The organism is Gilliamella sp. LMG 34359, from assembly GCF_984569085.1.
This window is the reverse complement of sequence record NZ_OZ474906.1, coordinates 1,153,429-1,211,099: the sequence shown is the minus strand read 5'-3', so window position 1 is coordinate 1,211,099 and position 57,671 is coordinate 1,153,429. Positions and strand designations below refer to the sequence as shown.

Sequence of the window (57,671 nt, the reverse complement as noted above, 5' to 3'; positions counted from 1 at the left end):
AATCTTTTTCAATTACCGCTTGGATTGGATCAAAACAAGAGCCATCATACACTGCTAAAAATGAGATACCGGCTTTTGAATCGCGGCGGGTTCTAACCCAACCTTGAACTGAAATGGTACTACCAACAGCAATTTTACCTTGTAGCACGTCAACAATAGGAGCAACTGAATTCATTTTAATTATCCATCTCTATTTATTATTTATATAGTAAGTAATATTAAAAGTAATATATTAGCTGAATTTTAATATCCGTTTAAAGATCATTTAGATTGATAATACAGATTTATTATAAGGCTCTATTACTTTTTCAATTGTTAACATTAATCGTTAATATGATTAATGATTGATTTTAAACGTTCTTTTCAATTCGTTAATAAAGGCCAAATCTTGCGAAATGGTTTTACCAGGACTATCCGATAACTTAGCTACCGATTGATTATTGCATTCGGTTAGTTTTAACACAATGTTAAGCGATTTAGTATTTACCTCGGTAGAGGGAATATCACAAGCTAAGAAACCACCTATACCAAATGATAATTTTACCCGATGATTAAAGTGTTGATAAATTTTTAGCGCTTTATCAAAGTTTAGACTGTCAGAAAAAACCAATAATTTTGTTTTAGGATCAATGCCTAATTGTTGATAATGACTAATCGCTTTCTCGCCCCACTGTAACGGATCACCAGAATCATGACGTAATCCTTGATAATGAGAGGCAAAATAGTAATCAAAATCCCGCAAAAAAGCATCCATTGTAATACAATCCGTTAAAGCGACACCTAAATCATGCGGATACTCAGCTAACCATACTTGCAATGCCGTTTTTTGACAATCATGCAAATTAGGACTTAGGCGTTGATGCGCTTGAAACCATTCATGAGCTTGTGTACCAACTGGAGTCAATCCTAAACGGTATGCCAATAGATAGTTACTGGTACTATTAAAATTGGTAAAATGCTTTTGTAAATAACTGACAACGGCTTCTTGTACAGCAAAAGAGTAGCGTCTTCGAGTACCAAAATCCATCAAATTAAAACCTGACATATCGATATAATGAGTCTGCTCATCAAACTTGGCTAATTTATCTTTAAGTCTTGCCAATGCTTGTTCTACGCCGATATTCGGTGAGCGATCTTTATGAACAATCTCACTAATTACAGCAAGCAATGGTACTTCCCATAAAATAACATCAACCCATTTGCCTTCAATTTGAATAACTAGCAAACCATCTTCGTTTTTTATCGTTAATAACTGGCTATTAAAACGCCAATTTTTTAACCAGTTTAAATAATCTGATTTAAAAAAAGGAATACCAGATAAATAGGCGAACTCGTCATCGGTAAGAGCTAAAGACTCCATTAATTTAACTTGATGAGCGATTTGATCGGCATATTGACCAAGTAGATCATCACTTCGACAGCGAAACTGAGCAACTACAGTGGCATCAGGGTAGTGATGAAATACGGCCTGCTGCATATGCAACTTATAAGCATCAGTATCTAATATTGATGTAATTATTGCGGGTAACATATCTATCTATTATCAGTTCTTTAAAGAAAATTCTAGAGATTATAGCAGAATAATTATTAAGATATAGCTTAATTATCTAATAAGATTATTTTTAATAGGCTATAATATCTAACTAAAAGCATTTTGGTAAATTAATCCAAACTCACTCCAAAACGATTAACAAAGATAATTTATTTACTTTTATCTTAATAATCAATGATAACACGAGTAATTAACACCAATTTAGATTGGTTCAAATACATGAAAAGCGCATCATTTAATAAGGCATAGAAAAATGAGTACATCTGATATCCAACCAACTGCAAAATATCGTCACGACTATAAAACTCCCGACTTTATGATTACTGACATTGACCTTGATTTCGATTTAGCGGCAGAAACAACCACAGTTATCGCTCGTAGTCATGTTATCCAAAAAAATCCTCAAGCTAACGATTTAGTATTAGACGGTGAAGAACTTAAATTGGTTTCAGTAAATATTGATGAACAACCTTGGGCTGATTATCAAATCACCAAAACGGGTTTAACAATTAAAAATGTTCCTTCTGAATTTACTTTAACTATTGTTAACCAAATCAAACCAATTGATAATACCGCGCTTGAAGGATTATATGTTTCAGGTGATGCTCTTTGTACCCAATGTGAAGCGGAGGGTTTTCGCCACATTACCTACTATCTTGACAGACCAGATGTGCTAGCCCGCTTTTCAACTCGAATTACCGCTAATAAACAACATTATCCTTTTCTTTTATCTAATGGCAATCGCATTGCACAAGGTGAACTAGCCGATGGTAGACATTGGGTGCAATGGCAAGATCCATTTCCTAAGCCTGCCTATTTATTTGCATTAGTAGCTGGTGACTTTGACATATTAAAAGATCAGTTTATCACCCGTAGTAATCGGAAAATTGATTTAGAAATTTATGTCGATAAATGCAATTTAGATCGTTCACAATGGGCAATGACCAGCTTAAAAAACGCTATGCGCTGGGATGAAAGCCGTTTTGATTTAGAATATGACCTCGATATTTTCATGATTGTAGCGGTTGATTTCTTCAATATGGGCGCAATGGAAAACAAAGGGCTAAATATTTTCAATTCTAAATATGTCCTTGCTAAACCCGAGACCGCGACCGATGATGATTATATCGGCATTGAATCGGTAATTGGGCACGAATATTTTCATAATTGGACCGGTAATCGTGTTACTTGTCGCGACTGGTTCCAACTTAGTTTAAAAGAAGGATTAACGGTATTTAGGGATCAAGAATTTACTTCAGACCAAGGGCTTAGAGCAGTTAAACGCATTGCCGATGTTAAACTACTGCGCACCGTACAATTTGCTGAAGATGCGAGCCCGATGTCTCACCCTATTCGTCCAGAACAAGTGATTGAAATGAATAATTTCTATACAGTTACTGTCTACGAAAAAGGTGCTGAAGTAATTCGTATGATGCATACATTATTAGGTGAAGAAAACTTCCAAGCGGGTATGAAACTCTATTTTAAACGTCATGATGGTAATGCGGCAACCTGTGATGATTTTGTTGCCGCTATGCAAGATGCATCAGGTATTGATTTAACTCAGTTTAAATTATGGTACAGTCAATCAGGCACACCAGTATTAACAGTAACTGACAGTTATAATCCACAAAATCAACAATATACCTTAACTGTTGAGCAACATACGCCAGCAACGCAAGATCAAAGTGAAAAACAGGCACTACATATTCCATTGGATATCGAACTTTATCAGCAAAATGGTGATGTGATTGCATTGCAATATCAAAATAAACCTATTCATCATGTACTAAATGTAACCCAATCCAAACAAGAATTTGTTTTTGATCATGTTTCAGAAAAACCAATTGTTTCACTATTAAGAGATTTTTCAGCACCGGTAAAACTCAATTACAATTATCAAGATCAGGATCTTATATTCTTAATGCAACATGCTAGCAACGCTTTTAGTCGCTACGATGCTGCGCAGATGTTATTAGCAAAATATGTGAGGTTAAATGTAAGCCATTATCAACAAAATCGACCAATGGCGATTCCTGATTCACTATTAGATGCTTTTAGAGGAATATTATTATCCGATTCTGCTGAACCAGCACTTATCGCACAAATACTAACTTTACCTTCGGAAAATGAATTGGCAAATCTATTTGATATCGTTGATCCGATAGCGATTTATCAAGTTCGCCAATTCTTATTAGGCGTTTTTGCTAATGGACTCTATGATGAACTAACCGCGGTATATCACCATAATCAAACTTCACTATATCAGATTGAACATGCAGATATTGGCAAACGCATGTTAAAAAATTGCTGTATATCGTTATTAGCTTATGCAAACGATAAATTAGTAGTAGACTCCTTGGTCAAACAACAATATCAACAAGCAAATAATATGACCGATTGTTTAGCTGCGCTTACCGCAGCCGTAAAAGCGCAGCTAGATTGCCGTCATGAGCTACTGACTGAATTTGATAACAGATGGCATCAAGATGGTTTAGTGATGGATAAATGGTTAGCTTTAAATGCGACAAGTCCAGAGAAAAATGTATTGTCCACTGTGAAAAAACTGCTTAATCATCGCTCTTTTTCACTCAATAATCCAAACCGAATAAGAAGTCTAATTGGTGCTTTTGTTAACAATAACCCTGTCGCTTTTCATGCTGAAGATGGTAGTGGTTATCATTTCTTAGTTGAAATTTTGACGGAATTAAACCAGAAAAATCCACAAGTGGCATCAAGATTAATTGATCCACTCATACGATTAAAACGTTATGATGCAAATCGTCAGAAAAAAATGACAACTGCTTTAGAGAGTTTATTAAAACTGGATAATTTATCTAAAGATCTCTATGAAAAAATTACTAAAGCGTTAGCCGCCTAATAAAATCCCATGTTGTTATTTTTTAGCAAGATGTTTTTTTAGTTAGATTGCATTAAATTGGGCTTTAAAAAAGCCCATTCTTCAACCTTTTTAAATAAAATGAGTTTTAATCATGACTGTAATAAAAGAGATAACCCCATTACAATTAAAACAAAAGATGGATAGTAACGTACCGTTTTATCTGCTAGATGTTAGAGAATCGAACGAAATCGCCATTTGTATGCTAGAAGGCGCCAATCATATTCCAATGAACTTAATTCCACTTTATTTGGATAAAATTCCTGACGAAATTGATATTGTGATTTATTGTCATCGTGGTGTAAGAAGCCGTAACGTGGCAAATTATTTACTGGAAAATGGCTTTGATAATAATTTTCTTTACAATTTAACTGGTGGCATTGATGCTTGGGCACAAACCATCGATACCAGTATGGCTAAATATTAAAAGCCCGCATATAAACGGGCTAAGCTCTCACTATTCTTGTGGCATAACCCAATAGCCATTTTGATTGTGTGTTTGCATGTAATCTTTAAATTGTTGTGATTGGTAAATACGTTTTATATCTTTTGCCCATTGACTATTTTCATTACCTTCATTAACCACAACCATAATTTCTAAATCAGGAATAATTGTTTCAGATAATAGGGCTTTTTTTGAGTCAATATTTGCAGAATAGACAATACTACCGGGAATAACCGCGAAGTCTAACTCATTTAACACTCTTGGAATATTAGCTGAATCCATCTCAACAATATTCACACCAGCAATATTTTCGGCAATATCATTTTTACCCACAATAATTGGATTAGTATTTGGTTTTAACTTAATCCAACCAGCTTTTTCTAACAAGTTATATGAACGAGCTGCATTTGATGCATCCTGTGGTATACCGATTTTAGCACCAGGAAAGACATTTTCTATTGAAGTAAATTTATTTGAAAATATCGCCGCAGGAACAGAAGGTACATGCACGACTGATTTTAAATTGGCTTTACGTTGACTATTGAATACATCCATATATGCGGTATGTTGAGCTACGGTTAAATCAATACTACCTTCACTTAATGCCACATCAGATTCTAATAAATGTGGAAAATTCACTAATTTCACTTTATATCCTTCTGATTCAAGTATTGGTTTGACCGCATCATTAAACAGATCATTATATGGTCCTGGGGATACTCCCATACTGATCTCTTTTTTAGTTTGATTATCAGCTTTCGATGATGAGTTATCGCATGCTGTAATGAAAAAAATAGCACTAAATAATGTTAATACCACAACATTGTTAACTAATTTTTGTTTGATAAAACCCATTTTCATTTGAACTATCCTCAGTGAAATGTAAATTTTCCAAACACTCTAACACAAAAAAAACAATTCATTTATTCCAAGTAATTCTATCTTATAACTTTTGGGAATAAGTTATAAAAAACGGTTATTAGAGCAAAGAAAACAGCTGTGATAATGTAATAATATCAATAATTTGTTATCTATTGGATTTGCCATGACAAACGCAGTTGCTCCGCTTATCGAACAGCTTTTTCTCGATTTACATCGAAATCCAGAGCTTTCAAATCAAGAGTTTGAAACCACTAAAAAACTAAGATCTTACTTAGAAAAAGCCAATATTCGTATTTTAGAATTAGGTGCAAAAACCGGGGTTATTGCTGAAATTGGCTCAGGCAAACCAGTTTTAGCCCTAAGAGCTGATATTGACGCCCTACCCATTGATGAGCAATCTGATTGCCAATACCGTTCAACAAAACAAGGGGTTATGCATGCTTGTGGTCATGATCTGCATACTTGCGTTTTAATGGGAGCCGCTTATCTATTAAAAGCCAAAGAATCGCATTTAAAAGGAACAGTCCGTTTACTTTTTCAACCTGCCGAAGAGAATTTTAGTGGTGCGTTACATTTTATTGAAATTGGTGCACTCAATGGTGTCGACGCTATTTTGGGTATGCATAATAATCCGAATTTATCCATTACCCAAATGGCCTCACGAGCAGGACCGTTCTCAGCTAACGTTGATCGTATTGAAATTACCATAAAAGGGGTTGGTGCTCATGCAGCAAGGCCTGAAGCAGGGATTGATCCAATTGTTATAGGTTCACAAATCGTTAGCGCCATCCAGACAATATCAAGTCGCACAGTAAGTGGGCTTGATGCAGTTGTTGTCAGTATTACCAAATTTTTAGGCGGAAACACATGGAATGTTATTCCTGAAACTGTTGAGATGGAGGGCACGGTTAGAACACTTACGCCAGAAATAAGACTAAAAGTTAAACAACAATTAAAAAGTATTGTTGAAAATATCGCCCTTAGTATGGGCGCTAATGCAGAGCTAAGATGGTTTGATGGTCCACCATCTATCATCAATATGGCTAAATGGGTCGACTTTTGTCAAAAAATTGCTGAACAAGAAGGTTATGAGGTCATTGATTTTCAACCACAACTTGGCGGTGAAGACTTTGCCCACTATTTACATCATCTACCAGGCGCATTTATCAATCTTGGCTCGCAAAGTCCTTATGCCTTGCATCATCCAAAATTTTTAGTTAATCGAGACATGATAATGCCAGCTGCCAATTATTTAGTCAAACTCGCTGAGCAAGGATTAATTGAATTAGCCCAACATCGATAGGTATTACATAATGATAAAATTTGAAAATGTATCTAAACAATATGAGCGCAATGGCGTTACCACCCAAGCATTACAAGACATTAATTTAACTATCCAAAAAGGCGATATTTACGGCATCATTGGTTATAGTGGTGCAGGAAAAAGTACCCTAGTACGTCTAATTAATTTTCTTGAAAAACCTACTCAAGGTAATGTTATTATTCAAAATCAATCATTAAATCAATTATCAAATTCGCAATTACGTCAAGTGCGCCGTAAAATCGGTATGATATTTCAACATTTCAATTTACTTGAATCTAAAACCGTATATGAAAATGTAGCGATACCTTTAGTTCTCATCAAAAAAGATAAGCAAGCTATTAAAAAGAAAGTTTTTGAACTACTTGAATTTGTTGGATTAAGTGACAAAGCCTCTAGTTACCCCAAAGAGTTGTCTGGTGGGCAGAAACAACGTATCGGTATTGCCCGTGCTTTAGCCAATGATCCCGATATTTTACTTTGTGATGAAGTTACATCAGCACTCGATCCGCAAACCACGCAATCTATTTTAGAATTAATTAAAAAAATTAATGATAAATATCGAATAACTGTCGTCCTAATTACTCACGAAATGCATGTAATACAGCAAATATGCCATAAAGTGGCAGTGATGGAAAAAGGTAAAATAATTGAACATGGCAATGTAGTGGATGTTTTTGGTCACCCAAAACATAAAACGACCCAAAAATTTGTTAGTTCAGTCATTAATGATCAAATTCCTAAAGGCGTAGTTGAGAATCTTTTAGAAATTGAAGGAGATAAACATAATATTAAGTTGTTCAAGCTCGAATTTTTAGGCCGTTCAGCATCAGAACCAATTATCAATGCCCTAATAATACAACAAAAAGTGGTAGTGAATATCTTGTTTGCCCATATGTCCGAAATCGAAAAAACCGTATTAGGCAGTATGTTTGTTCAATTAAAAGGAAGTGATAGTAATATTGAAGAATCGGTGCAATTTCTTCGCGAAAATGGGGTTAACGTTACAGAAATCCAACATTGGGAGAATAACTAATGGAAGTAGTAAGTGATTTTATCAATTATGTGAATGCTAATTTTTTAAGCAGAGTAACAGTAGAACAATATGCACAAGCTTCGATAGACACATTATATATGGTTGTTTTTTCGTTAATATTAGGTGCCTTAATCGGTATTCCATTAGGAATTTGCTTAGTTACCACGCGACCTTCTGGTTTACTTGAGAATAAGCGGGTTTATCAGATTATCAATCCAATTATCAATTTTGTTCGATCATTACCTTTTATTATTTTACTCTTTTCGCTTCATTCATTTACTTACTTTATAGTCCGCACGTCTATCGGTACGACAGCAGCAATTGTGCCTTTAACGTTTTATGTAGCTCCCTATATTGCTAGGTTAGTTGAAAACTCATTATTAGAGGTGAAGAGTGGTATTATTGAAGCCGCTGAATCTATGGGTGCCACCCCAGTGCAAATTATTTGGCATTTTATGCTTCCAGAAGCATTTAGCTCTTTGATTTTAACTTTCACTACCGCCACAATTGGTTTGATTGGTGCAACAGCAATGGCTGGAGCTATTGGCGCCGGCGGTATTGGTGATGTTGCCTATTCACAAGGTTACCAACGCTTTGATGATACCGTTATCTATATCTGTGTGGTGATTTTAGTGATCGCAATTCAAATTGTACAAAGTACAGGAAATTACTTAGCACGCAAAGCGAGACACGAATAATAGCCAATTTTAAATCATATTGCGGTACTTTTATAGTGGTGTTTACTTAATATACGCCACTATTTATTACACAATTAACAAATAGCAATCAACTATCATCAAATAATAGTAATTTAAAATAAAGTTTTAGCATAAAATGACGAACAATATGATTTAGTCTGTTCTATGATTAACAACGCTAAATTAGCAAATTTGTTTAATGGATTTGTATATTTGCAATAATCAAGTAAAATAACCAACATTTAATAATGGTAGTGTAGGAACTTATTGTGACCAACATATTACAAAATAACCAGGTCGAGATACCCGAGAATCTAGTCGAGATACACGATATGTCTTTTTATCGTGGGACTCGTCCGATTTATAAAAATATGAATTTGACGGTTCCTAAAGGAAAAATTACCGCAATTATGGGGCCATCAGGGATAGGTAAAACTACGCTATTAAGGTTGATTGGCGGGCAACTCAAACCACAATTTGGCCAAATTCTGTTTGATGGTGAAGATATACCTAGCATGACTCGTTCGCGACTTTATGAAGTCCGAAAACGAATGAGTATGTTATTTCAATCAGGCGCACTATTCACTGACTTATCGGTGTTTGATAATGTTGCTTACCCATTACGAGAACATTTTAATTTACCGAAACCAATTTTACATAATTTAGTATTGATGAAATTACAATCTGTAGGACTTCGCGGTGCAGCCAATATGATGCCTTCAGAATTATCTGGCGGCATGGCACGGCGAGCAGCTTTAGCACGAGCGATAGCTCTTGATCCTGACTTGATTATGTTTGACGAACCTTTTGCCGGGCAAGATCCTATATCCATGGGCGTAATAGTTAAACTGATATCTGAAATCAACCAATCACTTGGACTAACCTGTATTGTTGTTAGCCATGATGTTAATGAGGTATTGAGTATCGCCGATTATGCTTATATTGTTGCAGAGCAACATATTATTGCTGGTGGCACCTCTGAAGAATTACGCAATAATGATGATATACGTGTAAGACAATTCCTTGAAGGATTAGCCGATGGTCCAGTACCATTTCATTATCCGGCGATTGATTATAAATTAGACCTTAGTAGAGGTGCAAACTAATGTTAGACTTAATTGCAAAACTTGGGCGATCAGTCATCAATATCATCGCTATGTTAGGTCGCTCTGGGTTAATGCTATTTGGTGCACTTATTGGTAAGCCTCAATTTAGCAAACAATTCCCATTACTTGTTAAACAATTTTACTTTGTCGGTGTACAATCACTATCCATTATCATCGTATCAGGTCTTTTTATAGGCATGGTACTGGCACTACAAGGTTACTTTATTTTAACCACCTTTGGTGCTGAAGCCAGTTTAGGTATGTTAGTTGCACTTGCGTTGTTACGCGAACTCGGCCCTGTTGTTGCCGGATTACTTTTTGCTGGTCGTGCCGGTTCAGCATTAACGGCTGAAATTGGTTTGATGAAGGCTACCGAGCAACTATCTAGTATGGAAATGATGGCAGTCGATCCATTAAGACGAATTATCGCACCAAGATTTTGGGCGGGATTTTTTTGTATGCCATTTTTGACGGCGATTTTTGTCGCTGTTGGCATTTTAGGTGGGGTATTGGTCGGCGTTGATTGGAAAGGTATTGATGCTGGATTTTTCTGGTCTTCCATTCAAAGCAATGTCGATTGGTGGCACGATTTAGGTAACTGTTTTATTAAGAGCTTTGCATTTGCAATCGCCAGTACTTGGATTGCACTATTTAATGGTTATGATTGCGTGCCAACATCAGAAGGAATTAGTCGGGCAACAACGAATACCGTTGTCTATTCATCATTAGTTATTTTGGGGTTAGATTTTATTTTAACCGCATTAATGTTTAGTAATTGAGGTCATTAAACATGAGTCGTCAAGTTGAAATTACAGTAGGATTTTTTATGGTACTGGTTATCTGCTCAGTACTATTTTTATGTTTTCGAGTTACCGATCCAACTTCCTTCGCTAGTCATAATTCCTACCGTGTTTATGCGGTATTTGATAATATTGGTGGATTAAAAGTAAGATCACCGATTAAAATCGGCGGCGTTGTGATTGGACGGGTTAGCAATATTAGCCTTAAATCAGAAAATGGTGATACTTATAAACCCTATGTCACGATGGATTTAGATGCGCAATACGATAGAATTCCGAGTTCCAGTTCGCTTTCAATCAAAACCTCTGGCCTATTAGGTGAACAATTTATCGATATCAACTTTGGGTTAGATCAAAGCATAGAACATGAACTTGACTCTTTAGATTCCGACACCACAACAACTACTAATAATAGTAATAACAAACCGGCTTATCTTGAAGACGGTTATGTCATTAACAATACAAAACCTGCCATGGTGATTGAAGATTTAATTGGGCAGTTTTTATATAGCGCTGGTGGCTCGTCAGCTAAAGATAACAAACAAGATACCAATGAAAGTAAGGAGTAACTATGTTAACCAAATTTAAACAAACCCTTTTTTTAGTACTCGCATTAGTGATTAGTACGTCGGCATTCGCTAACGATCCATATAATGATATGCAAGTTGCTGCTGATAAAATTTTTAACACGATGAAAGAACAATCTGCATCAATTAAGTCAAATCCAAATAAACTTAAAGATATTGTAAGAGCAGATCTATTACCTTATGTACAAGTTAAATATGCTGGCGCCTTAATCTTAGGTGACGCCTATAAATCAGCAACCAAAGAGCAACAAGCAGCTTATTTCACCGCTTTTGAAAACTATTTAGTTCAAGCTTTTGCTCAAGCGCTTTCAATGTACAACGGTCAAACTTACCAAGTTGAAAAATCAAAAGATTTAACCAATAAATCACTTGTTTCAATTCGCGTTCTTTTAAATCAACCAGATAAAAATCAACAACCTATACGTATCGATTTTCAATGGCGTAAAAATACAGTAACCGGTGAATGGAAAGCTTATGATCTAACAGCTGAAGGGGTAAGCATGGTTACCACTAAACAAAACGAATGGGCAACTATTTTACGCCAAAGTGGTATTGATGCCTTAACCAAACAATTAAATGATCTATCCAACCGCAAAATTGATCCAAACGAAAAACAAAAAGGTTAGTTCATTATGTCGCGAATCCAAACAGAAAAACAACAAAATTCACTTAATTTAATGGGTGAGCTTGATGTTCACTCATTAAATGATTTATGGAAGGCCCAAGATACGCTATTAAGTAATGTAACCCATATTGATGTGGCTAACGTAACTCGGGTTGACTCATCTGGACTCGCGACACTTGTCTATTTTTGTAATCAATATGATCTAAAATTGACAGGGATTAGCCCCCAATTACAAACACTAATTGAACTTTATGATTTGCAAACCGTTATCAATCAGTAACCATTTATGCAATTAACTAGTTCAAAAACCCCGTTCCGTAAATTTTTATAAATAGTAAATAAATACTGAGTTTAATAATGGATAAGCAAGAAATTATAGCTAAATTAAAAAATTCACTAAACCTTGACGATGTTCATGTTATGACCGATGATGGCAGCCATTTTCAAGTTATTGCCGTTGGCGAAATGTTTGCTGAATTAAGTCGAGTAAAAAAACAACAAGCTATTTATGCGCCTTTAGCCGAATTTATTAATGATAATCGAATTCATGCATTATCAATCAAAACTTACACACCAACTGAATGGCAACGTGAACGCAAATTAATGGGTTTATAATTAAACCCAATGAACCTAGAGGCTTGAATTGAGTTTTTAAGCCACAACATATTGTTTTATTAAAAACATAATCATTGCATAAGGTATCGCAGCATGACTAACCCACTATTAAGCAATTCACCATTACCCCGATTTTCACAAATCAAACCTGAACATGTTTTACCCGCTATTAAAGAGACGTTAAACAACTGCCGCAAAACAATTGAAACAGTGCTTGAACAACATAGTGAATTCACTTGGGATAACTTAATTCAACCCATTGATGAGATGGATGAAAAATTTAGCCGAGCTTGGTCACCGGTTAGTCATCTTAATTCAGTAAAAAATAGCCCTGAATTACGTGAAGCCTATGAAGCTTGTTTACCGTTACTTTCTGAATATAGCACTTGGGTAGGACAACATAAACCTTTATACCAAGCCTATAAACAACTTAAAGATAGCAAACACTACGAAAATTTAACTAAAGCGCAAAAAAAAGTGATCGACAACGCTTTGCGTGATTTTGAATTATCGGGTATTGGATTATCGGAAGAAAAGCAAAAACGTTATGGGGAAATCGTTGCCAAACTTTCAGAGTTATCTTCGCAATATAGTAATAATGTGTTAGATGCCACTATGGGTTGGTCAAAACTTATCACTAATGTTGAAGATTTAGCCGGAATGCCAGAAAGTGCATTAGCTGCCGCTAAAGAACAGGCGAAAACAAAAGATCAAGAAGGTTGGTTATTAACACTTGATATTCCGAGTTATTTACCTGTCATGACCTACTGTGATAATCGAGATTTACGCTTTGAACTTTATCAAGCATATAATACCCGTGCATCAGATCAAGGTCCTAATGCCGGTAAATGGGATAACACAGAAATCATTAAGGAAATACTATCGCTGCGTGCTGAACTTGCACAATTACTTGGTTTTACCACTTATGCCGACAAGTCATTAGCAACCAAAATGGCGGAAACAACGACTCAAGTTACAAAATTTCTAACCGATTTAGCCAGCAAAGCTAAACCACAAGGCGAAAAAGAACTAGCTGATCTTAAAAGATATGCTTATGAATACTTTGGTGCAAGTGATATTAAACCATGGGATATCGCTTATTACAGTGAAAAACAAAAGCAACATCTTTACACCATTAATGATGAAGAGCTTCGTCCTTACTTTCCAGAACAACGCGTGGTTAACGGATTATTTGCAGTGGTTCAGCGTATTTTTGGTATTACTGCCAAACAGCGTCATGATGTTGAAGTTTGGGCGCCAGAAGTCAAATTTTATGATCTTTATGACGCGACAGGTGAATTAAAAGGTAGTTTTTATCTTGATCTATATGCTCGTGAACATAAACGAGGTGGTGCGTGGATGGATGATTGCATCGGTCGAATGCGTTTTGCTGATGGTCATATCCAAAAACCTGTGGCCTATTTAACCTGTAATTTCAATCGTCCAATTGGCGATAAACCCGCATTATTCACCCATAATGAAGTCACCACATTATTCCATGAATTCGGTCATGGGTTGCATCATATGTTAACTGAAATTGATGTATCATCAGTGGCTGGTATCAATGGCGTGCCATGGGATGCAGTTGAATTACCAAGTCAATTTTTAGAAAATTGGTGTTGGCAACCCGAGGCGTTAGAATTTATTTCTGGCCATTATCAAACCGGTGAACCGTTACCACAACAAATGTTAGAAAAAATGCTTGATGCCAAAAACTTCCAAGCTGCATTATTTATTTTGCGTCAGCTAGAGTTTGGATTATTTGATTTCAAATTACATAGCGATAAAACGCCAGATATTTTAGAAACCTTAAAACAAGTCAGACAACAAGTTGCTGTGGTACCAACTGTTGATTGGGGCCGATTCCCTCACGCATTTAGTCATATTTTTGCTGGTGGTTATGCCGCAGGTTACTACAGCTATTTGTGGGCGGAAGTTCTATCTGCTGATGCATTTTCTCGCTTTGAAGAAGAAGGTATTTTCAATGAAAATACTGGTAATGCTTTCTTGGATAATATCTTGTCTCAAGGTGGCAGCGATGAACCAATGACATTATTTAAAAATTTCCGTGGCCGTGAACCACAACTAGAGGCATTACTTCGTCACTATGGTATCCATTAATGTTAACACTGCTCAGCTAAAAGAGTTAGCTGAGCAGTGGTTATCCGATCATGCTGAACTACCATTTACTCTCGTTATTCGAAACCATCAACTTGAGCTACAAAAAACAGATGAACCGAAATTAGGTGCAATTGCGGTTAATTTTGTGTCTGGTACCATGGCTCATCGACGTCAATTTGGTGGCGGTCGCGGTGAAGCTATCGCCAAAGCTGTTGGCGTTAAAGGTAATTACTTACCAACCGTGGTTGATGCCACCGCTGGATTAGGCCGTGATGCATTTATATTAGCTTCGATTGGCTGTCAGGTTACTATGTTTGAGCGACATCCTGTGGTCGCTGCCTTATTAGCCGATGGCCTTGATCGTGCTTATCAAGATACGACTATTGGCCAATTATTACAAAAACACTTACATTTGATTTATAATTCAAGTTTACTTGGACTCAATTCTTATCAGGAAAGACCTGACGTTGTTTATCTTGATCCGATGTTTCCACATCGACAAAAAAGCGCATTAGTCAAAAAAGAGATGCGTATTTTTCAACAATTAGTCGGTAGTGATCTCGATGCAGAAGAGTTGCTTGAGCCCGCAAGGCGATTAGCTAAAAAGCGAGTTGTGGTTAAACGACCTGATTATGCGCCATTTTTAGCCAATCAAAAACCAACGGCTGAGATTAAAACTAAAAATCACCGTTTTGATATCTACACACCATCAGATTGTCTATAGGAATAGTATTTAAATATGCGACTGGATAAATTTCTGGCTCACCATCTGGGAGTAAGCCGAACCATAGTTAATAAAGAACTCAAAGCCCAAAAAGTTACCGTTAATGGCGATATTGTAAAATCAGGAGCTTATCATATTTCACCTGACCAAATTATAGAATATGATGGCTTCGAAATTGTCCCTATTACTGACAATCGCTACTTTATGCTCAATAAACCGCAAGGTTATGTTTGTTCAACTGATGATCCTGATCATCCAACTATCCTCTATTTTATTGATGAACCTATGGCTGAAAAACTGCATTCAGCAGGCAGACTGGATCTTGATACCACTGGTTTGGTTTTATTAACCGATGATGGTAAGTGGTCACATCGTATAACTTCACCTAAACATCATTGTGAAAAAGTCTATCAAGTGACGGTTGAGCAACCACTAAATGCTAATCTTATTGAGATATTTAGACAAGGTATTCAACTCAAAAGTGAAAAGACTCTGACTGAACCCGCTAAATTGGTTATCCTTGATGATTACCATGCCGAACTCACAATAAGTGAAGGGCGATATCATCAAGTAAAACGTATGTTCGCCGCAGTAAATAATCATGTTATACAGTTGCATCGCCAACAGATTGGCAATGTTATTCTTGACATACCGGAAGGTGAATACCGTCCTCTTACTCAAGATGAGATTAATTCGTTTAAATAGTATTTTTCATTAAAATCGATAATTAATATTCGTTTTGTTAAGTGTTCATAAGTGTTCCAGTCATGGACTTAACAAAATAAATATTTAGCTCCATAGGAATGACGACGTGCAAACACAAGAGCCACAAGTTAACATTAAAGTTTCTAAACAAGCACTGATTTTTATTCTTGGTTTCATATCAATGTTAATGCCATTATCAATCGATATGTATTTACCGAGCATGCCAACTATTGCCAAGCAATTTAATGTCGCTGACTCCACTGTACAACTGACAATCAGCTGTTATTTATTAGGATTCTCGTTAGGCCAACTATTATTTGGCCCACTGACTGATAGTTATGGAAGACGAAAAGTTCTAACTAGTGGTTTAATTATCTTTATAATCGCCGTATTTTGTTGTGGTTTAGCTGCCAGTATCAATCAATTAATCACTGCACGGTTTTTTCATGGAATAGCAGCATCGGCAACCACAATTGTCATCAATGCTTTAATGAAAGATATATATCGGGATCGTGATGAATTTTCTAAAATGATGTCATTTGTGATGTTGATATCTAATGTAGCCCCGTTACTCGCACCGATTATAGGTGGTTTTATTCTATTTTGGTTCGACTGGCAAGCTAACTTCTATGCTCTCTGCTTGATGGCTATCATCTGTTTTGCCATGGTGATAATCAATATTCCTGAAACATTAGCTAAAACCAAACGAAATAAATTCAGCCTAACTCGAATTTTGAGTAATTTCATCGCACTGTTTAGACATAGGCAAGTATTTACTTATATGATGATTGGCGCATTTTCTGGCGCTGGTTTATTTTCCTTCTTAAGTTTAGGACCATTTGTCTATATGAACTTACACGGTGTAGCATCAACCAATTTTGGCTATTACTTTGCAATTAATGTTATCGTTATGGTCTCGATGAACACGCTTAATAGTCGGATAGTGAAACGAGTTGGTTCGATTAACATGATACAATTAGGTTTACTCCTCCAGTTCATCACAGCCATCGGCATGGCAATAGTGAGTCTATTTGACTTAGGTTTTATTTTTTTAGTAGCATGCATTGCCGGTTATATCGGATGCATCTCAACCATAGGCGGTAATTGTATGGCGGTTATTCTCGATTGTTATTCGCATATAGCAGGTACTGCCTCTTCACTTGCTGGCACTCTGCGCTTTGCTGTTGCTGGAGCTATGGGGGTATTGCTTTCCGCCCTCGTTTCAACGCATACCACAACAACAGTAACGAGCAGTTTAACCGAATGGTTAATGGTGGGATCGATGATAATTTGCAACTTTCTTGCTGCTGGGCTATTTTTGAGTGTCAAAAGTATAAAAAGGAAATAATGATGATTTATCAATTAGGTGACTTAAAACCACAAATTAATTCTACTTGTTTTATTGCCAAATCAGCCGAGATTATCGGTGATGTTATTTTAAAAGAAGGTGTATCCATCTGGTTTAATGCGGTTTTACGCGGTGATATCGCAACTATTCATATCGGTAAAAATAGCAATGTGCAAGATAACAGCACCATTCATCTAGAAACCGATATACCATGTATTGTCGGTGAAAATGTCACAGTTGGTCACAATGTTATTTTACATAGTTGTACTATTGAAGATAATGCCTTAATTGGCATGGGGAGTACTATTTTAAATAATGCGAGAATTGCCAAAAACTGTTTAGTCGGTGCTAATTCATTAGTTACACATAGCTTACCTTACCAAGAAGGTTGTTTGATTATGGGCTCTCCAGCTAAAATTATTCGCAAACTTACTGATGAAGAAATTCAAGCTAATATTAAAAATGCGCAACATTATGTATCAAATGCTAAAAGATTTAATCAAACCTTAATTCCATTAACTTAATAGTGGCTAATAAATTAATTTTTATCAGCCATTCACGCTATCAGTAGGTTCAAATTATGATAAAATACCCAAAAATTAAATTAAGATAGCTTCTAGGAACGTGTTTGAAAAAATTTAAAATAACCGGAAGACAGATTGTCGTGCAATTAATTCTATTATCATTAATAGGATTATCTGTTTGTTTATTTTTATCACTGTTTACTTACAATCCCGCCGATCCCGGTTGGTCACGTACTGCTTGGCACTATCCTATTAGTAATTTTGGCGGTTATCTTGGCGCATATATTTCTGATATTTTATTGCAATTTTTTGGCTTAATCGCCTATAGTCTACCGGTCATTTTTATCCTTTTCTGTTTACAATTAATGAGGTATTTTTACCGCCATAGTAACGATCCTATTAACTATTTCAGTCTTTCATTTAGAATTATCGGTATTTTAGCTTTTGTTTTTAGCTGTTGTGGCTTTTTCACTCTCAATATTCGTGATCCAGAACAATTTCAAGCTGGCGGTTATCTTGGTTTGATAGTTATTAACAGTCTTCTACCTATTATGAGTAACTTGGTTACCTCATTATCTTTACTTGCAATAGCCTTAGCTTGTATAACATTATTGACTGGTTTCTCTTGGCTTTACCTATTTGAAAAAACGGGTGCATTTGTGATGTTAATGCTATCACCACTAAAATGGTTATTTAGGTCTGATAAAGCCTCAAAACCTGAACATGCGAATCAAGATAAGCATATATCGCCAATTGAAAAACAGCCACAGTTCCATCTACCTGATAACGATGATAACAGTAATAATAAAGATATTGATCTGCCAAATTTAACCGAAAACCATGTAACAACTGCGGTTGAATCTGATATAAATACAACCGAAACAAGCGCTATTTCATTAACAGATGATGAAAAATTCATTAAAACCGCCGCCCAGTTATTGCAAAGCATTGAAGCGAATACAACAATTAACCAAGCCAGTCAATCAACAGATAACATATCTAAAAAAGATATTGATCCTGATGCCATTTTAGCGCGAATGGAAACTATCTTAAAAAATATGAATGAAGGTGCCAAGAGCGGCATTAGTTCAACAAAATCAGAAGGGCAAGTTGACAATCATGAAATTACGCAACCTGTTGAAGAAGATAAGTACACCATTGCCGATGCACCAAGTAAACCATTATTTACTCTAGATGATGCTCAGCCAGAAATAAATCAAGATACTTCACAACACTTAGGTAATTCAATTGTTATGCAACCTCTAGAGGATGAAGTATCGCCAAGCGATATGCCAGAGTATAATAGTTATTTAAAAAATATGGATGAGGGTGCCAAGAGCGACATTAGTTCATCAACATCAGAATGGCAAACTAACAATCGTGAAATTACCCAACCTGTTGAAGAAGATAAGTACACCATTGCCGATGCACCAAGTAAACCATTATTTACTCTAGATGATGCTCAGCTAGAAATAAATCCAAATCAAAGTAGTTCACAACAGTTGGATGCGCCAATTGTAATGCAAACTTTAGAGGATGAAGTATCGCCAAGCGTGATGCCAGAATATAATAGTTATTTAAAAAATATGGATGAGGGTGCCAAAAGCGACATTAGTTCATCAACATCAGAATGGCAAACTAACAATCGTGAAATTACCCAACCTGTTGAAGAAGATAAGTACACCATTGCCGATGCACCAAGTAAACCATTATTTACTCTAGATGACACTCAGCGAGAAATAAATCCAAATCAAAATAGTTCACAACAGTTGGATAATCCAATTGTAATGCAACCTTTAGAGGATGAAGTATCGCCAAGCGTGATGCCTGAATATAATAATTATAATAGTTATCATAATAATGATACTTCAAATGAGGTCGAGATACCTGAAGAGGTAGATATCGCACTTCTTAAAGAAGAAAATCCATTAATAGAGGATATTTATCGAAAACAAGTTGATATTAAACAAAATGAACAACCAACTGTTATCAATACGGAAATAAAAGCAGTTTTAAACCAAGATGAAGATGAAGAAGACGAGGAAGAAAGTCTTATTCATCCTTTATTAAAACGCAATGACAAACCTTTACCAAAACCAACAACACCTTTACCTTCGTTGGATTTATTAACACCGCCACCGACCACGCGGATTGAAATCGATCATGCGGCATTAAACGCCATGGCAGAGCTAATCGAAAAAAGCCTTTCTGATTACCGAGTAAAAGCTCGAGTGGTCGATTATTTACCGGGTCCAGTGATTACTCGTTTTGAAATAGAACTTGCACCAGGAATTAAAGCCGCAAGAATTTCAACACTTGATCGAGATTTAGCTCGCTCATTATCCATGCCTTCAGTACGTGTTGTCGAAGTTATACCGGGTAAACCTTATGTCGGTATTGAATTACCAAATCAAAATCGCCAAACCGTTTATTTTAGAGAGGTGCTAGACAGCCCGCAATTTAAAAATGCACAATCTCCACTTACTGTTGTTCTTGGTAAAGATATCTCGGGGCAATCTGTGGTTGCCGATTTAGCTAAAATGCCACATTTATTAGTTGCAGGAACAACTGGTTCAGGTAAATCAGTTGGTGTTAATGCCATGATATTAAGCATTTTATATAAATCACAGCCTGAAGATGTTAGATTTATAATGATCGACCCGAAAATGTTAGAACTGTCGATTTATGAAGGAATACCTCATCTATTAACCCAAGTGGTAACTGATATGAAAGATGCGGCTAATGCGCTTAATTGGTGTGTTAATGAAATGGAGCGCCGCTATCGATTAATGTCAGCTTTGGGCGTTCGTAACATTGCTGGCTTCAATGAAAAAATCAAACTTGCCGAAGAAATGCAAAGACCAATTCCGGATCCACTTTGGAAACCAACTGATAGTATGGATCTTGAAATGCCAACATTAGAAAAACTACCTTATATTGTAGTTATGGTCGATGAATTTGCCGATTTGATTATGGCTGTCGGTAAAAAAGTGGAGGAACTGATCGCACGACTGGCGCAGAAAGCAAGAGCGGCAGGGATCCATTTAGTTCTGGCTACCCAACGACCTTCTGTTGATGTTATAACCGGTTTAATTAAAGCCAACATACCAACGCGTATTGCGTTCACAGTTTCTAGCAAGATTGATTCACGGACTATTTTAGATCAAATGGGAGCAGAATCACTTCTTGGAATGGGTGACATGCTCTATTTGGCACCAAATAGCTCAATACCTATTCGCGTTCATGGAGCCTTTGTCCGAGATGAAGAAGTTCATGCGGTAGTACAAGATTGGCAAGCACGTGGTAAACCTAAATATATCGAAAATGTAACAGTTTCAAGCAATGATAATGAAGGTGGCGGCTTTGATATGGCCGACGAGGATCTTGATCCACTTTTCGATCAAGTAGTCGCATTTGTGGTTGAAACTCGTCGCGCATCGATATCAAGCGTCCAACGTAAATTCAGAATTGGTTATAATCGTGCTGCACGGATTGTAGAACAAATGGAAGTAGAGGGTATTATAAGTGCGCCTAGCCATAATGGTAATCGAGAAGTACTTGCGCAAGCAACACCTAATGATTATTAGGCTAAAGTTTGCAGGTAAACCAGTTAATGAGTAATTATTCTTCGCAAATTGGTCGCTTAGAATCAGAATTACTTAATCCTCATGTTTTAAGTTTACCACCGATACTTGCTTTAAAAGCATTGATCCGAGAGATCTGTTTATCGCCTAAACCAGGATTGGTTGATATGAATAATAATGGCGCACATCAAGATATGAATTTTCAAACATTCATAAAAAGTATTAGTGCCATTTCAAGTTGGTTTGAAGATTTTTATCAATACGGTAAAAGCAATGCCAACATATCTACTTCTGATTTTTTAACCAATATCAGACCAATAGGTCTTGAATGTGAAAAAGCGATGTTCACTGCAACTAACCAAGTGAATACCCATAAAGGTGGAATATTTGCTTTTGGTCTATTGCTCAGTACCATTGGTAAATTAGCACAACTTAAATCACCAGTGACTGTGCCTATAATCTGTAATGAGGTCGCCAATATTTGCCAAGGTATGGTCAACAACGAATTATCACAAAATAATCACCGTAATTCAGTAGGAGAACGACTTTTTAAGCAACATAATCTTACTGGAGCAAGAGGTGAAGCAGAATCAGGTTATAAGACGGTTAACCAGATATCATTACCAGTTTATCAAAAAATGTTAAATAGTGGTTACAGTGAGGAATCTGCTTTATTACAAGCGATGTTATATTTATTAGCCTACAATCAAGATACCAACTTAGTTTCCCGAGGAGGACTTGAAGGGTTAAATTTTGTGCATAAAGAGGCTAGGGATTTAATCAATCAAGGTGGCATCATGCAACAAAATGGTAGGGAAAAAATGCTAAGATTAGATGACGAACTAATAAAACGTAATTTAAGCCCCGGCGGTTCAGCGGATCTAATTGCCGTTACTTGGTTCCTAGCTAACTTTTCAAAATAATATCTATTCAAAATAATATCTATCCTTCAAATACTAAAAAAATTTATCTATCTAATTAGCCTATTTTTTTATAAATATTTTAGCCAATGTCGCTTTTAAATTTTATCCAATAGATTATTGATAAAATTGCAGCAATGATGGCTATGCCGGCTAAGCTAAAATAAGCCATAGTCATCGACCATTGCAAACTGATCACACCAACAATAATAGGAAACAGTGTCATGCCTAATGCATAAATAGCTTGAAACAACCCCATTGCTGCTGAACGCGCATACGATGGCACATCTACCATCGCTTCAAAATTTAAAAATGAAAATAAAATACCTGTCCCTATACCAGGAATAATTTGTAAGAGTAAAATGATATAAATATAAGATACTTGAGGTACCAAAATACAATACAGTGCTAATAATAAAAAAGAAAAAATTACCCAACCTGTTATACTCAATAAATTGATCCATTTGCTCGCTGCCAATTTAGCAAATAAAACTGAAGATAACATATAGACCATTGAGGAGATCCCAATTAAAGAGGCACTCCCCCCTAAATCACTCAGTATCTGACTGGTAAAAGACATTGTGGTAGACATTTGAATGCCTTGCTGAATTAAAGCAAGAAACGAAAAAAATAATAATTTTCGATTACATAAAGCGCTAAATAGAAGATGATAATTAAAATCATGATGGATTTTTTCTGGATATTTAAGTTTTATTGCTAAAATAAACGCCACTAAGCCACTTAAGCAACTAAGCAAACAGATTCCCACCATGTGAATGTAATCATACAATAATGTACTGGTTAGAAAAGCTAAAAATACACCTAGATTATTTACCATTATAATTAAACTGGTTGCATAACCTTTTTTAGATTTAGGATAAAAACCTAAAAAAAGTACCATAAAAGATATCCACATTGCACTTGCGAAACCAGAAATTATGTTACCAATCAAAAATCCAGTGCCGTTCGGTTCAATAATACGAATTACAGAGGCTATTCCAGCAAAAAAAGCTCCTAGCATAATAAAAATTTTATGTTTTTCTTTTACATTGGCTAATAATCCAACTGGTAATCTTAAAAATAATTGTGACAAACCATAAGCACTAACCACAATACCGATTACATTGGTCGATAAATTTATCGCCGCAAGATATGGGGTTTGATAAGGAATATAGATATATTGTGCATACCAGAAAAAAAACACTATACACAAAAGTAAAAAAGATTTCTTTTTGGCCGATTTCATTTATCCACAATTTTAATAAGTATAATTTTGCTTCTAAAAATATATCTAAATAAATTATTTAGCAATAATTAAAGCTTACTTGTCTAATTTTTTAAACTATGCTAGCTTGAAAAAGGTAAATGAAGTGATAAAAATTAATCTCACTAAAGTCATACTAATCACAACATTATGATCAATATTATAATGATAATTGTTAGTGTATTTAGCCTTTTTTATCAATGTACAACCATTCTTTAAGTAATGGAGAAAATAATGGACTATCAAAAAATTGCACGGCAAATACTTGAATTAGTTGGCGGTAAAGAGAATGTTATTAGTTTAACACACTGCTTTACTCGCTTACGATTTCAATTAAATGACAGTAAAAAGGCTGATCGCGAAAAATTATTACAGACAGAAGGAGTGATTTCGGTCGTTGAAAGTAGTGGGCAATACCAAGTCGTATTAGGCAACAAAGTCACCAAAATTTATGATCAATTACTGCCTTTAATCGGTGAGCTAACGCAAAATAAACTATCTGAACCCAAAGTATCTTTAGGGGTAAAAATTTTAAATGCCTTCGCCGCTATTTTTACACCAATAATCCCGGCTATTGCCGCTTCAGGTATGTTAAAGGGAATTTTAGCTATAGCCGTTATGATAGGTAATTATTACTATCAAACTGATATCAAAACCTATAACACCTATACGATTTTACATGCCGCATCGGATGCAGTTTTTTACTTCATGCCAATAATACTCGGTTATACCGCTGCTAAAGTATTTAAAGCACATGAATTTATCTCCATGATTATTGGTGCAACATTATGCTATCCATCAATCGTCAACTTAATGGCTAGTAAAACCGAAGTCACACTGTTTGCCATCGAACTCACCAAAGCCAGTTACACTTCGAGTGTTATTCCAATTATATTAGCGGTGTTTATTTTAAGTTATGTACAAAAATTTCTAGAAAATATTATTCCAGAAGTCTTAAAAATTATCATGGTACCTACTTTTTCATTACTTATCATGATCCCCGCTACATTACTTATTTTTGGCCCAATTGGTATCTATATCGGCGAATTTATAAACTGGGTCTATTACTTCATCATGGGGGTCAGTCCTATCTTATTAGGTGCTTTTATTGGTGGAGTATGGTGTATTTTAGTTATATTTGGCGCTCACCGCGCAATTGTGCCAATTGGCATCAATGATGTAGCGCAAACAGGCAGACAAAATCTTTTGGCGTTTGCTGGTGCGGCTAATTTTGCCCAAGCTGGTGCAGCGTTTGGCGTATTTTTCAAAACCAAAAATAAAAATCTTAAAACAGTCGCAGCATCGGCAACGGTCACAGCCCTGTTTGGCATTACTGAACCAGCAATTTATGGTGCCAATTTAAGATTAAAAAGGCCGATGATCTGCGCCGTCATTTGTGGCGCAATCGCAGGGGGCTTAATGGGTTGGGGAGGCTCCTATGGTAACGCATTTGCTAACCAAGGAGTATTAACAATACCGGTGTACGCCGAAGCAGGTACAAAAGCTTTCTTATGTTATTTAATTGGTATAGGTTTTGCTTTTTTTGGTTCATGCATTATGACGATGATTGTTGGATTTAATGATATACCAAATGAGGAAGCGTCAAAAACAGTTCAAACAACGTCCAGTACACAATTAACATCGGATACCACTATTGTGTCGCCAGTTGCTGGCGAGGTGATTGCGTTAAATCAAGTCAAAGATGAAGTATTCGCCTCAGGTGCAATGGGAAAAGGAATCGCAGTTTATCCTAGAGTGGGTGAAATCGTTGCCCCTGAAGATTGTACCGTTACGGCACTCTACCCTACTTTACATGCAATAGGGCTAAAATTAGATAATAGTATTGAACTACTAATTCATATCGGTATTGATACAGTTAATTTACAAGGTAAATACTTCCAATCTTATGTTCACGCTGGTCAACATATTACTAAAGGAACCAAATTAGTTTCATTTGATATTGATAAAATAAAACAACAATTTGATTTAACCACCTCAATTATTGTGGTTAATTCCGATCAATATAAACATATAGAATATTGTCAACAAGCTCAGGTTAGTGAAAAAGACGATTTATTATTTATTCAAGTTTAGAGGTTAGTTATGAAAGCTTTTGCTAAGGATTTTTGGTGGGGGGCATCATCTTCAGCATTTCAAATTGAAGGTGGATGGGATGCAGATGGCAAAGGAATGACTGTTGCCGATTATAATTCATTTCAACGCTCTGCTATACAAGCCGACAGTAAAGTCGCCAGTGATTTTTATCATCATGTTGAAAGTGATATTGCGTTATTTAAAGAGTTAGGACTAAAAACTTATCGCTTTTCTATATCATGGGCTCGTATTATTCCCGATGGTGATGGTGAAATAAATCAAGCTAGCATTGATTTCTACAACAGAGTCATCAATGAATTAATCAAGAACGATATCATTCCATTTATCACTCTTTATCATTTTGACTTACCATTCGCCTTAGTTGATAAATATAATGGTTGGCAAGATCGTCGCTGTGTTGATGCATTCAGACGTTATGCGCAAATCTGTTATCAAGCATTTGGCGATCGGGTAAAACATTGGCAGATTAATAATGAACAAAATCTGATGATTCGTGTCAATGAAAGAATGAATATGTACCAAGTTGCGCCTGAGGATATTGAAAAAGTTCGCGCCCAAATGGATTATCATATGTTTGTTGCTCATGCGATGGCAACCAATGATTGTCATGAGCTAATTTCTGGTAGTAAAGTGGGGCCGGCGGTATCATCAACCATGACCTACCCTGCAAGTAACAAACCCATGGATGTATGGGCGGCAAAAATGAATGATAATTTCAAAACCAATTACGCACTTGAAATGTACTGTTTTGGTGACTATCCAGGGTATTATAAAAATTACTTAAATCGTTGCGGTATCTATCCTATTACTCAATCAGAAGATGCACAAATTTTAAAACAAGCAAAACCTGATTTTATTGCTGTAAATTATTATCGAACTTTGGTTGCCAGTTATTTACCAGAGGACGATGCACATCCATTTGGTAGCAAAGAAAAAGATATCGATTTTGACCTTTACGGTTACTTCAAAATCGAGAAAAATCCAAATTTAGTTGCCTCAACTTATGGTGCACAAATTGACCCTATGGGATTACGCCTTGTACTAAATGAATATTATCGCCAATATCGTTTACCGTTAATTATTACTGAAAATGGCTTAGGCACTCCTGATATCTTAACCGCTGACAATAAAGTACATGATGATTATCGCATTGATTATATCAAATCACATATTTTAGCTTGTCATGATGCGATTGAAGATGGTGTTGAACTATTCGGATACTGTCCATGGTCAGTAATTGATTTATTAAGCTCACATCAAGGTTTCAAAAAACGTTATGGCTTTGTCTATGTCGATCGAGATGATCATGACTTAAAAACACTTAATCGAATTAAAAAAGATAGTTTTTATTGGTATCAGCAAGTCATCAAAGACAATGGCATTAAAGAATAGTTAATACACAATATAAAGATGGGCTTTAAAAAAGCCCATCATAACTCATATTAAATCTCATAAATTTACTAAATATGTCACTTTATGCGCCTCTGTCGGTAATGGGACTTGCCATTTAGAAAGCATTTGGGTAATTTTCTTATTTGGTAAGCTAGTATCTCGGCTTGAATTGCGTTGATACAATGTTTGTTCTGGCTGCTCAAGATAAACAATTTCAACTTCGGCATGGTAAGCATAAAGTAAATCCAATGCTTTTTCTCGCATATCTCGCGATAAATGAGTAGCATTCCAAATAAATGGTTGATTGTCTCTTAAATATTGTTTTACTTTAGCTAATACAAATTGGATCACTAATCCTTCATTTTGACCATGCTTTAATTTCAGTTCACTCCTTGCATCATCATATGAGGCAACCGGTAATTGCGGATAGTATTTAGTTACCCAACTATTTTTACCTGAGGCAGGTAAACCTGACATTAAAATAACCTTAGGTCCTGATTGGCAATAAAATACATAATCAGGCAACATTTTACTATCTCGAAAATAGTGTACTCGGGTGTAATCATCTATAAATTGCCGCGCTTGATATAAACACCCTTCTTCCAAAGCTAATTGCTTGAAAAGTTCAACCTCATCAAGTAGTCGACGCTTATCATCACAAATACGACCTTGGATATTAGCCTTTGCATGCATACATAACATCCAGACAGGAAGTTCCCATGATAGCCGATGAATTAACCATTGCGGTGATTTGTTATTGCTATCATCATTCAAAGCATAAAATGGCACTTGATGTGCTCGAATAATCCGACAAATTTTCTCTCTTAACTCAAAATCAATGCCCAAACGCCATAATAGTATTCGACTACTAATCGATCCTTTTAGGGAATGTCTTGGTTGTGAAATTCGACCACTTAACTCATCAATGATGGTCGTTTCTGGTTTGGCAATATCATGTAACAAAGCAGCCATAAATAGCACAAACCTCTCATCATCGGAAGATGTTGCAAACTCATCTTGAGTTATCAAGGATCTTAATACCATTTGAGTATGAATCCAGACATTTCCCTCGCCATGATAAGTAGGATCTTGTGGTGTCGTCATCAATTTATTCAACGCAGGGATACATTCCAACCACTGATCAAAGTTATCTTTGCGGATACTGTAGGCGATCTCTTGTTGTAACTGCGAATAACTCATAAATCACTTCCAAATATTATTCCATCATTCCAATTTATCGTTATTTGTGGCGTATAAAGCTCGGCTTTTTTAGCTAATTGATTAAAAATAAATGGTTGCTGTAAATGGTGTTGACCTGCAACTAAAATAGATTGAACAAAATCTTATCTTAGCCATTTTAAACATCCCGTTATGGTATATTCTGATACAATCTTCAAATATACACTTTCTATCGCATAAGTGTTATCACACTATTGCCAAGCTTTAATTAAATCAAGTTTTTCTTGTATAATATTTTTTTCAAAATAACTTCTCCATTCATCTGTTTTAATTAAAGAATGTATAACTAACGCTAATAAGTCTCCCAATCTTTGCGGTGCGATTCCCGAATACAATACGGGAACAGATAAAATAGGACCATTAGCCCATAGTTGAGAATTCTTTTGGGTCGATAAGAAACAGTTATTAGTCTATCCCAAATATCAAATTCACAAAAATAGTGTGGTAATGCATCATAAAAAATAGCGTGTTTTTTATGTAACCATTCCCCATACATAATATAGCGATCTTCTAAACGTTCAATTAACCAGCTTTCATGGACAGTTGCCCAATGTTTAAATAGATTAAATTGACGTTCTCGACCGCTCCCTATTAAGTAATGACCGCGTGATTGTAATAATAGTTCACCACTTTGCGAAAAACTAATTGCGCAGTTAGCGCCATCGAGTTTTTCTTCAACCACAATATATTGCCCTATTAATTGGTTATAGGGTAGCTGGCCATGCTCACTATCACCCAATTGTAAGCGTGAACTTTGCAAATGTGGAGTTCGTGGGTATTTAATTAATTCTAATTTTTGAATATAAGTTTCCATTGTCATTTTGTTTTCTCCGAAAAATTAGGGAAAACCGACAAGGCGAAGATCTGAAGATCTATAGATTGAACTGCAACGTAGGTGCTTTAGAAAAAGCTAAAAGACAATATAATAGAAGATACCATGTCGGCATTAAGATAAAGTATTGAATACAGGCATTTTGCCACCTCACAAAAAAATTAAATATTAGACTAAAAAAACGGCGCCATTATCTTTTTCAGCAGATCAATTGTCAAGTGAAATTCGATTTTTTTATATACTTAATCAGTGTTAAGATTCAACAAGATGATTACCATTGATAAATTATGAGGTTTATATGGATGTCAAAATTGTACTCTTCCCAATGACACAGTTAGCCGTTATTGAGCATTATGGCGCGCCCGAGTTAGAACATGAATCAGTAAACAAACTGATAAAATGGCGACAAGAAAATCAGCTTTTAGATAATAAATATAGAAACTACGGCATTCATTATACCAATCCTAAAATAACACCAGCGGAAAAACATCATGTCGATTTTGGTATTGCTATTAACCAACCTATTGCTAATAACATTTATGGAGTAATAAATAAAACGATTCCTCAACTTCGCTGTGCAAAAGCCAGAGATATAGGTTCGAGATATCATAATCAAGCTATTATTTATTTACTGGAAAAATGGTTACCAAATAGTGGAGAAAAACTGGGAGATTTTCCCCCAATTTTTCATTATGTTAATGTTGGTACAAGCGTAAAATCTGAACAGATGATAACGGATGTTTATTTACCTTTGTTAGATAAATAATGCTTATCATAATTACGATAACAGTAAGTTCTATCAGCACTTATTGTTATATTATGTTGTTTAGTCTGTACTGTTATTTTTTAAAATGTTCAAATAGCATCATTTCAAATCCATCTGGATTAAATGGTAACTCATCATAAAGTTGCGGATGCTCTTTATCTTGGATATCACTTGTTGTAAATCGCACATGCTCTTTATTATCAAGGTATTGATTTTCAATATCGTTTTGTTTGGATATCTCAATATGGTTAGTTTTAACGCCTTGTTCATCGAATCTTTCTAAAATAGCGATAATATTTTTCTTTTTAACAGTTTTATACGTTCGAATAATATTACCTTGAGCATTTTTTATGACTTGTGAGACAGGTAAATATTGCCCGCTTTCATATTCCGACTCTATCACCAATTTTGGGACAACATGGCTTTCAATAACAGTTAGTTTACTTCGAATAGGGGAATTCTTTTTGTAATCAAACTCGGTTGTTAACCATTGCACACGGTTTTTTTGTAACGTTGAGACAATTTTACCCATGACTTTTTCCACTCGAACATAAGTAGGTTGCGCTATAGCCTCTTCGGCACCGTTTAACGGCGTTAATTGTCCTTTGTCATTAATCACAAAAAAGTGAATACCATTTTCGAGAGATTTAAATTGCGATGAAGGTAACGAGATAGCCGTTTGTTGCCATTTGGTTTTATCGATTTTTTTATATTGATAATTATTATCTATTTCAACTTTTATTAAATCACTGTATTTCTCTTGAGGAGATTGATTTTCGGCTTCAATTAACGTTAAAGGTGCTTGATGCGGGAAATTCTTATAGCGTTCAGCCATAAAACTTGGGAAAGGTAGTTTATGATAATAAACTTGGTTCGGTTTAATACCTAAATACTTGGCTCTTTTAAGGGCATCTTCGTCGTACTTAGCATTATCACGGATACCTTGTTCAAACATTGAATCGGTCAGTGATGCATTACTCTTTTCGACATTCATTACTAGCTTATTATATGGGTAAGGTTCATCCAAATCTTTGTCAAAATCGAATATTTCTGGTTCGGCGCTATTGGTTTTTATTACTTTACCGTTTTTATTTAATACCTCATTTTTTACGCGAGAAGTGTTCTCATAATTAGTCACACGATTAGTTATATTGCCTTCATTATCAAAGAATTCATTAATTGAGTAGATCTCTCCTTGATGAATAATATTTTCGATAGAGTATAGCCCCGTTTTTGTATTTTTCCTGATCGCTTTTACCATCTCTCCTTTATCATCAAAAAACACCTCTGAATCATAAATAATATTATTTTTAGTATCGTATCTTTCTATTTTAAGATATTTCAGATTAGTATTATGCCAATAATCATAAATATAACGGCTGATGGATGCTAAGCCTCTTTTTTGAATACTGACCACAATGCCGTGTTTTTTTTCGACTCTTAAATAACAGGGTAATTTGTAGACCTCGTTAAATGACCCTTTTGGTTGTAACTGTTTATTTTCATCTAAGGTATAAAAATAAACGCCATCGTCTAATGATTGAAATGAATCAGTCGGGTAGATAACTTCGATAATATTTCGATTAAGTCGCAATACTTTGCTATATTGATAATTTTCATTTAACTGTACTTGTGCAATGCTCTGCATTGCCATTATATACATCTCTGGGATGGTTTCTAAATGAGATAATGATGGATATAAAGTTTTATTAGGGATTCGATCTTCATTATCCAAAGCGGGCAAATAATCAAGTTGGTAATAAGTTTTATTAGGTAAAATTCCCTGTTTTTTTAATTGTTTGACGATTGGTGCTTGTTGCTCGTTCATTTTTACCTTTGCAATCACATATTGAGTTGATCCAATCCCTACTAAAAAAAGAAGTAAGAATGTTTTCACTAATTTCTGCATATTTTCTCCAATACAGTTTTTTTACTTGGCTATTTTTCAATAATTGTTTAGTTTTTAGGGAAATAGTTAGTAGTTTATTGATTAATTTTGTTCTATCTCTATTTCTTTTATTTGGGAACTTACCATTTCCGATTTATAATCGCTCTGCCGATCGTGTCTTCAACTCAAATAAATTGTTTTATCTGTACAGTTATTTTTTAAAATGTTCAAATAGCATCATTTCAAATCCATCCGGATTAAATGGTAACTCATCATAAAGTTGCGGATGCTCTTTATCTTGAATATCACTTGTTGTAAATCGCACATGCTCTTTATTATCAAGGTATTGATTTTCAATATCTTTTTGTTTGGATATCTCAATATGGTTAGTTTTAACGCCTTGTTCATTGAATCTTTCTAATATAGCAATAATATTTTTCTTTTTAACAGTTTTATACGTTCGAATAATATTACCTTGAGCATTTTTTATGACTTGTGAGACAGGTAAATATTGCCCACTTTCATATTCTGACTCAATCACCAATTTTGGGACAACATGGCTTTCAATGACAGTTAGTTTACTTCGAATAGGGGAATTCTTTTTGTAATCAAACTCGGTTGTTAACCATTGCACACGTGTTTTTTGCAATGTTGAGACAATTTTGCCCATGACTTTTTCCACTCGAACATAAGTAGGTTGCGCTATAGCCTCTTCAGCACCGTTTAACGGTGTTAACTGACCTTTGTTATTAATCACAAAAAAGTGAATACCATTTTCAAGAGATTTAAGTTGCGCTGAAGCTAATGAGATAGCCGTTTGTTGCCATTTGGTTTTATCAATTTTCTTATATTGATAATTATTATCTATTTCAACTTTTATTAAATCACTGTATTTTTCTTGAGGTGATTGATTTTCGGCTTCAATTAGCGTTAAAGGTGCTTGATGAGGATAGTTCTTATAGCGTTCAGCCATAAAACTCGGGAAAGGTAGTTTATGATAGTAAACTTGCTTTGGTTTAATACCTAAATACTTGGCTCTTTTAAGGGCTTCTTCGTCGTACTTAGCATTATCACGGATACCTTGTTCAAACATTGAATCGGTCAGTAATGCATTACTCTTTTCGACATTCATTACTAGCTTATTATATGGGTAAGGTTCATCCAAATCTTTGTCAAAATCGAATATTTCTGGTTCGGCGCTATTGGTTTTTATTACTTTACCGTTTTTATTTAATACCTCATTTTTTACGCGAGAAGTGTTTTCATAATTAGTCACACGATTAGTTTTTATATCTGAATTATTATAATATTCTTCGATAGAATAAATAACATCCTGATGAATAATATTTTCAATAGAATACTGCCCAGTTTTTATATTCTTCCTGATTGCTTTGACCATTTTTCCGTTATCATTAAAAAATATCTCAGAATCATAAATAATATTATTGTTACTATCTAACATTTCTATTTTCAGATATTTTAGGCTATTATTTGGCCAATAATCATACTTATAATGAGAAATTGCTGCTAAAGGTCTTTTTTGAATACTTACCACAATACCATGTTTTTTTTCGACTCTTAAATAACAGGGTAATTTGTAAACCTCGTTAAATGACTCTTTTTTTTGTAACTGCTTTTGTTCATCTAAGATATAAAAATAAACACCATCGTCTAATGCTTGAAATGAATCAGTCGGGTAGATAACTTCGATAATATTTCGACTACGTTGTAATACATCACTATATTGGTAATTTTCATTTAATTTTACTTGTGCAATATTCTGAATTGCTAAGTTATACATATCTGGGTGAGTCTCTAAATCTGATACTAATGAATATAAATTTTCATTAGGGAAACTATATTTATTATTTAGAGCAGGTATAACTTCATATTGAAAATAAACCTTTTGAGGTAAAATTCCTTGTTGTTTTAATTGCTTGACGATTGGTGCTTGTTGCTCGTTCATTTTTACCTTTGCGATCACATATTGAGTTGATCCAATTCCTACTAAAAAAAGAAGTAAGAATGTTTTCACTAATTTCTGCATATTTTCTCCAATACAGTTCTTTTTTTTACTTGGCTATTTTTCAATAATTGTTTAGTTTTTAGGGAAATAGTTAGTAGTTTATTGATTAATTTTGTTCTATCTCCATTTCATTTATTTAGGAACTTACCATTTCCGATTTATAATCGCTCTGCCGATCGTGTCTTCAACTCAAATAAATTGTTTTATCTGTACTGTTATTTTTTAAAATGTTCAAATAACAACATTTCAAATCCATCCGGATTAAATGGTAACTCATCATAAAGTTGCGAATGCTCTTTATCTTGAATATCACTTGTTGTAAATCGCACATGCTCTTTATTATCAAAGTATTGATTTTCAATATCTTTTTGTTTGGATATCTCAATATGATTAGTTTTAACGCCTTGTTCATTGAATCTTTCTAAAATAGCGATAATATTTTTCTTTTTAACAGATTTATACGTTCGAATAATATTACCTTGAGTATTTTTTATGACTTGTGAGACAGGTAAATATTGCCCACTTTCATATTCTGACTCAATCACCAATTTTGGGACAACATGGCTTTCAATGACAGTTAGTTTACTTCGAATAGGGGAATTCTTTTTGTAATCAAACTCGGTTGTTAACCATTGCACACGTGTTTTTTGCAATGTTGAGACAATTTTGCCCATGACTTTTTCCACACGAACATAAGTAGGTTGAACTATAGCTTCTTCAACACTGTTTAACGGTGTCAACTGACCTTTGTTATTAATCACAAAAAAATGAATACCATTTTCAAGAGATTTAAGTTGCGCTGAAGGTAATGAGATAGCTGCTTGTTGCCATTTGGTTTTATCAATTTTCTTATATTGATAATTATTATCTATTTCAACTTTTATTAAATCACTGTATTTTTCTTGAGGTGATTGATTTTCGGCTTCAATTAGCGTTAAAGGTGCTTGATGAGGATAGTTCTTATAGCGTTCAGCCATAAAACTTGGAAAAGGTAGTTTATGATAGTAAACTTGCTTTGGTTTAATACCTAAATACTGGGCTCTTTTAAGCGCTTCTTCGTCGTACTTAGCATTATCACGGATACCTTGTTCAAACATTGAATCGGTCAGTAATGCATTACTCTTTTCGACATTCATTACTAGCTTATTGTAAGGATAAGGCTCTTCCAAATCTTTGTCAAAATCGAATATTTCTGGTTCGGCGTTATTGGTTTTTATTACTTTACCGTTTTTATTTAATACCTCATTTTTTACACGGAACGAGTTCTCATAATGGCTGACTCTATTAGTTTTAATGCCTTCATTATCAAAGAACTCATCTATCGAGTAAATATCTTCTTGATGCACGATAGTTTCAATAGAAGATTGTTTTGTTTCTATATTTTTTCTGATCGCTTTTACCATCTCTCCTTTTTCATCAAAAAATACCTCAGAATCATAAATAACCTTTTTATTGTTATCATACATTTCTAATTTTAGATATTTTAAGCTGTTATTAGACCAATAATCATATTTATAATGGGTAATAGAAGTTAAAGGTCTTTTTTGAATACTCACCACAATGCCGTGTTTTTTTTCAACCCTTAAGTAGCTTGGTAATAAGTAGACATCGTTGAATGAGTTTTTCTTTTGTAACTGTTTATGTTCATCTAAGGTATAAAAATAAACGCCATCGTCTAATGATTGAAATGAATCAGTAGGATAAATAACTTCAATAATATTTCGATCAAGTTGTGTTACCTGGCTATATTGGTAGTTTTTATTTAACTGCACTTGTGCAATGCTTTGAGTCGCCATTATGTACATATTTGGATTGGTTTCTAATTCATTTACTGATGAATGTAAACTTTTTTCAGGGAAACTGTCTTGATTATCCAAAGCTGGCAAATAATCAAGTTGGTAATAAGTTTTATTAGGTAAAATTCCCTGTTTTTTTAATTGCTTGACGATTGGTGCTTGTTGCTCGTTCATTTTTACCTTTGCGATCACATATTGAGTTGATCCTATCCCCAATAAAAAAGGAACTAAGCAGATTTTAACTAAAGTCTTCATGTACTTTCTAGCTCTCCTGTCAATGATACTAATTGAGTAATAAAGTAGAGGTAAAACACTCAATGTATTGCTCAATTGAACTATGACTCATCAGTTTATTATTACGATAACAGTAAGTTCTATCAACATTTATTGTTATATTATGTTATTTAGCTTGTACTGTTATTTTTTAAAATGTTCAAATAACAACATTTCGAATCCATCCGGATTAAATGGTAACTCATCATAAAGTTGCGGATGCTCTTTATCTTGAATATCACTTGTTGTAAATCGCACATGCTCTTTATTATCAAGGTATTGATTTTCAATATCCCTTTGTTTTGATATCTCAATATGATTAGTTTTAACGCCTTGTTCATCGAATCTTTCTAATATAGCGATAATATTTTTCTTTTTAACAGTTTTATACGTTCGAATAATATTACCTTGAGCATTTTTTATGACTTGTGAGACAGGTAAATATTGCCCGCTTTCATATTCCGACTCTATCACCAATTTTGGGACAACATGGCTTTCAATGACAGTTAATTTACTTCGTATAGGGGAATTCTTTTTGTAATCAAACTCGGTTGTTAACCACTGCACTCGTGTTTTTTGTAATGTTGCGACAATTTTACCCATGACTTTTTCCACTCGAACATAAGTAGGTTGCGCTATAGCCTCTTCGGCACCGTTTAACGGTGTTAACTGACCTTTGTTATTAATCACAAAAAAGTGAATACCATTTTCAAGAGATTTAAGTTGCGCTGAAGGTAATGAGATAGCTACTTGTTGCCATTTGGTTTTATCAATTTTCTTATATTGATAATTATTATCTATTTCAACTTTTATTAAATCACTGTATTTTTCTTGAGGTGATTGATTTTCGGCTTCAAGTAACGTTAAAGGTGCTTGATGAGGATAGTTCTTATAGCGTTCAGCCATAAAACTCGGGAAAGGTAGTTTATGATAGTAAACTTGGTTTGGTTTAATACCTAAATACTTGGCTCTTTTAAGGGCTTCTTCGTCGTACTTAGCATTATCACGGATACCTTGTTCAAACATTGAATCGGTCAGTAATGCATTACTCTTTTCGACATTCATTACTAACTTATTATAAGGGTAAGGCTCATCCAAATCTTTTTCAAAATCAAATAATAGTGGATTTATATTATTTATTTTTATTACTTTACCGTTCTTATTTAATATTTCATTTTTTACACGGAACGAGTTTTCATAGTGAATTACACGGTTAGTTTTGGTATTTTTATTATTAAAATACTCTTCAATAGAATAAATATCCCCATCATGCTGGATTGATTCAATAGCCAGATTCCCCGTTACAGTATTTTTCCTAATATTTTTCTCTATTTTTCCAGAATCATTAAAAAATGTTTCTGAGATATAGATAATATTGTCATTATTATCAGTCATTTCTATTTTAAGATATTTTAGACTGTTATTCGGCCAATAATCGTACTTATAATGAGAAATGGCAGCTAAAGGCCTTTTTTGAATACTTACCACAATGCCGTGTTTCTTTTCGACTCTTAAATAACAGGGTAATTTGTAAACCTCGTTAAATGAATCTTTTTTTTGTAACTGTTTATTTTCATCTAAGGTATAAAAATAAACGCCATCGTTTAATGATTGAAATGAATCAGTAGGGTAGATAACTTCGATAATATTTCGATTGCGTTGTAATACTTCATTATATTGATAATTTTTATTTAATTTTACTTCTGCAATGCTTTGAATGGCTAATTCATACATGTCTGGGTGAGTTTCTAAACCTGATAATGATGAGAATAAATGTTCCATTGGAACGCTATCTTCATTTTCAAAAGCTGTCATAAAATCATATTGATAATAAATTTTATTCGGTAAAATTGATTGTTTTTTTAACTGTTCTATGGTTTTTATTTGATGTTCGTTCATTCTTACCTCTGCATAAACATAATCAATCGTTATTATCCATAGCATAAAAGGCAGTAAGTATATCTTTATTAAGCTTTTCATATTGTCTCCTAACAAGCTTTCTTAATGTAATTATATAATTACTAATAATTTTGTTTTGCTTTTTTGGATAGTATTGCTAGATTCTCTATTCTTTTTTTTCTGTTTACTTTTCTTTCTCTTCCTCTGTTTATATTTTTATCAAGGGATTTTTTATATCGCAAAAAATACATATTCAAGTTCTCTCCAATATATTGAGGATCGGCTAAACTACCGCTAGCTAATATAATAAATAAAAGGGTATGACAATTTGTTTCTCTATAACTGTCATTATCCCAACGCCAATAATTAAAGTTTTCAGCAAATTTAAATGAATAAAGTGCAGGCTGCATCTGTTTCGGGCTGGTAAAAGGGAATGACTGTGCACCATGGGTTATTCCACCCAGAGCATAGAGTTGAATATTATCCTCAGCTCCGATTTTGGTGAGTTGTTGAGCGATATGAAGTGTTTGCAAAGTAAATCTATCCGATTGGCAAAGAATGGCATCAACAGTGATTTGTTTATCGGTGTAGGTGAAATTGATTTCATAACGCCATGGTTGGTTTAAATCCCCCCGCCCAGAGAGTGATAGAACGGATAAAGTGGTGGTAGTAGGTTGACCATCAATCGTTGAGTGATAATGATTAGAGGGATGACTAGCTACCAATGTATTACCTGCATTTTCCATTTGCTTCATTAAAGTCGTCAGTATTTCTTACTATATTATATTTTTCAATTAGTTTTGGTTAATTGCTAATAATAACCAATTTTTTGTAAAATAAGATGTTTTTTTTTCAATTCAATTATCTTTATAAATAATATACATGCATATTGAAGCAAGATAACGCAAGGAAAAGTGAAAGGCACATAAATCGTTTCTTAACAGAAAATTAACATCTAGTTTATGTATTTAATCAGCCAAAATGATCAAATTTTGTTGAATTGTTTACAGTCTAACTTGAATAAATATAAACCTATAACGCGGGTAAATAGAATTTAAAATGTGTATTTATTTATCAGAAAATGGAGATTAATAACGCTATGCTGTTTAGAAACCAATTAACCCGATAAAAAGGACTAATACATTACAAAAATCAAAATAATCTCACCATTAAATTGATTAACCACTTAGAGTGCTCAACACATTGTGATGGATATACGCTTATTCCTATTATTTGATGCTGCAATTTAAACTATCCACCAATCGGATTAATTCAATCTAGCATCAAATATTTGTACGATAAAATAAAGAATAAGCATATTTATATAATCAAAAATTATATAACCTAGGATTAAGACTCAAATCTGTGAAAACAGTTACTTTCCTAAGCGTTTATAAAGTCTTTCAGGCCGGCCTATTTTGCCATGGTTAAGCTCAACCGTTAATAATTTAGTTTGCACACAATATTCTAAGTATCGTCTGGCGGTGGTTTTACTAATATTGGCTTTTTCGACAATTTGATCTACTGTTTGCGGTTGATTGGTATGCATAAATAGATCTTTGACTTTTTGTAAGGTAATTTCTTCGATGCCTTTGGAGTGACGGTTAATATCGGCAAAATCTTTTGTTTGTAAATTAAAAAGTTCATCAATTCGTCTTTGATTGACATGTTTTTGTAAACTTTGACGATATAAAAACAGTTCGAAACGTTCAAGTGAATGTTTCAAGCGCTGATAAGATACCGGTTTGATTAAATAATCAAAAGCACCAAAACGTATCGCTTTACTACAGGTATCCATATCACTTGCAGCAGTGATAAAAATAACATAACTATCCAAGCGGTTATTAATAATATGCTCGAATAATTCGATACCTTTACCATCTGGTAGGTAATTATCTAGTAAAATTAACGTTGGCTTTAACTTCTCTACCATTACTTTGGCTTCTTCCAATGAAGAGGCAATACCAATAACCTCTACTTTGGTATCCCGTTGAATAAATTCGGCATTTAATTCAGCTAAAATAGGCTCATCTTCAACTATCAGAACTTTAATTGTATCTTCTTTTATTTCATACATATTTCATTTACCTCTGTTAACTACTTAGGTATAAAAACAGAAAAAATCGTTCCATAAGGTTTGTTATCTTCAAATGTGATATAACCATTAGCTTTTTTCACATAAGTTGAAACTAAATGTAAACCTATACCATGTTCGTTTGAATGTTGTGAGGTTACCCCCGGTTGGAAAATTGAATTGCGGATTTTATCGTCTATACCACAACCCTGATCACTGACTTCAAGAACAATTTCATTGGTTCTATCATTTAAAAATAGATGGATAGATTTATCGCCTTGATTGTTTTTCAAACAAGCATTAAACGCATTATCCAGCAGATTACCTAATATTGACATAAACTCGGCTTCGGTTATTTTGGTTGGTAAGGCTTCTAAATGACAAGCGGGATCAAACACCAACTTCAAACCAATTTCATGCGTCTTGGAATATTTACCAATTAATAAACCGCAAATAGCTGGAACCTGAAAATGGCTAGTAATGAAATCGAGGTTTTGTTGATTATCAGCGGAGTGTAAGGCAATAAATGATTCGGCTTCTTCATATCGTTTCATATAAATTAAACCCGATAAAGTTGCCATCCAATTAAGATGTTCGTGTCTTAGCGCGCGCAAATTATCCACATACTGTGTCACTTGCGATAATTGCATACTTAATAAATTTATATCATCATAATTTCGAAAGGTGATCACCCACCCTAAAATCTCATCATCAACAATCACGCGAATACGATTCGCAATGACAATAATATTATTGAAATAACAAATATGGTCATGTACATCTTTAGTTTGATTAGTACAACCATAAATAAAATCTGTTGACTTAATAAAATCAGATAAATCATGATTCAGTAGACTATTATCATCAATATCAATATTTAACATACGTCTTGCTGATTGATTAATGTTTATAATTTTATAATCAAGATCAATCGCAATAATTCCTTCAAAAATTGATTCCATTATTGATTTCTGACTTTTCACTAATAGTACAATTTCTTGAGGTTCTAAATTAAACATCTGTTTTTTTATAGCTTTAGCAAAACATAAAGAAAATATAAATAAGGCAAAAAATAAGAATGAACAAAAAATAATGAAAGGAATAAATTGCTGTGTATGTGATGAAGAGATACCTTCAACCATATACCCTACAGAAACAATACCGATTACTTTTCCATGGTTTATAATCGGCGCTTTACCTCGTAGAGCAAGACCTAGAGAGCCTTCACTGATTGTAGTGCTACTAATGCCACTTAAAACTTTATGGTTGTCATCGCCAACCATGGGTAAATATATAGAATTATTGGCGGTATGATACAGTCGATAAGCTTTTTCATCACCAATAACAATATAACTGGCATCACTTTGTTTAAAAATATCCGAAACAAGATTAGCTATCTGTTCAGTATCTTTTTCCTCAACATATTTTACCAAACTAGGAATAACCGCTAACTCTTTTGCTTGAATTTGCGCCTTCTCTCCTAAACTACGATATAAGGCGTTTTCTGTCACATTCCAAATATAGCTTTGCAGCAATAGCAGAACGGCCAATGAAAAAAGCAAAAGAGATAAAAATAACTTTGTCGTGAATGAAAAATGGATTCGTTTTCGCATTTTTATACTTTGTTAATAATTGCTGTATCTGCTAGGAAGTGTAACACAGCATAAAAAAACTTAGAGCCTTTAAAACCTTAAAAACCACAATTAATCCATGATTTACATCACAAAATCGATATAAATATTTTGTCACTATAGCCACCATTAAAACAGAGCAAAATTATTTTGGAGATAAAAATATGGTGAGTTTAAATTCAGTTGAAAAAACACATAACGTTAATGGACAAGATGAGATAAAGCACAAAAATCCGAGACTAAAGTTTTGGCCATTTGGCTGGTGGAAACTTATGGATGATTTTAAAATTGGTGTAATTCCTTTACCATTATTTCTAATCGCTGGTATGCTTATCTTTGCTGAAGTATTAGTAACAGGTAAATTACCAAGTGAAATCGTCGTCATGGTAGTAACGTGTGCGTTTTTTGGTTTTTTATGTGGTGAAATTGGCAAACGTTTACCGATAGTTGGCAAAATGGGCGCCGCGGCAATTTGTGCAACCTTTATTCCATCTGCATTAGTCTATTACGGCATTTTGCCTACTCCTGTGGTAGAAGCAACGACCAAATTCTATAAAGATACTCACATTTTATATCTTTATATCTGCTGTATTATCGTTGGTAGTATTATGAACATGGATAAGAAAACGCTTATTCAAGGTTTCTTAAAAATCTTCGGGCCAATGGTATGTGGTGAAATCGTTGGAATGCTAGTTGGCGTGAGTGTGGGTTATTTATTAGGCTTGTCACCATTTGAAACATTCTTCTTCTTAGTATTACCCATCATGGCTGGTGGTGTAGGTGAAGGCGCCATACCTTTATCTATCGGCTATGCCTCTATTTTAGGTATGGAACAAGGCGAAGCGCTCGGTCGAGTGTTACCAATTGTTATGTTAGGAGGTTTAACCGGTATTATTTGTGGAGGAATTCTTAACCGTCTTGGTAAAGCTTTTCCACATTTAACTGGTAATGGCCGCTTGTTACCAGCATCAGAAGATGATCAAATTATCAATAAAACAGCTAAAACAGAATCGGTTATTGATGTGACAACTTTTGCTTCAGGGGTGTTATTAGCCGCTATTCTTTATATGGTTGGTATGATTGGTCACAAAGTAACTGGCATTCCAGCCCCTGTAGGCATGTTATTTGCTGCGGTATTGGTAAAATTAGTATCAGGTGTTTCACCAAAAGTTTTGAGTGGTTCGCAAGTAGTTTACAAGTTCTTCCAAACATCGGTCACTTATCCAATTTTATTTGCGGTAGGCGTAGCCATCACACCTTGGGATAAAATCGTCTCGGCATTCACCGTAATCAACCTAATCGTCATTGTCTGTACAGTGGTGAGCTTAGTCACAACTGGCTTTTTTGTGGCTAAAAAATTAGGTATGTATCCCATCGACGCCGCGGTTATTTCTTGTTGCCAGAGTGGTCAAGGCGGAACAGGTGATGTCGCAATACTGACCGCAGCAGAGCGTATGGAATTGATGCCATTTGCCCAAATTGCAACTCGCATAGGTGGGGCGATCAATGTATCGGTATCCTTACTAATTCTAGGTAATTTCTTAGTTTAGTTTATTAAAAAACAGTCTTAATTATTACTAAGTTTGCGCAATTTTCATTTAGCGTTTCAATAACCAGCTTTTAAGGAGTATTCATGAAGCTAGTCAGTTATCTTGTATCTGGTCGACCAAGTTATGGTATATATACTGCGCATGGCATCGTAGATTTAGGCCAAAAACTAGGCGATCAATATCAAGATCTAAAATCCCTTCTTTCTGATAAAGACGGATTAGCTAACGCAAAAAATTTTTTAGATTCACCGAGTGATATCGATGAACAAGCAATAACTTATTTACCCGTCATTGCTAACCCAAACAAAATTTTATGTGTTGGTATGAATTATGCGGAAAAACGCGCGGAATTTAACGAAACTAGTTCTGCGCCAACTTTATTTGTTCGTTTTCCAGATTCACAAACAGGACATAAGACAAATATTATTAAACCGACGATCAGCAATGAACTCGATTATGAAGGCGAATTAGCAATTGTAATGGGTAAAGAGGCCTTCCGCATAAAATCAGAAGAAGCCTTATCTTATGTCGCCGGCTATAGCTGTTATATGGATGGTTCGATTCGAGACTGGCAATATACTTGGTTCACAGCAGGTAAAAACTGGCCAAGTACTGGTGCATTCGGTCCATGCATCACAACCAGTGATGAAATCCCTGATCCAACAGTTTTATCTTTAACCACTTATCTAAATGGTCAGGAGATGCAACACGATTGTATTAAAAATCTTGTGCACTCGGTACCAGAACTTATCTCTTACATTAGTACATTTACCCGTTTATCACCTGGTGATGTCATTCTTACTGGTTCACCGGGTGGCGTCGGTAAAAAACGCAATCCCCCAATATTTATGAAAGATGGCGATAAGATTGAAGTCGAAATTACAAGAATTGGTCGTTTAACCAATTATGTAGTAGCAGAAAGAGGCTAATTTTATGTATGATTTAGTTGATTATACTGTCGTTGATTATTCTATCGTTGATATTTCTAAATCAGAACAAGACTATCAAGAAATTAAGCTATTATTGTCTCGATCTGATCTTGATTTAGACTCGCAAGTTACTCTTTTTATGGTAGCGAAAATTAACGATAAAATTATTGCTTGTGCTGGTATGGATCGCAATATTATTAAATGTGTTGCTATTGATCCTCAATATCGCGGTAATCAACTAAATCTGACTTTGATGGATCAAACCATAAAATATGCCAATGAAAACGGCTATTTTCACCTTTTTTTATACACTAAGCCTGAAAATATAGATTTCTTCAAAGGATGCGGTTTTTATCCTATTGTTGAAATTTCTGATTTAGTCGTATTGATGGAAAATACACCGGTTGGGATTAAACAATATTGTAAACAATTATCGCAATACCAAAAGGCTGGTAACAAAATTGGCAGTATTGTGATGAATGCCAATCCTTTTACCAAAGGTCATCAATATCTTATTGAATTTGCAGCCAATCAATGTGATTGGGTACATGTATTTGTGGTTAATGAAGATGTATCAATGTTTCCGTTTCAGGTACGTTTACAGTTAGTAAAAGATGGCACAAAAGATATTAAAAATGTTACGGTTCATGCCGGTTCGACATACATTATTTCTAAAGCAACCTTCCCTACTTATTTTTTAAAAAATAAAAGCAAAATTGACTATGCTTATATGGGAATCGATCTGTTAATCTTCCGTAACTATATTGCTCCAGCATTAAATATAACTCACCGTTTTGTTGGTACTGAGCCACATAGTGAAGTAACTAATGCTTATAACCAAGCGATGAAATATTGGTTAGAAGATGACAAAGTTAGTTTGTCATCCAAGATTACTGTCATTGAGGTTGCTCGAAAACTCGAAGAATCAAACATTATATCAGCATCATTAGTGCGAAATTCACTGGCATTAAAAAATTATGAACAGGTTAAGAAATTAGTTCCTTCAACAACTTGGAATTATATTTCAGCTAATTTGGATAACTTTAAAATTTAATACGTTTTAAAAGGTAAAAAAATGAAAATACAAAAAGAAGCTATGGCTGGCACTCTCGAATCGAGCGATTTGTTAGTTAAAGTCATGCCAAATACTGGCATCGAAATTATTATTAATAGTGATGTAAATAAACAATTTGGCGATCAAATACGGGCAGTTGTCAATCAGACTTTAAATGATCTAAATGTAACTGATGGATTAATTATTATTGATGATAAAGGCGCTTTAGATTGTGCAATCAGAGCAAGAATTCAATGTGCAGTATTACGCGGTGCAGAAGAAGAGAACTTAGATTGGAGTAAATTACTATGAAAAAATTACGCCGAAGTATGCTGTTTCTTCCCGGTGCCAATGCCGCAATGTTATCAACATCTTTTGTCTACAAACCTGATTCAATCATGTTTGACCTTGAAGATGCTGTGTCTATCAAAGAAAAAGATTCAGCACGTCTACTCGTCGCACAAACATTGAAGTTACCTGTTTATAAAGAACATGGTATTGAAACAGTAGTTAGAATTAATGCGTTAAATACCCCATTTGGCCTTAAAGATTTAGAAGCCGTTGTTCGAGCAGGCGTTGACGTTGTGCGTTTACCAATGACCAATAGTGCTGAAGATATTCATGAACTTGAAGCTCACGTTGAACGTATTGAAAAAGAGTGTGGTCGTGAAGTCGGTAGTACTAAATTAATGGCAGCAATTGAATCGGCTCAAGCGATAGTTAATGCGGTATCCATTGCTAAATCATCACCACGTTTAATCGGTATCGCTCTTGCCGCTTTTGACTATCTTGTCGATATGCAAACAGAACGCGGGGATGGTACTGAACTATTTTATGCGCGTTGCGCTGTTCTACATGCAGCTCGTGTAGCCGGTATTGATGCTTTTGATGTTGTCTATTCAAATGTTAATGACGACGAAGGCTTTTTAAAAGAAGTCAGCTTAATTAAAAAATTAGGCTACAACGGCAAATCATTGATTAATCCAAGACAAATTGAGCTATTACACAATGCTTATGCTCCTACTGCTAGTGAAGTAGAGAATGCGAAAAAAGTCGTTGAAGCAGCTGAAGAAGGTGAAAGAAGGGGGCTTGGAGTTGTTTCGTTGAATGGCAAAATGATTGATGCACCAATTATTGCTCGGGCGCAAAAAACCATTGAACTAGCCAAATACTCCGGTGTTCGTAAAGAAATTTGATAGGATTGAAATATGACAACGTCTATAAACCAAAAAATTGCTGATTTATTAAAACAGCATCCTGATCTTAAAAATATCACACCATTTATTGATGCTAATGCAACCACGCCATATTTAAAAGATGAGTCTAAATATACGCGTAAATTATGTGATTCGCTTGAACAAGCCATTAAAAAGTGTGAATTACGTGACGGTATGACCATATCTTTCCATCATGCATTCCGTGAAGGTGATAAGGTCATCAATAAAGTTGTAGAGACAATTAGTAAATTAGGCATTAAAAATCTAACTTTAGCATCAAGTTCATTATTAAGTTGTAATGCCGCATTAATCCCACATATTGAAGCTGGGGTGATCACTAAAATTTACACCTCAGGATTACGTGGAAAGTTAGCTGATGCGATTTCACACGGTTTAATGGAAAATCCGGTACATATCCATTCTCATGGAGGACGAGTAAAACTTATCCAAAGTGGTGAAATTAATATTGATATCGCATTTTTAGCCGTATCAACTGCTGATGAACAAGGTAATGCTAATGGTGTATCAGGTAAATCACAATGTGGCGCACTTGGTTATGCCATGGTTGATGCTCAGTTTGCTAAGAAAGTCGTTTTACTTACTGAAGATATTGTTGCTTATCCTAACCATCCAGCCAGTATTCGCCAAGATCAAGTTGACTATATTGTTAAAGTTGATGAAGTTGGTGATCCAACTAAAATTAGTGTTGGTGCTGCGCGTATTACCACAAACCCCAGAGAATTAATGATTGCCCGCTATGCCGCTGAGGTTATCGAAAATTCAGGTTATTTCAAAGATGGATTCTCAATTCAGACTGGTTCTGGTGCATCATCAACAGCCGCAACCCGTTTTTTAGAAAATCGTATGCGCGCTAAAAATATCACAGCCTCATTTGCTTTAGGTGGCATTACAGCAAGTATTGTTGATTTACATGAAAAAGGGTTGGTTAAACGTTTATTAGATACGCAAAGCTTTGATGGTACAGCAGGACAATCCTTAGGTCGAAATAAAGATCATATTGAAGTCTCAACCAATGTTTATGCGAACCCTGCTTCTAAAGGAGCCAGTGTTGATGAATTAGACATTGTGATTTTAAGTGCCTTAGAAATTGACCTTGATTTCAATGTTAACGTATTAACGGGTTCTGATGGCGTAATGCGCGGAGCATCCGGCGGTCACTGTGATACAGCAGCTGGAGCAAATCTAACTATTATTGTTGCGCCACTAATTCGCAGCCGAATTCCAACGGTAATAAGAAAAGTAACCACTATTGTCACACCAGGTGAAAGTGTAGATGTGTTAGTCACTGACCATGGTATAGCGGTAAATCCTGCTCGTCCTGAAATCGCAGAACGTTTAAAAGCAGCTAATTTACCAGTAATGACTATTGAAGAACTTTATCAACGAGCTGTTGCATTAACAGGTGAACCCAGACCAATTGAATTTAATGATAAAATTGTTGGGGTTGTTCACTTCCGTGACGGTTCAATTATTGATGTTGTTCGTCAAGTCAAAGACTAATTAACTTTGGAAAAGCAATAGCATAACCAAATTCTTAGTTATGCTATTACTCAACATCATTATGAATAATCCAACATTAAGATTCGACGATGGCATTAACATAACGCTTGAGCAAATGTTAATGGCTAAAGAAAAGCGTGTACACCATCAGCAACAACTTTTTGCGCACTACCCTTATCCGCTAATATCATTAAGTTTAGTAATACCGGGACCAATCAAAAAAAGTAGTGGCTCTATATTTTTATTTACTCAAGCATTAGTTGCTATCCACCAGATGTTAAACCAACATAATATTTCGATTGTTCATGAAAAATATGATGAAAATATAACCGGCGATGAAGCCTTCTTATCAATTGATTATAACGCTGATATGCTTAAACAACTGTGTATAAAAATTGAGGAGAGACATTTTTTAGGGCGATTGTGGGACATTGACGTTATTGACCCTATTACACAAAAAAGTATTTCGCGCACTAAATTTGCACATTATTCGCGGCAATGTCTAGTTTGCCAAGATGATGCTAAAGTTTGTGGACGCAGCAAACGACATGCGATTAGTGAAATCCTTACTGCTATTACCAATAAAGTTAATGATTATCGAAATAGTTAGATTGAGATAAATATGTATTAAGTGACATCAATAGAGTCGAAAAATAAGCCATTTTCCAACTCTATTGGTTAATTGATAAAGTTTAGATCTGTGCTAATGCCTGCTCTAAATCCCCAAGGAGATCATTAATATCTTCAAGACCAACTGAAATACGTAATAATTGATCAGAGATACCTGCGGTTTTACGCGCTTCTGCACTAATACCTGAGTGTGTCATAGTAGCTGGATGACAAATTAAACTTTCTACACCGCCAAGCGATTGAGCTAGTGTGAAAATATTTAGTGCATGCAAAAATTTCGGCATAACATCGGCATCACCGACTAATTCAAAACTTAGCAGAGAGCCAAAGCCTTTTTGTTGTTTTTCAGCAATCTCATGCCCAAGATTGGTTGGTATGGAAGGATGGAAAACTTTTGCAATTTTAGGGTGATTGGTTAAATAGTCCACTACTTTTTGTGCATTTTCTTGTTGTAATCGAACTCTGGCAGCAAGCGTTCTGAGACCACGTAATAGTAAATAACTGTCGAATGATGAAGTTGACGTACCTATATTATTTGCCCACCATAATACGTCCGTTGCTAATTGTTGATCTTTAAATACCAATATTCCAGCAAGTAAATCGGAATGACCATTTAAAAATTTAGTACCAGAATGGCTGACAATATCCGCGCCAAGTTCTAACGGTTTTTGTAGAATCGGCGTCATAAAGGTGTTATCAACCAAAACCAATGCACCAACCGCATGAGCTTGGCGAGCGATCTCTGCTATATCGACAACTCGTAATAATGGGTTACTTGGTGATTCAACTAACACTAATTTAGGTTTTAGACTTAATGCTTCTTTTAAGGCGGCAGGATCTGATTGGTCTACAAATTTGGTTTTAAAATACCCTTTTTGGCTCAAACTATTAAATAATCGATAACTACCACCATAACAATCATGAGGTGCAACCACGACATCATTTGGGCCAAGTAAGGCTACACTGACTAGATGTATTGCTGACATACCGCAATTAGTTAAAATGGCATCGGCACCGCCTTCTAATTTAGCGACGGTTTCTTCAACTAATCGTCTACTTGGATTGGATTTGCGACCATAATCAAACTTTCTTGGGGTGGCAAACTCTTCATAACGATAACATGTTGATGGCGTAATAACAGGAACTACGCTACCAAATTGATCATCTGTATTTAATCCGCCACGAACCGCTATAGTACCTTGACTAAAATTAGCACCTTGGCCTAAATTTTTAGAATTACTAGCCATAACAACCTTCCTTACCAAACATTTATTTATTTTTAGAACTCAGTTGTATAAGAATAACACAACAAAAAAAGACGTCAACATGTCTAGACGTCTAACTATCTTGGTGTATAGATTGCAGCTAAGCAAAAAAAACGCTAAAATTACCCACATTATTTGTGATGCGATTTGGTGAAAAAAATATGATGGAATGGAACGGCGATTATATCAGCCCTTATGCCGAACACGGCAAAAAAAGCGAACAAGTAAAAAAAATAACAGTCTCAATTCCGTTGAAAGTACTGAAAATATTAACTGATGAACGAACAAGACGACAAGTAAATAACTTGCGCCACGCAACCAATAGTGAACTATTATGTGAAGCTTTTTTGCATGCTTATACCGGTCAACCATTACCTTGTGATGAAGATTTACAAAAAGATCGTGATGATGGCATTCCACTGCAAGCACAGAAAATGATGCGAGATTTGGGTATCGACCCTGATTTAGTTGATGAATAATTGAGTTGTTAAAAAAACAATAGCTACAAAAAAGGCGCTTTAAGCGCCTTTTTTAACAATGTTAGTGTAAGAAATTTAGTTAGTGTAATAAATTTAGTTAGTGTAATAAACTTATTTTTTACCGCCAACCATTGCGAAACGTTGTTTGAATTTATCAACACGTCCGCCAGTTGCAACATCACGTTGTTTACCAGTATAAAACGGATGACATTCACCACAAACGTCAAGATGAATATCGTGACCAATTGTTGAATGAGTATTAATAACATTACCGCAAGAACAAGTCGCTTTAATTGCTTTATATTCTGGATGGATACCTTCTTTCATAATAAACCTCTAAAGTTTGTTCGTATCGCTATATAAATGGCTTAATCGCAAAATCTATACACCATACGAGTGTTAAATAACATGATAAGGGTGCGAATTATACGTCCTATATGAAAGATAATCAAGTAATAAAAGACCAAGCTAAACAGGTAACAGGCCTATAGTTATTTGAAGTTCAATCTTTTCTCCATTACGTAAAACTATTATGGGGACGATTGTTCCTGGTTTCAACTCTGCAATTTGATCCATAGTTTCAACTATTGATCTTACTGGTTTATTATCAACCATAATTAAAATATCATTTGCTTCAACACCAGCCTGTAATGACGGCCCTTCTGCATTGGTGACTAAAATCCCTAAAACTTTAGGTGGATCGCTAGGATTTTGTGTTGGTGCAAACTCTAATCCATCAATACCGATATAACCTCGAATCACTTTGCCATCTTGAATTAATTTATTCATAATTTTAACAGCCAATGCGGTTGGAATAGCAAAACCAATTCCTTCAGGAACATCGCTACCTAAATTTTTAGCAAATGTTAATGTGTTAATGCCTACCAATTCACCTTTAGTATTTACTAATGCACCGCCTGAATTACCATGATTAATCGAAGCATCAGTTTGAATAAAGTTTTGTCGACGATAGGGACTTAATCCATCACGCCCTGTTGCACTAATAATACCTTGGGTAATCGTTTGACCAATATTGTATGGATTGCCAATAGCTAGTACGACATCACCAATTTTCGGATCCCGTTTAGGATTGATATTGATGGTTGGAATATTAGTCGCTTCGATTTTTAGCACCGCAATATCAACCAATTTATCCGAGCCAACAGGCAAAGCTTCAAAAATTCGACCATCTTGTAAAGCAACAATAATTTGCTCGGCACCAACTACAACATGATAATTGGTGATGATATAACCATGCTCACTCATAATTACACCCGAACCAAGTGGTGTAATTGAACTATCTTGTGATTGTTTGGGAACAGAATTAATCGATCGGCTATATATATTGACCACTGCCGGCGCAGCAATCTTAACCGCATCAGAATAACTCATAGGTTGGTCATTAAAAATAGATCTTGAAAAATCAGATTGGGTTCCGTTTCTTAAGGAAGGGAAAATAATAAGCAACACTATCGCTAAAACAGTACCAATTAATATTGGCCAAAGAAACTTTTTAAGCATAATTATGATTAGCAAAATGACAATGGTTACTAGGATTCTATCATAACTAACTGCGGGTTAACACGAAGTTTTCGTCGATGCAAAGCATCGACGAAATATAGCCTAAAATCGCTTAGCGTAAGATAAGATACAGACGACTATCTCCTCTTATAATATTTAAAGCAATTGCTGAAGGATTACTATCAATAATTTTACGTAGTTCTGAAACACTATTGATTCTTGCTTTATTAACCCCAGTGATAAGATCACCTTCTTGTAAACTTAAACGAGAAGCAGGTGAATTTTTAGCAATACTTTTAATTAATACACCTTTTTGACCTTTTACTTCACCATTGATAAGTGTAGCGCCATTAAGTGCTGGATGAATTGCTTTCGCTTCGGTAATTGTTTCATCACCATTTTTCAGTTTAACCTCAACAGAAATTTCTTTACCATCACGAATGATACCTAATTTGACAGTACGACCTGCTCCTGTTGTAGCAATTTTAGCGCGTAATTCAGCAAAACTATTAACTGGTTTGCCATCCATCGAAATGATGATATCACCAGATTTAATTCCAGCATCTTTCGCTGCAGAATCATTCATAACTTCACTAACAAAGGCACCTTTTTGTACGTCAAGATCAAAAGCTTTGGCAATATCTGAGGTCAATTCATTACCTTTAATGCCTAATACCCCGCGTTTAACTTCACCATATTCAATAAGTTGCGAAGTTAAACTTTTAACCATGTTGCTAGGTATCGCAAAACCAATCCCTACATTACCACCACTTGGCGCAATAATAGCCGTATTTATTCCAACTAGTTCACCATTTAAGTTAACTAAAGCACCACCAGAGTTACCTTGATTAATAGAGGCATCAGTTTGAATGAAATTTTCAAAACCATTCATATTAAGCCCACTTCGTGCTAACGCTGAAATGATACCGGATGTGACTGTTTGACCAATACCAAATGGATTACCAATGGCAACCACATAATCACCCACTCGAGTTAAATCTGAGTCTGCCAGTTTAATTTCAGTTAATCTTTTGACATCATCCACTTGTAATAAAGCAATATCACTTTGTGGATCTTTACCAATTAATTTTGCTGGATATTCATGACCATCATTCAAGGCAACGATGATTTTATCGGCGTTATCAATCACATGATTATTAGTAACAATATAACCTTTTTTCGCATCAATAATTACACCAGAGCCTAATCCTGAAAAAGTTCTCGATTGGCTATCAGGATAACCGAAAAATCGTCTAAATTCTTCCGGCATATTATTTTGCATTTGAGTTGTACCTTCAACTTTAATACTGACTACTGAAGGTAAAACAGTTTCCAACATTGGCGCTAACGATGGTTGCTGTTGGTTATTATCTGTTGGGATAAATGGAAATGCAGCATAAACATTGGATACTGTAGCTAAACTTAAACCTAAACCTAATGCTATTACGCTTAATAGTTTTTTGGGTTTTCTTAAGGAATGACTCATCGTAAAACTCTCTTATTTAAGGAATTTAATATTTAAAACACAGATTTCATTAGTATGATTTAACTAACAAATATTTAATATTAATTAAGATTTAATATCATCTGTTTTGAATAATCCAGAAGGATTATCTGAATAGTCTTTAGGCTGTTCTTCAAGTGTTAACTTGTTTTTGACACTGATATCCTTATTCGCTTCTAAATCTATCATTGGCATGTCATCAAAAGTCGAAAATTGCCCAGAAGTTTCGGCAATATGTTGATATAATCGACGAAATTCTTTAGCCATATTGTCTAATATTTCAGCGCTATGTGAAAAGTGTTTCACCATCATTTGCTTTTGAGATACTAATTCTTCTTGAGCTTGTTCGTATTCACGTTTAAGTTTGGCGTATTTACGGCCTTTTTGAGAAACAAAATTCATGAAAATCATACCTACAATAAAACCAATAATTAGGCCAATGACAATATAGGTAATCATACTTTTGTCCATATTTCACTCCTGTATCTTTTCATTTGTTACTTCTAAATAGTGTTCAACTTATTTTGCATGGTTAGCAAGTTTAATCAATTGTTTTTTTAGTTTTTCTGGCGCTTGCTCAGCCAATGCCTTTAAATATATAGCTGTTTGCACCGAAATCACACTGTTAATTTTAGCATTATTGTTAGAAAAATTAACTGATTGCGAATAATTTGTCGCAATAGTTGGATTAATCTTGTATTGAATAGAGGATAGCGACGGTAAGATTTTTCCACGTATGCCCGAGATTAAATTACTTTGTTCATATTTTATTCTTGTTAACCAGTTAGCCGAACTAACCTCAAGAATAAGCACACCTTGACGATAATTAGCAACTCTATATTGCTGATTTAAAGGCGTTGGAAGTAACTCATCAATAACTTTCGTTAATTGACTCAATGCCTGGGTTCTTTCTTTTATCTGGCATAATAAAGCCCCTTGTGACAAAAGGCTGGTCAACACTTTTGGCTCATTATCACGCATGAATTAGGCTTATCCTTCCTCTTTGCTAAAATTAATAAAAATTAATTTTTAACCTAAAAAATTTAATGCTAAATAATTTACCTGATCTAGTTTAAAAAGTCGTGTAAAAAAATGATATTTACACTTTATTTGATTTATTGAAAATGAATAGAAAGGTCAAATAGTTCAATTAATCAAACAACAATGATAGTTAGGTTCAAAAATTTTGAGCCTAACTATTGAAGTTAATATTAATTATTTGTTAGTTTTTAATGATTAATTACTGATACTGTTATTAACTTTGTTTTCTCGAATAAATGTCCAAAGTACAATTGCGCCAATTACATCGAAGAACGCTAGAGCTATGAAGAATGGACCAAAACCAATTATGCCTACGAATGCACCAATGAAAAGGTTAAATATTAACTGCCCTGTCCAAGCACAAGCACCAGCCATACCAACAGCGGTCGCAACTTGATTTTTCTTGAATAAATCGCCACCTAAAGTCGATGCTACAGTCGATAATAATTGATGTGAAAAACCACCTAAGCTGATTAAAAATACTGCTAAATATGGATTTTCGACAATACTAACAAAACCAATTGTCATCATTAATACTGCACCGATAGTAAAGGTTATCAATCTTGAATTGATTAAAGATACTCCTCGGTCATTAAAAAACTTGGCAACAAAACCACTTGCTAAACAACCTAGATCAGCCATTAAAAATGGTAACCAAACAAACATAGCAATTTCTTTTAAACTAAAATGTAGTGTTTCAACGAAGAAGATTGGTACCCAAAAATTAATTGTTCCCCACGCTGGGTCAGCAAGAAAACGTGCAATACCAATACCCCAGAAATTACGCTGAGTAAGAATTGTTGCAAGAGATACCTTCTCTTTTTGGTTATCGACGCCTAAATATTTCTCTTGTCCCGCTTCAATATACTCTCGCTCTTCAGGAGATAATATTTTTGAATCTTTAGGATCACGATAAAAAATAAACCATGCAAGCGCAGCAAATAATGCTAATGAGCCTGAAACAACAAAAGCGAACTGCCAACCTTGGAATAAAATACACCAAGCAATTAAAGGTGGCGCTAACATAGCCCCAAAAGATGTCCCCATATTAAAGACACCTGACGCAATTCCTCTCTCTTTTGCAGGAAACCATATCGATGCAGTTTTTATTCCTGCCGGAATAGCTGATGCTTCACTAAAACCCATCACCCCACGCATGAAAGCTAAACCTTGCCATGTACCTGTCAAAGCATGCCCCATGGTTGCTAGCCCCCAAATTACGGCACAGATAGCAAATCCAAGTCGAAGACCGATAGTATCAATGAAGAAGCCCATAATAGGTTGACCTATGGTGTAAGCTAACTGGAATGCACTCACTATCCAAGAATATTGCTCTTTAGTAATACCGGTAGTTTCTAAAATTGTCGGCGCAGCAACGCCTAATGCCGTTCGATCAAGATAGTTGATAATTGTAATAGCGCAGACAAGTAAAATCATGCACCATCGAAATTTTGGAATTTTTCTCATTTCGTTTCCTTCGTCCTATTTAATGTTAATTCGTATTATTACTATTTAGAAAAATAATGATTTGCATTGTTAAAACAAATATTGCTAATCATGTTGCCAACTAAGTCAAAATCAGCTGGAATTTCGCCATTAACCATCCAATTGCCGACTAGATTACAGAGAATACGTCTAAAATATTCATGTCTGGTAAATGATAAGAAACTACGAGAATCAGTTAGCATACCGACAAATTGACTTAATAATCCCATTTGAGAAAGTTGCATTAATTGGCGTTCCATCCCATCTTTCTGGTCATTGAACCACCAGCCTGAACCAAATTGAATTTTTCCGGCAATACCTGAACCTTGAAAGTTACCGGCCATCGTCACTAGGACTTCATTATCTCGAGGGTTTAAGCAATACAAAATAGTTTTCGGTAGTTCATCCGTTAAGTCTAAAATACCTAATAATGAAGAGAGAGGTTCGGCAATTGGTCTATCGCCAATCGAGTCAAATCCAGCATCTGGACCCAGTAACTTAAACATTCTTTGATTATTATTACGTAGTGCACCTAAATGTAATTGCATAACCCAATTACGTTTATGATATTGCTTACCTAACCAAACCAGCACCGCAGTACTAAATTGCGCAATTTCTAATTCAGAAAGAGGTTGATTAGTAAGACGTTTGGTTAATATGTGATCGAGCTGTTTTTCTGAAGGAATATCAGCATAACGTAAAATTTCAATACCATGATCGGCTGCTTCACAACCATGTTGTTCGAAATGATCTAGCCGCTTGGTTAATGCGCAAAGTAGTTTTTCAAAATTATTAATTTCAATATCAGCAACTTTGCCTAATTGAGCGATATAATCAACAAAACCAGTTAGTTCGATTTTAAAGACTTTATCTGGTCGCCAACTAGGCCTTACTTTCGTTTGCAATGAGCCATCTAATGCAATTTGTTTATGATATTCAAGTGAATCAATAGGATCATCTGTTGTGCCTACTGCTTTGACATTCATTTGTGTCAAAATACCACGAGTTGAAAATTCAGCCGTCGCTAATTTAGCATTTGCCTCTGTCCAAATTTTATCCGCTGTTTTTTCATTAAGAAGAATATCTTTTATACCAAATGGTCTTTTTAACTCTAAATGAGTCCAATGATAAATTGGATTTCCAAGCGTCAAAGGAACAACTTTTGCCCAAGTTAGGTATTTTTCATAATCAGAAGCATCACCGGTAATAAATTTTTCATCGATACCTGCTGTGCGTAATACTCGCCATTTATAGTGATCACCGGCTAACCAAATTTCAGCTAAATTACCAAAGTTTTTATTTTCAGCAATATCTTTAGGTGGTAAATGGCAATGATAATCATATATAGGTTGATCTTTGGCGTAATCAAAATAGAGTCTTTGCGCCGCATCAGTTTGTAATAAAAAGTTATCATCTAAAAATTTTTTCATTGTTTTCCGTCCAATTTATAAAGATAAATCCTTAATAGTCTGTTTGGCTCCTTTCTCCATTAATGAAAGATAATGCTGAGTAACTTTGTCTTTAAATAATGCATTATTTGGTAGATCAGATCCAAAAACGGCAGCCAAACTTAGTAAAGTGTTAACTCTTTCTATACCATCATCACTTGCAGCAACAAGTCGTTTCAATTCCTCAACCATTGGATCACGAATATCGATTATTTGTTGATTATCATCGATACCACCAACATAACGTATCCACCCGGCTACGCCTAAAGCGAGTAATGAAAAATCAGAATTATGCTTAATATGCCAACGGATTGAGTCAAGCATGCGTTGTGGTAATTTT

The 57,671-nt window shown here is 34.9% G+C and carries 50 protein-coding genes and 1 pseudogene (2 of these 51 only partly in view); 29 read left to right on the top strand and 22 right to left on the bottom strand.

Features of this window, described 5'->3' with window-relative positions; genetic code table 11:
• Both asnS and pncB read right to left on the bottom strand, forming a co-directional pair.
• Positions 1–175, bottom strand: partial view of an asparagine--tRNA ligase gene (asnS, locus tag AC5LXV_RS05620; protein WP_493467600.1) — the 5' end (the start) only. 1,229 nt of this gene lie to the left of the window's left edge; 175 of the gene's 1,404 nt are visible here — the first part of the coding sequence; the start codon lies at positions 173–175; the stop codon falls past the left edge of the window.
• A gap of 162 nt (positions 176–337) precedes the next feature.
• Positions 338–1,531, bottom strand: a complete 1,194-nt coding sequence (gene pncB / locus AC5LXV_RS05615) for a nicotinate phosphoribosyltransferase (RefSeq protein ID WP_493467599.1) — start codon at positions 1,529–1,531, stop codon at positions 338–340.
• Between the two features lie 274 nt (positions 1,532–1,805).
• Between pncB and pepN the strand changes: the two genes are divergently transcribed.
• Both pepN and AC5LXV_RS05605 read left to right on the top strand, forming a co-directional pair.
• Positions 1,806–4,433, top strand: a complete 2,628-nt coding sequence (pepN, locus tag AC5LXV_RS05610; protein ID WP_493467598.1) for an aminopeptidase N — start codon at positions 1,806–1,808, stop codon at positions 4,431–4,433.
• A gap of 112 nt (positions 4,434–4,545) precedes the next feature.
• The gene (locus tag AC5LXV_RS05605) at positions 4,546–4,878 is read left to right on the top strand and encodes a rhodanese-like domain-containing protein (RefSeq protein ID WP_110434343.1); all 333 of its coding nucleotides are present in this window, start codon (positions 4,546–4,548) and stop codon (positions 4,876–4,878) included.
• A 30-nt stretch (positions 4,879–4,908) separates the two neighbouring features.
• Here the strand turns inward: AC5LXV_RS05605 and AC5LXV_RS05600 are convergent, their stop codons facing one another.
• Positions 4,909–5,757, bottom strand: coding sequence for a MetQ/NlpA family ABC transporter substrate-binding protein (locus AC5LXV_RS05600; RefSeq protein WP_493467597.1), 849 nt, complete (start codon positions 5,755–5,757; stop codon positions 4,909–4,911).
• 184 nt (positions 5,758–5,941) lie between these two features.
• Here AC5LXV_RS05600 and AC5LXV_RS05595 point away from each other — a divergent pair, with 184 nt between their 5' ends.
• The 16 genes from AC5LXV_RS05595 (at position 5,942) to citG (ending at position 22,495) form a co-directional block, all read left to right on the top strand.
• Positions 5,942–7,081, top strand: a complete 1,140-nt coding sequence (locus AC5LXV_RS05595) for an amidohydrolase (RefSeq protein ID WP_493467596.1) — start codon at positions 5,942–5,944, stop codon at positions 7,079–7,081.
• 10 nt (positions 7,082–7,091) lie between these two features.
• Complete coding sequence (locus AC5LXV_RS05590) at positions 7,092–8,135, top strand: methionine ABC transporter ATP-binding protein (RefSeq protein ID WP_493467595.1); 1,044 nt, start codon at positions 7,092–7,094, stop codon at positions 8,133–8,135.
• Positions 8,136–8,233: 98 nt separating this feature from the next.
• Positions 8,234–8,833 carry a methionine ABC transporter permease gene (locus AC5LXV_RS05585; protein WP_375334995.1) on the top strand — a complete coding sequence of 200 codons (600 nt, stop codon included), beginning with the start codon at positions 8,234–8,236 and terminating at the stop codon, positions 8,831–8,833.
• 269 nt (positions 8,834–9,102) lie between these two features.
• Entirely contained in the window at positions 9,103–9,939 is an 837-nt protein-coding gene (mlaF, locus tag AC5LXV_RS05580) for a phospholipid ABC transporter ATP-binding protein MlaF (RefSeq protein WP_493467594.1), read from the top strand.
• On the top strand, positions 9,939–10,718 hold the full coding sequence (mlaE, locus tag AC5LXV_RS05575; RefSeq protein ID WP_493467593.1) for a lipid asymmetry maintenance ABC transporter permease subunit MlaE: 780 nt from the start codon (positions 9,939–9,941) through the stop codon (positions 10,716–10,718). Before mlaF ends, mlaE begins: the two co-directional genes overlap by 1 nt.
• Before the next feature lie 11 nt (positions 10,719–10,729).
• On the top strand, positions 10,730–11,308 hold the full coding sequence (gene mlaD, locus AC5LXV_RS05570) for an outer membrane lipid asymmetry maintenance protein MlaD (protein ID WP_110434348.1): 579 nt from the start codon (positions 10,730–10,732) through the stop codon (positions 11,306–11,308).
• Between the two features lie 2 nt (positions 11,309–11,310).
• Positions 11,311–11,952 carry a phospholipid-binding protein MlaC gene (gene mlaC, locus AC5LXV_RS05565; RefSeq protein WP_110434349.1) on the top strand — a complete coding sequence of 214 codons (642 nt, stop codon included), beginning with the start codon at positions 11,311–11,313 and terminating at the stop codon, positions 11,950–11,952.
• 6 nt (positions 11,953–11,958) lie between these two features.
• Positions 11,959–12,231 (top strand): STAS domain-containing protein, encoded by a 273-nt coding sequence (locus AC5LXV_RS05560; RefSeq protein ID WP_493445986.1) that lies wholly within the window; start codon positions 11,959–11,961, stop codon positions 12,229–12,231.
• Positions 12,232–12,308: 77 nt separating this feature from the next.
• The gene (locus AC5LXV_RS05555; RefSeq protein WP_110434351.1) at positions 12,309–12,566 is read left to right on the top strand and encodes a BolA family protein; all 258 of its coding nucleotides are present in this window, start codon (positions 12,309–12,311) and stop codon (positions 12,564–12,566) included.
• A 93-nt stretch (positions 12,567–12,659) separates the two neighbouring features.
• A complete protein-coding gene (prlC, locus tag AC5LXV_RS05550; protein WP_493467592.1) occupies positions 12,660–14,687 on the top strand; it encodes an oligopeptidase A in 2,028 nt (675 codons plus the stop codon).
• A complete protein-coding gene (locus AC5LXV_RS05545) occupies positions 14,674–15,411 on the top strand; it encodes a class I SAM-dependent methyltransferase (protein WP_493467591.1) in 738 nt (245 codons plus the stop codon). Before prlC ends, AC5LXV_RS05545 begins: the two co-directional genes overlap by 14 nt.
• A 15-nt stretch (positions 15,412–15,426) precedes the next feature.
• On the top strand, positions 15,427–16,116 hold the full coding sequence (gene rsuA, locus AC5LXV_RS05540) for a 16S rRNA pseudouridine(516) synthase RsuA (RefSeq protein ID WP_493467590.1): 690 nt from the start codon (positions 15,427–15,429) through the stop codon (positions 16,114–16,116).
• Positions 16,117–16,222: 106 nt separating this feature from the next.
• Positions 16,223–17,464, top strand: coding sequence for a Bcr/CflA family multidrug efflux MFS transporter (locus AC5LXV_RS05535; RefSeq protein ID WP_493467589.1), 1,242 nt, complete (start codon positions 16,223–16,225; stop codon positions 17,462–17,464).
• A gap of 2 nt (positions 17,465–17,466) precedes the next feature.
• Positions 17,467–17,988 (top strand): gamma carbonic anhydrase family protein, encoded by a 522-nt coding sequence (locus tag AC5LXV_RS05530; protein WP_493467588.1) that lies wholly within the window; start codon positions 17,467–17,469, stop codon positions 17,986–17,988.
• Positions 17,989–18,092: 104 nt separating this feature from the next.
• Positions 18,093–21,575: a DNA translocase FtsK 4TM domain-containing protein gene (locus AC5LXV_RS05525; protein WP_493467587.1), complete on the top strand. Its 3,483-nt coding sequence runs from the start codon at positions 18,093–18,095 to the stop codon at positions 21,573–21,575.
• 26 nt (positions 21,576–21,601) lie between these two features.
• A complete protein-coding gene (gene citG, locus AC5LXV_RS05520) occupies positions 21,602–22,495 on the top strand; it encodes a triphosphoribosyl-dephospho-CoA synthase CitG (protein WP_493451767.1) in 894 nt (297 codons plus the stop codon).
• A 79-nt stretch (positions 22,496–22,574) separates the two neighbouring features.
• On the opposite strand, the gene AC5LXV_RS05515 is transcribed toward citG, so the two are convergent.
• Positions 22,575–23,696, bottom strand: coding sequence for an MFS transporter (locus tag AC5LXV_RS05515; RefSeq protein ID WP_493467586.1), 1,122 nt, complete (start codon positions 23,694–23,696; stop codon positions 22,575–22,577).
• A 294-nt stretch (positions 23,697–23,990) separates the two neighbouring features.
• On the opposite strand from AC5LXV_RS05515, the gene AC5LXV_RS05510 reads away from it, so the two are divergent.
• Together AC5LXV_RS05510 and AC5LXV_RS05505 are read left to right on the top strand one after the other, a co-directional pair.
• A complete protein-coding gene (locus AC5LXV_RS05510) occupies positions 23,991–25,850 on the top strand; it encodes a beta-glucoside-specific PTS transporter subunit IIABC (RefSeq protein ID WP_493467585.1) in 1,860 nt (619 codons plus the stop codon).
• Positions 25,851–25,859: 9 nt separating this feature from the next.
• The gene (locus AC5LXV_RS05505; RefSeq protein ID WP_493467584.1) at positions 25,860–27,263 is read left to right on the top strand and encodes a glycoside hydrolase family 1 protein; all 1,404 of its coding nucleotides are present in this window, start codon (positions 25,860–25,862) and stop codon (positions 27,261–27,263) included.
• A 57-nt stretch (positions 27,264–27,320) separates the two neighbouring features.
• On the opposite strand, the gene AC5LXV_RS05500 is transcribed toward AC5LXV_RS05505, so the two are convergent.
• Complete coding sequence (locus AC5LXV_RS05500; RefSeq protein ID WP_493467583.1) at positions 27,321–28,463, bottom strand: AAA family ATPase; 1,143 nt, start codon at positions 28,461–28,463, stop codon at positions 27,321–27,323.
• Positions 28,460–29,322, bottom strand: a pseudogene (locus AC5LXV_RS05495) (RNA ligase family protein). Before AC5LXV_RS05495 ends, AC5LXV_RS05500 begins: the two are co-directional and overlap by 4 nt.
• Before the next feature lie 310 nt (positions 29,323–29,632).
• On the opposite strand from AC5LXV_RS05495, the gene AC5LXV_RS05490 reads away from it, so the two are divergent.
• Positions 29,633–30,100 (top strand): AraC family transcriptional regulator, encoded by a 468-nt coding sequence (locus AC5LXV_RS05490; RefSeq protein ID WP_493467582.1) that lies wholly within the window; start codon positions 29,633–29,635, stop codon positions 30,098–30,100.
• A 73-nt stretch (positions 30,101–30,173) separates the two neighbouring features.
• Here the strand turns inward: AC5LXV_RS05490 and AC5LXV_RS05485 are convergent, their stop codons facing one another.
• The 7 genes from AC5LXV_RS05485 to AC5LXV_RS05455 form a co-directional block, all read right to left on the bottom strand.
• On the bottom strand, positions 30,174–32,009 hold the full coding sequence (locus AC5LXV_RS05485; protein ID WP_493467581.1) for a hypothetical protein: 1,836 nt from the start codon (positions 32,007–32,009) through the stop codon (positions 30,174–30,176).
• Between the two features lie 190 nt (positions 32,010–32,199).
• Complete coding sequence (locus AC5LXV_RS05480) at positions 32,200–34,035, bottom strand: hypothetical protein (protein ID WP_493467580.1); 1,836 nt, start codon at positions 34,033–34,035, stop codon at positions 32,200–32,202.
• A gap of 194 nt (positions 34,036–34,229) precedes the next feature.
• Positions 34,230–36,065 (bottom strand): hypothetical protein, encoded by a 1,836-nt coding sequence (locus AC5LXV_RS05475; protein WP_493467579.1) that lies wholly within the window; start codon positions 36,063–36,065, stop codon positions 34,230–34,232.
• 162 nt (positions 36,066–36,227) lie between these two features.
• Positions 36,228–38,063: a hypothetical protein gene (locus AC5LXV_RS05470; RefSeq protein WP_493467578.1), complete on the bottom strand. Its 1,836-nt coding sequence runs from the start codon at positions 38,061–38,063 to the stop codon at positions 36,228–36,230.
• Positions 38,064–38,104: 41 nt separating this feature from the next.
• The gene (locus tag AC5LXV_RS05465; RefSeq protein ID WP_493467577.1) at positions 38,105–38,737 is read right to left on the bottom strand and encodes a hypothetical protein; all 633 of its coding nucleotides are present in this window, start codon (positions 38,735–38,737) and stop codon (positions 38,105–38,107) included.
• Between the two features lie 620 nt (positions 38,738–39,357).
• On the bottom strand, positions 39,358–40,050 hold the full coding sequence (locus AC5LXV_RS05460; protein WP_110434508.1) for a response regulator: 693 nt from the start codon (positions 40,048–40,050) through the stop codon (positions 39,358–39,360).
• Between the two features lie 29 nt (positions 40,051–40,079).
• Entirely contained in the window at positions 40,080–41,669 is a 1,590-nt protein-coding gene (locus tag AC5LXV_RS05455) for an ATP-binding protein (RefSeq protein WP_110434367.1), read from the bottom strand.
• Positions 41,670–41,851: 182 nt separating this feature from the next.
• Between AC5LXV_RS05455 and AC5LXV_RS05450 the strand changes: the two genes are divergently transcribed.
• The 7 genes from AC5LXV_RS05450 to citX all read left to right on the top strand — a co-directional run bounded on the left by AC5LXV_RS05450 (position 41,852) and on the right by citX (position 48,568).
• A complete protein-coding gene (locus tag AC5LXV_RS05450) occupies positions 41,852–43,237 on the top strand; it encodes a 2-hydroxycarboxylate transporter family protein (RefSeq protein WP_493460719.1) in 1,386 nt (461 codons plus the stop codon).
• Between the two features lie 83 nt (positions 43,238–43,320).
• Positions 43,321–44,166, top strand: coding sequence for a fumarylacetoacetate hydrolase family protein (locus AC5LXV_RS05445; protein ID WP_493467576.1), 846 nt, complete (start codon positions 43,321–43,323; stop codon positions 44,164–44,166).
• Positions 44,167–44,170: 4 nt separating this feature from the next.
• Positions 44,171–45,220: a [citrate (pro-3S)-lyase] ligase gene (citC, locus tag AC5LXV_RS05440; protein WP_493467575.1), complete on the top strand. Its 1,050-nt coding sequence runs from the start codon at positions 44,171–44,173 to the stop codon at positions 45,218–45,220.
• Positions 45,221–45,241: 21 nt separating this feature from the next.
• On the top strand, positions 45,242–45,532 hold the full coding sequence (gene citD, locus AC5LXV_RS05435) for a citrate lyase acyl carrier protein (protein ID WP_110434371.1): 291 nt from the start codon (positions 45,242–45,244) through the stop codon (positions 45,530–45,532).
• Entirely contained in the window at positions 45,529–46,416 is an 888-nt protein-coding gene (citE, locus tag AC5LXV_RS05430; RefSeq protein ID WP_493467574.1) for a citrate (pro-3S)-lyase subunit beta, read from the top strand. Before citD ends, citE begins: the two co-directional genes overlap by 4 nt.
• A gap of 12 nt (positions 46,417–46,428) precedes the next feature.
• Positions 46,429–47,958 (top strand): citrate lyase subunit alpha, encoded by a 1,530-nt coding sequence (gene citF, locus AC5LXV_RS05425; RefSeq protein ID WP_493467573.1) that lies wholly within the window; start codon positions 46,429–46,431, stop codon positions 47,956–47,958.
• A 61-nt stretch (positions 47,959–48,019) separates the two neighbouring features.
• Positions 48,020–48,568 (top strand): citrate lyase holo-[acyl-carrier protein] synthase, encoded by a 549-nt coding sequence (gene citX / locus AC5LXV_RS05420; protein WP_493467572.1) that lies wholly within the window; start codon positions 48,020–48,022, stop codon positions 48,566–48,568.
• Positions 48,569–48,650: 82 nt separating this feature from the next.
• On the opposite strand, the gene metB is transcribed toward citX, so the two are convergent.
• Complete coding sequence (gene metB, locus AC5LXV_RS05415) at positions 48,651–49,835, bottom strand: cystathionine gamma-synthase (RefSeq protein WP_493467571.1); 1,185 nt, start codon at positions 49,833–49,835, stop codon at positions 48,651–48,653.
• Between the two features lie 179 nt (positions 49,836–50,014).
• Here metB and metJ point away from each other — a divergent pair, with 179 nt between their 5' ends.
• On the top strand, positions 50,015–50,332 hold the full coding sequence (gene metJ / locus AC5LXV_RS05410) for a met regulon transcriptional regulator MetJ (RefSeq protein WP_493451786.1): 318 nt from the start codon (positions 50,015–50,017) through the stop codon (positions 50,330–50,332).
• Positions 50,333–50,443: 111 nt separating this feature from the next.
• Here the strand turns inward: metJ and rpmE are convergent, their stop codons facing one another.
• From rpmE to AC5LXV_RS05370, 8 genes are all read right to left on the bottom strand, one after another.
• Positions 50,444–50,659 carry a 50S ribosomal protein L31 gene (gene rpmE / locus AC5LXV_RS05405; RefSeq protein WP_034883381.1) on the bottom strand — a complete coding sequence of 72 codons (216 nt, stop codon included), beginning with the start codon at positions 50,657–50,659 and terminating at the stop codon, positions 50,444–50,446.
• Between the two features lie 141 nt (positions 50,660–50,800).
• A complete protein-coding gene (degS, locus tag AC5LXV_RS05400; RefSeq protein ID WP_110424135.1) occupies positions 50,801–51,853 on the bottom strand; it encodes an outer membrane-stress sensor serine endopeptidase DegS in 1,053 nt (350 codons plus the stop codon).
• A gap of 112 nt (positions 51,854–51,965) precedes the next feature.
• Positions 51,966–53,339: a Do family serine endopeptidase gene (locus AC5LXV_RS05395; protein ID WP_110434377.1), complete on the bottom strand. Its 1,374-nt coding sequence runs from the start codon at positions 53,337–53,339 to the stop codon at positions 51,966–51,968.
• An 84-nt stretch (positions 53,340–53,423) separates the two neighbouring features.
• Positions 53,424–53,828 (bottom strand): Z-ring associated ZapG family protein, encoded by a 405-nt coding sequence (locus AC5LXV_RS05390; protein WP_110434378.1) that lies wholly within the window; start codon positions 53,826–53,828, stop codon positions 53,424–53,426.
• A 48-nt stretch (positions 53,829–53,876) separates the two neighbouring features.
• A complete protein-coding gene (locus AC5LXV_RS05385; protein ID WP_110434379.1) occupies positions 53,877–54,338 on the bottom strand; it encodes a DUF721 domain-containing protein in 462 nt (153 codons plus the stop codon).
• Between the two features lie 255 nt (positions 54,339–54,593).
• Complete coding sequence (locus tag AC5LXV_RS05380) at positions 54,594–55,865, bottom strand: MFS transporter (RefSeq protein WP_493467570.1); 1,272 nt, start codon at positions 55,863–55,865, stop codon at positions 54,594–54,596.
• A 41-nt stretch (positions 55,866–55,906) separates the two neighbouring features.
• Positions 55,907–57,313 carry a glucuronate isomerase gene (gene uxaC / locus AC5LXV_RS05375; RefSeq protein ID WP_493467569.1) on the bottom strand — a complete coding sequence of 469 codons (1,407 nt, stop codon included), beginning with the start codon at positions 57,311–57,313 and terminating at the stop codon, positions 55,907–55,909.
• A gap of 15 nt (positions 57,314–57,328) precedes the next feature.
• A protein-coding gene (locus tag AC5LXV_RS05370; protein ID WP_493467568.1) for a mannitol dehydrogenase family protein crosses the window boundary here: on the bottom strand, positions 57,329–57,671 show its 3' portion. Its footprint extends 1,127 nt past the window's final position; the window shows 343 of its 1,470 coding nt (coding positions 1,128–1,470); its start codon lies beyond the right edge, outside the window — the gene reads right to left on this strand; it ends in the stop codon at positions 57,329–57,331.

Coding starts and splice junctions, on each gene's coding strand:
- pncB (WP_493467599.1), bottom strand. CDS start 1,531: ATGTTACCCGCAATAATTACATCAATATTAGATACTGATGCTTATAAG.
- pepN (WP_493467598.1), top strand. CDS start 1,806: ATGAGTACATCTGATATCCAACCAACTGCAAAATATCGTCACGACTAT.
- AC5LXV_RS05605 (WP_110434343.1), top strand. CDS start 4,546: ATGACTGTAATAAAAGAGATAACCCCATTACAATTAAAACAAAAGATG.
- AC5LXV_RS05600 (WP_493467597.1), bottom strand. CDS start 5,757: ATGAAAATGGGTTTTATCAAACAAAAATTAGTTAACAATGTTGTGGTA.
- AC5LXV_RS05595 (WP_493467596.1), top strand. CDS start 5,942: ATGACAAACGCAGTTGCTCCGCTTATCGAACAGCTTTTTCTCGATTTA.
- AC5LXV_RS05590 (WP_493467595.1), top strand. CDS start 7,092: ATGATAAAATTTGAAAATGTATCTAAACAATATGAGCGCAATGGCGTT.
- AC5LXV_RS05585 (WP_375334995.1), top strand. CDS start 8,234: ATGGTTGTTTTTTCGTTAATATTAGGTGCCTTAATCGGTATTCCATTA.
- mlaE (WP_493467593.1), top strand. CDS start 9,939: ATGTTAGACTTAATTGCAAAACTTGGGCGATCAGTCATCAATATCATC.
- mlaD (WP_110434348.1), top strand. CDS start 10,730: ATGAGTCGTCAAGTTGAAATTACAGTAGGATTTTTTATGGTACTGGTT.
- mlaC (WP_110434349.1), top strand. CDS start 11,311: ATGTTAACCAAATTTAAACAAACCCTTTTTTTAGTACTCGCATTAGTG.
- AC5LXV_RS05560 (WP_493445986.1), top strand. CDS start 11,959: ATGTCGCGAATCCAAACAGAAAAACAACAAAATTCACTTAATTTAATG.
- AC5LXV_RS05555 (WP_110434351.1), top strand. CDS start 12,309: ATGGATAAGCAAGAAATTATAGCTAAATTAAAAAATTCACTAAACCTT.
- prlC (WP_493467592.1), top strand. CDS start 12,660: ATGACTAACCCACTATTAAGCAATTCACCATTACCCCGATTTTCACAA.
- AC5LXV_RS05545 (WP_493467591.1), top strand. CDS start 14,674: ATGGTATCCATTAATGTTAACACTGCTCAGCTAAAAGAGTTAGCTGAG.
- rsuA (WP_493467590.1), top strand. CDS start 15,427: ATGCGACTGGATAAATTTCTGGCTCACCATCTGGGAGTAAGCCGAACC.
- AC5LXV_RS05530 (WP_493467588.1), top strand. CDS start 17,467: ATGATTTATCAATTAGGTGACTTAAAACCACAAATTAATTCTACTTGT.
- citG (WP_493451767.1), top strand. CDS start 21,602: ATGAGTAATTATTCTTCGCAAATTGGTCGCTTAGAATCAGAATTACTT.
- AC5LXV_RS05510 (WP_493467585.1), top strand. CDS start 23,991: ATGGACTATCAAAAAATTGCACGGCAAATACTTGAATTAGTTGGCGGT.
- AC5LXV_RS05505 (WP_493467584.1), top strand. CDS start 25,860: ATGAAAGCTTTTGCTAAGGATTTTTGGTGGGGGGCATCATCTTCAGCA.
- AC5LXV_RS05500 (WP_493467583.1), bottom strand. CDS start 28,463: ATGAGTTATTCGCAGTTACAACAAGAGATCGCCTACAGTATCCGCAAA.
- AC5LXV_RS05490 (WP_493467582.1), top strand. CDS start 29,633: ATGGATGTCAAAATTGTACTCTTCCCAATGACACAGTTAGCCGTTATT.
- AC5LXV_RS05485 (WP_493467581.1), bottom strand. CDS start 32,009: ATGCAGAAATTAGTGAAAACATTCTTACTTCTTTTTTTAGTAGGGATT.
- AC5LXV_RS05480 (WP_493467580.1), bottom strand. CDS start 34,035: ATGCAGAAATTAGTGAAAACATTCTTACTTCTTTTTTTAGTAGGAATT.
- AC5LXV_RS05475 (WP_493467579.1), bottom strand. CDS start 36,065: ATGAAGACTTTAGTTAAAATCTGCTTAGTTCCTTTTTTATTGGGGATA.
- AC5LXV_RS05470 (WP_493467578.1), bottom strand. CDS start 38,063: ATGAAAAGCTTAATAAAGATATACTTACTGCCTTTTATGCTATGGATA.
- AC5LXV_RS05465 (WP_493467577.1), bottom strand. CDS start 38,737: ATGAAGCAAATGGAAAATGCAGGTAATACATTGGTAGCTAGTCATCCC.
- AC5LXV_RS05455 (WP_110434367.1), bottom strand. CDS start 41,669: ATGCGAAAACGAATCCATTTTTCATTCACGACAAAGTTATTTTTATCT.
- AC5LXV_RS05450 (WP_493460719.1), top strand. CDS start 41,852: ATGGTGAGTTTAAATTCAGTTGAAAAAACACATAACGTTAATGGACAA.
- AC5LXV_RS05445 (WP_493467576.1), top strand. CDS start 43,321: ATGAAGCTAGTCAGTTATCTTGTATCTGGTCGACCAAGTTATGGTATA.
- citC (WP_493467575.1), top strand. CDS start 44,171: ATGTATGATTTAGTTGATTATACTGTCGTTGATTATTCTATCGTTGAT.
- citD (WP_110434371.1), top strand. CDS start 45,242: ATGAAAATACAAAAAGAAGCTATGGCTGGCACTCTCGAATCGAGCGAT.
- citE (WP_493467574.1), top strand. CDS start 45,529: ATGAAAAAATTACGCCGAAGTATGCTGTTTCTTCCCGGTGCCAATGCC.
- citF (WP_493467573.1), top strand. CDS start 46,429: ATGACAACGTCTATAAACCAAAAAATTGCTGATTTATTAAAACAGCAT.
- citX (WP_493467572.1), top strand. CDS start 48,020: ATGAATAATCCAACATTAAGATTCGACGATGGCATTAACATAACGCTT.
- metB (WP_493467571.1), bottom strand. CDS start 49,835: ATGGCTAGTAATTCTAAAAATTTAGGCCAAGGTGCTAATTTTAGTCAA.
- metJ (WP_493451786.1), top strand. CDS start 50,015: ATGATGGAATGGAACGGCGATTATATCAGCCCTTATGCCGAACACGGC.
- rpmE (WP_034883381.1), bottom strand. CDS start 50,659: ATGAAAGAAGGTATCCATCCAGAATATAAAGCAATTAAAGCGACTTGT.
- degS (WP_110424135.1), bottom strand. CDS start 51,853: ATGCTTAAAAAGTTTCTTTGGCCAATATTAATTGGTACTGTTTTAGCG.
- AC5LXV_RS05395 (WP_110434377.1), bottom strand. CDS start 53,339: ATGAGTCATTCCTTAAGAAAACCCAAAAAACTATTAAGCGTAATAGCA.
- AC5LXV_RS05390 (WP_110434378.1), bottom strand. CDS start 53,828: ATGGACAAAAGTATGATTACCTATATTGTCATTGGCCTAATTATTGGT.
- AC5LXV_RS05385 (WP_110434379.1), bottom strand. CDS start 54,338: ATGCGTGATAATGAGCCAAAAGTGTTGACCAGCCTTTTGTCACAAGGG.
- AC5LXV_RS05380 (WP_493467570.1), bottom strand. CDS start 55,865: ATGAGAAAAATTCCAAAATTTCGATGGTGCATGATTTTACTTGTCTGC.
- uxaC (WP_493467569.1), bottom strand. CDS start 57,313: ATGAAAAAATTTTTAGATGATAACTTTTTATTACAAACTGATGCGGCG.